Origin of the sequence: Actinocrispum sp. NPDC049592, from assembly GCF_040675465.1 — a bacterium.
GTDB lineage: Bacteria > Actinomycetota > Actinomycetes > Mycobacteriales > Pseudonocardiaceae > Kibdelosporangium.
The window spans coordinates 1-57,671 of sequence record NZ_JBFAPA010000009.1; the positions used below are offsets into that span (position 1 = coordinate 1).

General features: G+C 67.1%; 49 protein-coding genes and 2 pseudogenes (1 of these 51 running past the window's edge). 24 read left to right on the forward strand and 27 right to left on the reverse strand.

What is annotated here, in order from left to right:
- Positions 1-234: 234 nt before the first annotated feature.
- Positions 235-1,791 (reverse strand): FAD-binding oxidoreductase, encoded by a 1,557-nt coding sequence (locus AB0J95_RS22995; RefSeq protein ID WP_364761141.1) that lies wholly within the window; start codon positions 1,789-1,791, stop codon positions 235-237.
- A 153-nt stretch (positions 1,792-1,944) separates the two neighbouring features.
- Between AB0J95_RS22995 and AB0J95_RS23000 the strand changes: the two genes are divergently transcribed.
- From AB0J95_RS23000 to AB0J95_RS23010, 3 genes are read left to right on the forward strand one after another with little or no spacing between them, the layout of a single operon-like run.
- A complete protein-coding gene (locus AB0J95_RS23000) occupies positions 1,945-2,754 on the forward strand; it encodes an IclR family transcriptional regulator (protein ID WP_364761144.1) in 810 nt (269 codons plus the stop codon).
- A 43-nt stretch (positions 2,755-2,797) separates the two neighbouring features.
- On the forward strand, positions 2,798-3,394 hold the full coding sequence (locus AB0J95_RS23005; RefSeq protein WP_364761147.1) for a PAS domain-containing protein: 597 nt from the start codon (positions 2,798-2,800) through the stop codon (positions 3,392-3,394).
- The gene (locus AB0J95_RS23010) at positions 3,384-4,496 is read left to right on the forward strand and encodes an aminotransferase class I/II-fold pyridoxal phosphate-dependent enzyme (protein WP_364761150.1); all 1,113 of its coding nucleotides are present in this window, start codon (positions 3,384-3,386) and stop codon (positions 4,494-4,496) included. The genes AB0J95_RS23005 and AB0J95_RS23010 overlap by 11 nt, the downstream gene beginning before the upstream one ends.
- On the opposite strand, the gene AB0J95_RS23015 is transcribed toward AB0J95_RS23010, so the two are convergent.
- The gene (locus AB0J95_RS23015) at positions 4,477-5,343 is read right to left on the reverse strand and encodes an aminoglycoside phosphotransferase family protein (protein ID WP_364761153.1); all 867 of its coding nucleotides are present in this window, start codon (positions 5,341-5,343) and stop codon (positions 4,477-4,479) included. The two genes, AB0J95_RS23010 and AB0J95_RS23015, sit on opposite strands and share 20 nt — an antisense overlap.
- Before the next feature lie 68 nt (positions 5,344-5,411).
- Here AB0J95_RS23015 and AB0J95_RS23020 point away from each other — a divergent pair, with 68 nt between their 5' ends.
- Complete coding sequence (locus tag AB0J95_RS23020) at positions 5,412-5,801, forward strand: hypothetical protein (RefSeq protein ID WP_364761155.1); 390 nt, start codon at positions 5,412-5,414, stop codon at positions 5,799-5,801.
- 110 nt (positions 5,802-5,911) lie between these two features.
- Positions 5,912-6,868, forward strand: coding sequence for a helix-turn-helix domain-containing protein (locus AB0J95_RS23025; protein WP_364761157.1), 957 nt, complete (start codon positions 5,912-5,914; stop codon positions 6,866-6,868).
- 53 nt (positions 6,869-6,921) lie between these two features.
- Here AB0J95_RS23025 and AB0J95_RS23030 read toward each other — a convergent pair whose 3' ends face one another.
- The 5 genes from AB0J95_RS23030 to AB0J95_RS23050 all read right to left on the reverse strand — a co-directional run bounded on the left by AB0J95_RS23030 (position 6,922) and on the right by AB0J95_RS23050 (position 11,311).
- Positions 6,922-7,650: a D-Ala-D-Ala carboxypeptidase family metallohydrolase gene (locus AB0J95_RS23030; protein ID WP_364761160.1), complete on the reverse strand. Its 729-nt coding sequence runs from the start codon at positions 7,648-7,650 to the stop codon at positions 6,922-6,924.
- A gap of 63 nt (positions 7,651-7,713) precedes the next feature.
- Positions 7,714-9,033 carry a GH25 family lysozyme gene (locus AB0J95_RS23035; protein WP_364761163.1) on the reverse strand — a complete coding sequence of 440 codons (1,320 nt, stop codon included), beginning with the start codon at positions 9,031-9,033 and terminating at the stop codon, positions 7,714-7,716.
- Positions 9,034-9,201: 168 nt separating this feature from the next.
- Positions 9,202-9,582, reverse strand: coding sequence for a RidA family protein (locus AB0J95_RS23040; RefSeq protein WP_364761166.1), 381 nt, complete (start codon positions 9,580-9,582; stop codon positions 9,202-9,204).
- Between the two features lie 17 nt (positions 9,583-9,599).
- Complete coding sequence (locus tag AB0J95_RS23045) at positions 9,600-10,343, reverse strand: IclR family transcriptional regulator (protein WP_364761169.1); 744 nt, start codon at positions 10,341-10,343, stop codon at positions 9,600-9,602.
- Entirely contained in the window at positions 10,340-11,311 is a 972-nt protein-coding gene (locus AB0J95_RS23050) for a sugar kinase (RefSeq protein WP_364761171.1), read from the reverse strand. Before AB0J95_RS23050 ends, AB0J95_RS23045 begins: the two co-directional genes overlap by 4 nt.
- Before the next feature lie 148 nt (positions 11,312-11,459).
- Between AB0J95_RS23050 and AB0J95_RS23055 the strand changes: the two genes are divergently transcribed.
- The 9 genes from AB0J95_RS23055 to AB0J95_RS23095 all read left to right on the forward strand — a co-directional run bounded on the left by AB0J95_RS23055 (position 11,460) and on the right by AB0J95_RS23095 (position 22,306).
- Complete coding sequence (locus AB0J95_RS23055) at positions 11,460-12,737, forward strand: amino acid deaminase (RefSeq protein WP_364762138.1); 1,278 nt, start codon at positions 11,460-11,462, stop codon at positions 12,735-12,737.
- A 10-nt stretch (positions 12,738-12,747) separates the two neighbouring features.
- Positions 12,748-14,331 (forward strand): D-aminoacylase, encoded by a 1,584-nt coding sequence (locus tag AB0J95_RS23060; RefSeq protein WP_364761174.1) that lies wholly within the window; start codon positions 12,748-12,750, stop codon positions 14,329-14,331.
- Positions 14,332-14,961, forward strand: a complete 630-nt coding sequence (locus AB0J95_RS23065; RefSeq protein ID WP_364761177.1) for a bifunctional 4-hydroxy-2-oxoglutarate aldolase/2-dehydro-3-deoxy-phosphogluconate aldolase — start codon at positions 14,332-14,334, stop codon at positions 14,959-14,961. It begins immediately after the preceding gene.
- Positions 14,962-14,982: 21 nt separating this feature from the next.
- Positions 14,983-16,455: an SLC13 family permease gene (locus AB0J95_RS23070; protein ID WP_364761180.1), complete on the forward strand. Its 1,473-nt coding sequence runs from the start codon at positions 14,983-14,985 to the stop codon at positions 16,453-16,455.
- A 38-nt stretch (positions 16,456-16,493) separates the two neighbouring features.
- Complete coding sequence (locus AB0J95_RS23075; protein ID WP_364761183.1) at positions 16,494-17,597, forward strand: lactonase family protein; 1,104 nt, start codon at positions 16,494-16,496, stop codon at positions 17,595-17,597.
- Positions 17,598-17,740: 143 nt separating this feature from the next.
- Positions 17,741-19,048, forward strand: a complete 1,308-nt coding sequence (locus tag AB0J95_RS23080; protein ID WP_364761186.1) for an extracellular solute-binding protein — start codon at positions 17,741-17,743, stop codon at positions 19,046-19,048.
- The gene (locus AB0J95_RS23085) at positions 19,045-19,992 is read left to right on the forward strand and encodes a sugar ABC transporter permease (RefSeq protein WP_364761189.1); all 948 of its coding nucleotides are present in this window, start codon (positions 19,045-19,047) and stop codon (positions 19,990-19,992) included. The genes AB0J95_RS23080 and AB0J95_RS23085 overlap by 4 nt, the downstream gene beginning before the upstream one ends.
- On the forward strand, positions 19,980-20,831 hold the full coding sequence (locus AB0J95_RS23090) for a carbohydrate ABC transporter permease (RefSeq protein WP_364761192.1): 852 nt from the start codon (positions 19,980-19,982) through the stop codon (positions 20,829-20,831). The genes AB0J95_RS23085 and AB0J95_RS23090 overlap by 13 nt, the downstream gene beginning before the upstream one ends.
- Positions 20,828-22,306, forward strand: coding sequence for a beta-N-acetylhexosaminidase (locus AB0J95_RS23095; RefSeq protein WP_364761195.1), 1,479 nt, complete (start codon positions 20,828-20,830; stop codon positions 22,304-22,306). The genes AB0J95_RS23090 and AB0J95_RS23095 overlap by 4 nt, the downstream gene beginning before the upstream one ends.
- A gap of 135 nt (positions 22,307-22,441) precedes the next feature.
- Here the strand turns inward: AB0J95_RS23095 and AB0J95_RS23100 are convergent, their stop codons facing one another.
- The 4 genes from AB0J95_RS23100 to AB0J95_RS23115 all read right to left on the reverse strand — a co-directional run bounded on the left by AB0J95_RS23100 (position 22,442) and on the right by AB0J95_RS23115 (position 26,555).
- The gene (locus AB0J95_RS23100) at positions 22,442-22,978 is read right to left on the reverse strand and encodes an EF-hand domain-containing protein (RefSeq protein ID WP_364761197.1); all 537 of its coding nucleotides are present in this window, start codon (positions 22,976-22,978) and stop codon (positions 22,442-22,444) included.
- A 16-nt stretch (positions 22,979-22,994) separates the two neighbouring features.
- Positions 22,995-23,660: a response regulator gene (locus AB0J95_RS23105; RefSeq protein WP_364761200.1), complete on the reverse strand. Its 666-nt coding sequence runs from the start codon at positions 23,658-23,660 to the stop codon at positions 22,995-22,997.
- A gap of 128 nt (positions 23,661-23,788) precedes the next feature.
- Positions 23,789-24,997: a helix-turn-helix transcriptional regulator gene (locus AB0J95_RS23110; RefSeq protein WP_364761203.1), complete on the reverse strand. Its 1,209-nt coding sequence runs from the start codon at positions 24,995-24,997 to the stop codon at positions 23,789-23,791.
- 10 nt (positions 24,998-25,007) lie between these two features.
- Positions 25,008-26,555, reverse strand: coding sequence for a sensor histidine kinase (locus AB0J95_RS23115; RefSeq protein WP_364761206.1), 1,548 nt, complete (start codon positions 26,553-26,555; stop codon positions 25,008-25,010).
- Between the two features lie 165 nt (positions 26,556-26,720).
- Between AB0J95_RS23115 and AB0J95_RS23120 the strand changes: the two genes are divergently transcribed.
- Complete coding sequence (locus AB0J95_RS23120; RefSeq protein WP_364761209.1) at positions 26,721-28,049, forward strand: cation:dicarboxylase symporter family transporter; 1,329 nt, start codon at positions 26,721-26,723, stop codon at positions 28,047-28,049.
- A gap of 49 nt (positions 28,050-28,098) precedes the next feature.
- Here the strand turns inward: AB0J95_RS23120 and AB0J95_RS23125 are convergent, their stop codons facing one another.
- From AB0J95_RS23125 to uvrA, 7 genes and pseudogenes are all read right to left on the reverse strand, one after another.
- Entirely contained in the window at positions 28,099-28,479 is a 381-nt protein-coding gene (locus AB0J95_RS23125; protein WP_364761212.1) for a polyketide cyclase, read from the reverse strand.
- A gap of 68 nt (positions 28,480-28,547) precedes the next feature.
- Complete coding sequence (locus tag AB0J95_RS23130) at positions 28,548-29,228, reverse strand: zf-HC2 domain-containing protein (protein ID WP_364761215.1); 681 nt, start codon at positions 29,226-29,228, stop codon at positions 28,548-28,550.
- The gene (locus AB0J95_RS23135; protein WP_364761218.1) at positions 29,225-29,773 is read right to left on the reverse strand and encodes a sigma-70 family RNA polymerase sigma factor; all 549 of its coding nucleotides are present in this window, start codon (positions 29,771-29,773) and stop codon (positions 29,225-29,227) included. Before AB0J95_RS23135 ends, AB0J95_RS23130 begins: the two co-directional genes overlap by 4 nt.
- 133 nt (positions 29,774-29,906) lie before the next feature.
- Positions 29,907-30,521, reverse strand: coding sequence for a hypothetical protein (locus tag AB0J95_RS23140; protein ID WP_364761221.1), 615 nt, complete (start codon positions 30,519-30,521; stop codon positions 29,907-29,909).
- A gap of 122 nt (positions 30,522-30,643) precedes the next feature.
- Entirely contained in the window at positions 30,644-31,564 is a 921-nt protein-coding gene (locus tag AB0J95_RS23145) for a hypothetical protein (RefSeq protein ID WP_364761224.1), read from the reverse strand.
- 632 nt (positions 31,565-32,196) lie between these two features.
- A pseudogene (locus tag AB0J95_RS23150) lies at positions 32,197-32,382 on the reverse strand (hemerythrin domain-containing protein); the annotation flags it as partial.
- A 161-nt stretch (positions 32,383-32,543) separates the two neighbouring features.
- Positions 32,544-35,402 (reverse strand): excinuclease ABC subunit UvrA, encoded by a 2,859-nt coding sequence (uvrA, locus tag AB0J95_RS23155; RefSeq protein ID WP_364761227.1) that lies wholly within the window; start codon positions 35,400-35,402, stop codon positions 32,544-32,546.
- Between the two features lie 311 nt (positions 35,403-35,713).
- On the opposite strand from uvrA, the pseudogene AB0J95_RS23160 reads away from it, so the two are divergent.
- A pseudogene (locus AB0J95_RS23160) lies at positions 35,714-36,283 on the forward strand (maleylpyruvate isomerase N-terminal domain-containing protein); the annotation flags it as partial.
- Here the strand turns inward: AB0J95_RS23160 and AB0J95_RS23165 are convergent.
- A complete protein-coding gene (locus tag AB0J95_RS23165; protein ID WP_364761230.1) occupies positions 36,247-37,569 on the reverse strand; it encodes an acyltransferase in 1,323 nt (440 codons plus the stop codon). The pseudogene AB0J95_RS23160 and the gene AB0J95_RS23165 overlap by 37 nt on opposite strands.
- Before the next feature lie 103 nt (positions 37,570-37,672).
- Here AB0J95_RS23165 and AB0J95_RS23170 point away from each other — a divergent pair, with 103 nt between their 5' ends.
- The 4 genes from AB0J95_RS23170 (at position 37,673) to AB0J95_RS23185 (ending at position 40,385) form a co-directional block, all read left to right on the forward strand.
- Positions 37,673-38,350 carry an MBL fold metallo-hydrolase gene (locus tag AB0J95_RS23170; protein WP_364761233.1) on the forward strand — a complete coding sequence of 226 codons (678 nt, stop codon included), beginning with the start codon at positions 37,673-37,675 and terminating at the stop codon, positions 38,348-38,350.
- Positions 38,351-38,575: 225 nt separating this feature from the next.
- The gene (locus AB0J95_RS23175) at positions 38,576-39,244 is read left to right on the forward strand and encodes a helix-turn-helix domain-containing protein (RefSeq protein ID WP_364761236.1); all 669 of its coding nucleotides are present in this window, start codon (positions 38,576-38,578) and stop codon (positions 39,242-39,244) included.
- Positions 39,241-39,921 (forward strand): hypothetical protein, encoded by a 681-nt coding sequence (locus AB0J95_RS23180; protein ID WP_364761239.1) that lies wholly within the window; start codon positions 39,241-39,243, stop codon positions 39,919-39,921. Before AB0J95_RS23175 ends, AB0J95_RS23180 begins: the two co-directional genes overlap by 4 nt.
- The gene (locus tag AB0J95_RS23185) at positions 39,918-40,385 is read left to right on the forward strand and encodes a hypothetical protein (RefSeq protein WP_364761242.1); all 468 of its coding nucleotides are present in this window, start codon (positions 39,918-39,920) and stop codon (positions 40,383-40,385) included. Before AB0J95_RS23180 ends, AB0J95_RS23185 begins: the two co-directional genes overlap by 4 nt.
- A gap of 213 nt (positions 40,386-40,598) precedes the next feature.
- Here AB0J95_RS23185 and AB0J95_RS23190 read toward each other — a convergent pair whose 3' ends face one another.
- The 7 genes from AB0J95_RS23190 to AB0J95_RS23220 form a co-directional block, all read right to left on the reverse strand.
- Complete coding sequence (locus tag AB0J95_RS23190) at positions 40,599-41,378, reverse strand: hypothetical protein (RefSeq protein WP_364761245.1); 780 nt, start codon at positions 41,376-41,378, stop codon at positions 40,599-40,601.
- A gap of 115 nt (positions 41,379-41,493) precedes the next feature.
- Complete coding sequence (locus AB0J95_RS23195; protein WP_364761248.1) at positions 41,494-42,318, reverse strand: thiopeptide-type bacteriocin biosynthesis protein; 825 nt, start codon at positions 42,316-42,318, stop codon at positions 41,494-41,496.
- A gap of 22 nt (positions 42,319-42,340) precedes the next feature.
- On the reverse strand, positions 42,341-43,579 hold the full coding sequence (locus AB0J95_RS23200) for a lanthionine synthetase C family protein (RefSeq protein WP_364761251.1): 1,239 nt from the start codon (positions 43,577-43,579) through the stop codon (positions 42,341-42,343).
- On the reverse strand, positions 43,576-46,668 hold the full coding sequence (locus AB0J95_RS23205; protein ID WP_364761254.1) for a lantibiotic dehydratase: 3,093 nt from the start codon (positions 46,666-46,668) through the stop codon (positions 43,576-43,578). Before AB0J95_RS23205 ends, AB0J95_RS23200 begins: the two co-directional genes overlap by 4 nt.
- Before the next feature lie 85 nt (positions 46,669-46,753).
- Entirely contained in the window at positions 46,754-46,921 is a 168-nt protein-coding gene (locus tag AB0J95_RS23210; protein ID WP_364761257.1) for an FxLD family lanthipeptide, read from the reverse strand.
- Between the two features lie 58 nt (positions 46,922-46,979).
- Positions 46,980-48,227: a methyltransferase, FxLD system gene (fxlM, locus tag AB0J95_RS23215; protein WP_364761260.1), complete on the reverse strand. Its 1,248-nt coding sequence runs from the start codon at positions 48,225-48,227 to the stop codon at positions 46,980-46,982.
- A gap of 57 nt (positions 48,228-48,284) precedes the next feature.
- The gene (locus tag AB0J95_RS23220; protein WP_364761263.1) at positions 48,285-48,683 is read right to left on the reverse strand and encodes a hypothetical protein; all 399 of its coding nucleotides are present in this window, start codon (positions 48,681-48,683) and stop codon (positions 48,285-48,287) included.
- A 274-nt stretch (positions 48,684-48,957) separates the two neighbouring features.
- Between AB0J95_RS23220 and AB0J95_RS23225 the strand changes: the two genes are divergently transcribed.
- Together AB0J95_RS23225 and AB0J95_RS23230 are read left to right on the forward strand one after the other, a co-directional pair.
- Complete coding sequence (locus tag AB0J95_RS23225) at positions 48,958-50,274, forward strand: hypothetical protein (RefSeq protein WP_364761265.1); 1,317 nt, start codon at positions 48,958-48,960, stop codon at positions 50,272-50,274.
- Positions 50,275-50,286: 12 nt separating this feature from the next.
- Positions 50,287-50,919 (forward strand): 2'-5' RNA ligase family protein, encoded by a 633-nt coding sequence (locus AB0J95_RS23230; RefSeq protein ID WP_364761268.1) that lies wholly within the window; start codon positions 50,287-50,289, stop codon positions 50,917-50,919.
- Positions 50,920-51,071: 152 nt separating this feature from the next.
- On the opposite strand, the gene AB0J95_RS23235 is transcribed toward AB0J95_RS23230, so the two are convergent.
- Positions 51,072-52,346 (reverse strand): PIN domain-containing protein, encoded by a 1,275-nt coding sequence (locus AB0J95_RS23235; protein WP_364761271.1) that lies wholly within the window; start codon positions 52,344-52,346, stop codon positions 51,072-51,074.
- Positions 52,347-52,939: 593 nt separating this feature from the next.
- Between AB0J95_RS23235 and AB0J95_RS23240 the strand changes: the two genes are divergently transcribed.
- On the forward strand, positions 52,940-57,010 hold the full coding sequence (locus AB0J95_RS23240) for a type IIL restriction-modification enzyme MmeI (protein ID WP_364761274.1): 4,071 nt from the start codon (positions 52,940-52,942) through the stop codon (positions 57,008-57,010).
- A 209-nt stretch (positions 57,011-57,219) separates the two neighbouring features.
- Positions 57,220-57,671, forward strand: the start of a protein-coding gene (gene drmD / locus AB0J95_RS23245; RefSeq protein ID WP_364761277.1) for a DISARM system SNF2-like helicase DrmD. Its footprint extends 2,695 nt past the window's final position; only the first 452 of its 3,147 coding nucleotides appear in the window; the start codon lies at positions 57,220-57,222; its stop codon lies beyond the right edge, outside the window.

Consider the following 57,671-nt stretch of genomic DNA (forward strand, 5'->3'; position numbering starts at 1 on the left):
CAAACCAACCACCCACCCAAGCCATACGGACCGGCACCCCGCTGGAAACCCGGCCCCCACTTGACAGATGTGATTCCCTCCGGGCAGGCCATACCGGAGGGACAGGGCACGGCCCCGAACCCCCCTCTGGGCGGCGCTGCCGCGCGGCGAGCGCTCTTTCCACCCAGCCGAAGCTCAAGGTGGTGAGCCCGTCCGGCGAGGACACCCCCAAAGGCAACGCATCGCCAAAACCACCTAAGGCTCAACAGACTGCCGATGCCAAAACACGTTGAGCGGATCGTAAGCAGCCTTGACCCGCCGCAACCGCGGATAGTTCCCCTTGTAGTACAACGAAGACCAAGCCACCCCAGACCGGTTCAAAGAACCATCCCCGAGATCAACATCCGGGTAGTTCACGTAACACCCATCAGTCACGGCATTCGGCACCGGCACCCCACCGGTGTCCGCATACACCGCCCCATAGAACCCCCGAATCCACCCAAGATGCAAAGCCTCCTCGGCCGGATCCGTCCAATACACCTGATACTGCAACTTCAACACCGAATCCCGCTGCGGCACAGCAGTATCCCCAGGAGCCACAGCATTGATCCGACATCCATACGAGTCGATCTGCACCAGGGCCCTCGGGTTGTTGTAGTCCGGCGTGGCCAGCCACTCGTAGGTAGCCGCGATCTGCGCGGGTGTATACCCCCGCCGTAGGTAGGCCGACTTGTAGTCCCCGCAGAACGTCCAACTGCTGCTGCCACTCATCGCGTAAGTGCCATCCAGCCAGGGAAGGCGTTGCGGCTCCAGAAACTCAGGCATGGATGGGTGATCACCCGACCGGGCGATCATCTTGACCCGCGGAGCAGCAACACCGTCGAACACCGCGGTCAGGTAGTCGTCAAGCAAGCCCCGAGCGCCAGAGACAGCACCATCAGCCTGCGTGACCAGAACGATCTGCCCAGCGACGTTTCCGTCGCCGTCCCAGGTCTTCTTGTTCGCCTTCAGCAGGCCGAAGATCCCCGCGTAGGCAGAGTCCGGCGCGGAGTTGCGCTCATGCCACTTCCCGAAGTTGTCCACCAGCCTGGTGAAGTCGGTCTCCGTCACGTCCGCCCAGTTCAGCGCCACCGCACTCAGGAAGATCTCCGCGGGCGGCCGAGGCAGGTACCCGGCCGGATCCATCCCCGGAGCACCGAAGAGAAACCGAGTCACCACACCGAAGTTGCCGCCCCCGCCGCCGGTGTGCGCCCACCACAGCTCCCGGTGGGGGTCATCGGCTTCACAAGTGGCGACGATGGCCTTGGCGCGCCCATCGGAGTCAACAGTCACGACCTCGACGCCGTACAGATAGTCAACTGTCAAGCCGAACTGGCGCGACGCAAGGCCATACCCGCCTCCGGTGATGTGCCCACCCGCACCTACAGAGGCGCAGGAACCACCGGGGATGGTCACGCCCCAAACCCGGTGAAGGGTCTCGTAGATCTGGATCAGGGTCGCACCCGCGCCCACTGAGATGGCGTTGTGAATGGGGTCGTAGGCGATCTGGTTCAGCCCCGACACGTCGATGAGTGTGTGGGTGCCGTTGTAGGCGAAGTCCTCGTAGCAGTGCCCGCCGCTGCGGATCCCGATGCGTTTGCCCGCGGTGACCGCCTCCTGCACGGCCGCGACGACCTGGTCGGTGCTGTTCACCAGGCGGACGGTTTCGGGGGTGCCGGCCCATCGCTGGTTGCTGCCCCGAACCTTGCTGGCGTACTGGGGGTCACCCGGGTGGACCGTCGTGGCCGCTTGGATGTCATCGGCCTCACTCATTCACGTGTCTCCCCGCTCTCCGGTCAAATCCCCAGCACCGCGGCCGGCCACGATCATGATGAACCCTCAACGACCTGATCGCTTCGGTGTTGTGCAGTGCAAAATGTGTTTTTGTAGCCGTAACAGGTCCAGACCACGTGTCATGCTTCACACGTGTCCAGTCAGCCCAGTTCGCGTAACCAGTCATCATCGTTACGTCGTGCGCTCTCCGTTCTGCACTACGTGTCGGAACGGGCGGGCGAGACCCGAGGCGTGCCGCTGTCGCGGATCGCCGAGGATCTGAAGATCAGCAAGAGCAGCGTGCTGCGCCTGACAACTCCCCTGCTCGACACAAACTTGCTGATCCGGGACCGGCAGACCGGCTGGTTCCGCCTCGGTCACGGCGCGCTGCGCCTCGGCCAGGCCTACCTCGCGTCCCTCGACCTGCGCACCGTTGCCGCGGAACCGTTGCGCCGCATGCAACGCGCCCTCGGGGAGACGTGTCACCTCGTCGTCTACGAGCCGCCGGACGTCGTCTACATCGACAAGGTCGAGAACGACCACACCGTGCGGATGGCGTCCCGGATCGGCAACCGGGTGCCCGCATACCGGACGGCGGTCGGCAAGGCGATCCTCGCGTGGCTGCCCGAAGAGGCGGTGCAGGCCGCGATCGACCGCGGCCTGAGACCGGTCACCGACCGGACCCTGTCCGACCCGGACAGCCTGCGCGCCGACCTGCTGCGGGTGCGAAGACGTGGCTACGCCATCGACGACCGCGAGAACGAGGAGGAGGTGCGCTGCATCGCGGCGCCCATCTTCGACCACAGCGACGAGGTGATCGGCGCGCTTTCGGTGTCCTGCCTGGCATCCCGGATGAAACCGGCGCGGGTGCGTGAGGTCGGGCCGGTCGTGCTGCGCTACGGCATGGAGATCTCCCGGGTGTTCGGCTCGTCCAAGCTGCCCGCCGAGTTCTCCCGCGAGTAGCGGTTCTGGACGTTTTATCCACGTTGGATGTATCGTCCAGACCATGGACCAGCTGGCACCGGTGTGCGAGGCGATCGCCCGCCTGCTCTCCCCGCACGCGGAGGTCGTGCTGCACGATCCCCGCACCGACCGGGTGGCGGGGATCTGGAACGCGCTCTCCGGCCGGTCACCTGGGGATGCGTCACTCCTCGGTGAGCTCGGCGAGCTCACCGAGGACGTCTATGGCCCATATCCGAAGTCGCTCGCCGACGGCAGGCGGCTGTCCAGCGTCAGTGCCGTCGTGCGCGACGACTCCGGGCAGCCGCAGTACGTGTTGTGCGTGAACGTCGACCGGACCGCGTTCGACGACGCGGCCCGGTTGCTCGCGAGCTTCGCCGCGCCGGTCAGCGGCCAGCCCCAGGCACTGTACGAACGGGACTGGACGGAGACGCTCAACTCCGTTGTGGGCGACTACGTCCGGTCCTGTGGCACGCCGTTGGACCGGTTGTCCAAACAGGACCGGTTGACCCTGTTGAAGCAGCTCGACACGGCCGGGATCTTCGCCCAGCGCCGGTCGGTTCCCGCGGTGGCCCAGGCGATGCGGATCTCCCGCTCGGCGGTTTACCAGCTGCTCGCGGAGGTGCGCGCCGATGCTTCCTGATTTCCGGCTGGAGACCTACTTCTCGCGCTGGGAGTTCGCCGCCCGCTACCACCTGACCGCCTCCGACGCCGAGTCCATGTCACTGCCCGAGCTGCTCGCTCTGGCCGACGACGACGCCCGTCAGCGTTGGGACACGTTGCATCTGGGGTACACCGAGACCTACGGCCTGCCAGCCCTGCGCGAGGAGATCGCGCTCACGTACACGAACGTCGCCCCCGAGGACGTGCTGTGCTTCGCGGGCGCCGAAGAGGGCATCTACCTCGCCATGCGGACTCTGTTGTCCGCCGAGGACCACGTCGTCGTGGTGACACCGAACTACCAGGCCGCCGAGACCATCCCCCTGTCCATCTGCGACGTCACCGGCGTTCCTTTGCGTGCCGAGGACAATTGGGCGCTGGACGTCGACGCCCTGGAGGCTGCCCTCCGGCCGGATACGCGCATTGTCTCGGTCAACTTCCCCAACAACCCGACCGGTGCCCTGCCCACTCTCGAGGCGTGGCAACGACTAGCGGCGCTCTGTGACTCCAGGGGAATCATCCTCTTCAGCGACGAGGTCTACCGCGGTCTGGAGGACGACCCACTGCCACAGGCCGCCGACCTGTCCACGCGGGCGATGTCGTTGAACGTGATGTCCAAGGCGTACGGGCTGCCCGGCCTGCGGATCGGCTGGATCGCCTGCCGGGACCGGAAAGTGCTCGACCGGCTGGAGCGGGCCAAGCACTACACGTCGATCTGCAACTCCGCGCCCAGCGAAGTGCTTGCCCTCATCGGACTCCGCGCGCGGGACGAGCTGCTCAGCCGCAACCGCGAGATCATCGCGGGCAACATCCCGTTGTTCGACGAGTTCTTCGCGTCGTTCCCGGAGCTGTTCGAGTGGCAGCCGCCGCAGGGCGGGTGCGTGTGCTTCCCGCGATACCTGGGCCCGGAGGGCGTCGAGCGGATGTGCGCCGATCTTGTTGAGCAGCAAGGGGTCCTGCTGCTGCCAGCGAGTATCTACCAGTCCGCCCTGACGCCCACGCCGGCCGATCGGTTCCGGGTCGGCGTGGGGCGCCGGTCGCCCGAGGCGGCGCTGGCGGCGTGGGCTAGCCGGCTGCGTCGGTGAGTACCTCACGGATCACGTGCCGCGCGTTCTCCGCGAGCTGCGGGTTGGTGTGCTGGTAGTACGGCAGCTGGATGAGCGCGATCGACAGGGCCCAGGCGCGCCCGCGCAGCCACGTCACGTCATCCACGTCCAGGGCCTCGCGGAACAGGTCCCTGGCCTCGGCGCGCAACAGGTTCCAGGCGACGATCAGGTCGACCGTGGGGTCGCCGACCCCGGCTCCGGCCAGGTCGATCACTGCGCTCAACCGTCCATTTCGGACCAGAACGTTGCCGGGGCTCAGGTCGCCGTGCGACCACAGCTCAGGTCCCCGCCACTCGGGCAGCGCGACCGCCTCGGCCCAGATCTCGGCCACCGCGGCGGTGTCGATCATGCCGGTCAGCTCGTCGATGGCCTTGCGGGTCGTGTCGTCGCGGGTCCGCAAAGGCCGGCCGCGGTCCTGGCGGGGGCCGTTCGCCGGGTCGATCCGGCGCAGCGCCAGGATGAAGTCCGCCAGGTCCCGCGCCAGCGGATCGGTCGCGTAGCAGGGGTTCTCCCCCGGCATCCAGCGCACCACCGACCAGGGCCAGGGGTAGCCCGCCCCCGGTTCGCCGCGGCCGAGCGGCACCGGGATCGGCACCGGCAGCTCGTCCGCCAGCCTCGGCAGCCAGGCGTGCTCCCGGTCGACGTTCGGCACCGCCCACGGGATCCGCGGCAGCCGCACCGCCATGTCCTCACCGAGGCGGTACATCGCGTTGTCCGTGCCCGAGGAGATGACGTCCGCCACCGGCAGGTCCGCCCATTGGGGGAACTGCTCGGTGATCAGCCGGCGCACCAGCGGCACGTCGATCTCCGCTTCGTCCGTGTGCATCCTCGCCATGGTGGATCATGCAACCGGCCGGGGGTGCGTCGCGTCAAACCCAATGAAAGGGGGAACACATGGACTTCGGATGCGGGTCTTGTTACGGCGAGGACCCGGGGGCCGTGCTGGAGTACAGCCGCGGTGGCCTGGTCATCACCCAACGGCTGATCTCGGACTCACACTTCGGCGTCTCGGTGCGCCGGTGCACCAACTGCGGGCAGCAGTTCATCGCCATCTTCACCGAGTTCGTCGACTGGTCCGGCGGCGACGACGCCCAGTACTTCGACATCGTCCCGGTCACCCCGGAGGAGGCCGACGAGGCCATCGCCGCAGGTGAGAACGTCAGCACGAGCTTCCTGAGCAACCTCGGCACCGGCCGCAGACACCTCGCCTCGGACTACCCCACTGGCGGCCCGCACCGGCTCAACTGGCTCACCGGTCCGTTGACCGTCGAGCAGGGCTACTGAGCCCCCGGGTGAGGTTGCCAATAGCGGAGGGAATGACCAACTCGGTCCGGAGGCGGGCGGGGCGGTGCTAGCTTCTCGACGGTTGTCGGTGGCCTGAGCGAGGTGTCCCGGTGATAGCGACTGCGCAGACGGAGAAGTTCGCCGCTTACCTGCGGATGTTGAAGGACCGCAGCGGGCGTGGGTTCGAGCGGCTCGGCAAACAGGCTGGGATCAGCGGATCCAGTCTGCACCGGTACTGCTCGGGCCTCAGCGTTCCGACGGACTACCGGGTGGTGCACACCTTCGGGAAGGTGTGCGGGGCCAGCGCGGAGGAGCTGCGCGAGCTGCACCAGCTGTGGGCGCTGGCCGACGCGGAACGAGACGTTCCGGAGGCAGCCGTGGAGCAGCCGCCGCCTCCGGAGGAAGAGAAACAACCGAAAGTCAGCCGCCAGTACATCGTCCTGGGCCTGGTCGCGATCCTGTTGGTCGGCGGCGTGGCGTGGGTGACCTTCCGGCCGTCGGCCGAGCAGCCCGCCGACGGCAGGCTGCTGTTCTCCCCCGCGTGCAGCCAGGTGAGCATGGGGCAGCACGACGAGTGCGTGACCGAGGTGCAGAACCTGCTCAGCCGCGCGCACGCGAAGATCACCGTGGACGGCGACTTCGGCCCGGAGACCCTCAAGCGGGTCACCGCCTTCCAGGTGCTGGCCGGGATCACGCCCCGCGGAGTGGTCGACGCACCGACCAAGACCGCGTTGTACGACCAGAAGACCAGCATGGAGGTCCCCGCTCCGGCGGCCATCGAGCAGAAGGTCCGTGCCGTGTTCACCGAGGACCCGGACAAGGCCGTGGCCATCGCGCGCTGCGCCTCGTTCCTCGACCCGCTGTGGGTGCTGCCGAACACCAACGGCAGCCGCAACTGGGGCGTCTTCCAGATCTCCGACGCGCGCCTGCAGGAGCTCGGCGGCACGCCAAGGATCGCGTTCGACCCGGACTGGAACATCCAGGCCGCGCACAGGCTCTGGGCCGTCCGCCGCGACTTCCACGACTGGCCCGCCTGCGAGGCGGCGCTGCAGAAACCGACGCAGTGAGGCTGGGGACCCGGCGGAGTCCCCAGCCTCACCCCCAGTTCCGGCGCGAGACACTAGATGGTGCCGCTCTCCCACCACCAGTCGCGGCCGAGGTCGGCCCGGCTGTCGACGTGCTGGTGGTCGGCTGTGTAGCGCTCGAGGCCGGAGAACCCGCAGGTCTCGGCCTTCTGGTAGACGGTCCGGTTCGCCACGCCGGGGACGTTCAGGTCGGCGGCGGTGCCGTAGAGGTGCATGCTGTCGCTGGCGCCGCCGATCTCCGCGTTGTGCTGGATGTTGCGGAAACCGGAGTTCACCGTGATGGGCTTGTTGCCCAGCTTCTTGCGCAGGGCTTCCAGCTTGTACATGCAGCGGCGGGCGTTCTCGCGCGCCGCTGCCGCGCTTACCTTGCCGCCGTTGAAGGTTCCGGTGGTCCGGTCGGTGAACTCGCTCCAGTTGAAGTGCGCCGTGGAGCCGTCGGACTGCTCCAGCGAGTTCAGCACGGCCTGCGTGGCCGGGCCGACCTGGGCGTCGGCGCCGAGGCCGTAGGCGGCCTGGAACCGGCGGACCGCGGCGGCGGTGCCCGGGCCGAACTCACCGTCGATGCTCACCCGGCTGTGGCTGGCGCTGTCGGCGGCCCAGCCCGCGACCCGGATCTGCAGCTCGGTCACGTCCGCGCCGGTCATGCCCTGGACCAGCTGACGGGACCACGGGTAGGCGTTGGCCACGCCGGCCAGCGCGATCGGCCCGGCCACGATGCCGGCCCCGGCGACCAGTGCCCCGCGCAGGACGGCACGGCGGTTCATCGAACAACGACTCATCGTGAAAAGTCCTTTCGCCTCAGCGATCTGGAGAAGGAGAAGAGGTGCTCAGCGGTTGGCCAGCCGGTCGAGGTCGGCCTGGCCGCCGTGGAAGACGTCCGCGGTCGCCGGCGCCGGGATGCCGTCCGGGACGGCCACGTCGGTGTACTGCCACATCAGCCAGCTCGACGAGCCCGCGGGCAGCGGCGGCTGGGTGATCGACTGGCGGTAGTCCGCCAGCTGCAACGGATACGCGGCGAACGCGGTGGTCGAGCCCATGCAGGCGTCCAAAAAGGACTTCTGCGTGTAGATGATCGGCCTGCGGCCGAACGCGGCCTCCACCTTGTCCAGCCACGCCTTGGTGTCGGTGACCGTGGCGAACGGCGGGCAGCGGCCGGAGCCGTCGTCCATCCGTTCCAGGTCGAACACCGGGGGCAGGTCGCCCGCTCGTTTCCCGGTGTACCCGGTGGCTTTGACCGCGGCGATGAACCGGTCCGCCTGTGCGGCACCGGTGTTGGCCGCCGAACCGGTGTAGAAGTGGTACGGCGCAACGGCCAGACCGGCGTTTCGGGCCGTCGGCAGGTCGGTGGCGAGGTACTCGTCGGTGACGTTGAGCCCGCGCGTCGCCTTGACGGTCGCGAACTCGACACCGGACGCCTTGACCGCGGTCCAGTTGATCGCGGCGCCGCCGGGGTGCTGGTACTTCGCGGTGTCCACGCCGTCGATCGCGTACCCGGCGGGCTTGGGCGGCGCGCAGTAGGCGTTGCGCGACGACCAGTCGGTCAGCTTGGCCCAGGTGTTCGGTCCGACGACGCCATCCGCGCCGAGGTTGACGCAGTGCTGGAACGCGATCACGCGGGACTCGGTGCCGCCGCCGAAGTCACCGTCGATGGCCAGCGGCCCGTAGTGCCACGGGTCCATCGCCAGGTTGAGCCGGCACTGGACCTCTTTGACCTCGACCCCGTTGGCGCCCTTCCGCAACGAAGGCCGTGCTTCGGTGAGACCACAGACTTTCGCCTGCGCGGTGGCCGGTGTTCCGGTCGGTGAACATTTCCGCGGGTGAGCCGACCAGGTATTGAGCGCACCCCAGGTCTGCGCGCCGATCTCACCGTCCACCGAAAGCCCGGCGCACCGCTGGAAAACACGCACCCGCGCATCGGTCGCCGGTCCGAACTGACCATCGGCACCAATAGGCGTGTACTTACTCGCCTTGGTCGCGAGATTGAGCTGACATTGCGCCTCGGTGACCGAATCACCGGTCGCGCCCTGATGAATTGTCGGTTGTGCGGTGGTATGGCCGCAAACCGCTATGGGTTCCGCCGAGGCGGCACCCGCGGAAAGCGTCGCCGCCGCCAAGGCAAGGACCACGACCCAGCAAAGCTTTCGCATCTGATCCCCTTGACATGGAGGGCCGGAAAAGCCCCGGCGGGGATCAATCTGGCAGTGTCACGTGCGCGACGGAACAACGCCGTCCCGGATTGGGACAGACGGGACGGTCCCACCCCCGCTGAACAGCAGAGATGGGACCGTGACGGGATGAGCGAGGGACGCTCGGCGTCAGTCGAGGACGGCCAGGGCGTCGATCTCGACGAGGAGGCCGGGTGGGAGGCCGACGTAGACGGTGGTGCGGGCGGGGAAATCGCCGCCGAGGTATTCGGCGTAGGCGGCGTTCATGTCCGCGAAGTGCGCCACGTCGGTGAGGTAAACGCGCAACATCACGACGTCGGCCAACGAGGAACCCGCCGCCTCGAGCACCGACTGGACGTTGCTGAGGACCTGTTTGGTCTGCTCGGCGACATTGGTGCCGACGACGTCACCGGTTTTCGGGTCGAACGCGACCTGGCCGGCCACCTGGAGGATGTTGCCTTTGCGGACGCCGTGCGAAAGGGGCACGGCGGGCTTGACGGCGCCGTCCGGGTGGATGAAGGTCCTGGCCATTTCTGAGGGTTTCCTTCCTATCGGTGAAATCCGCACTCGGCGGACGCCTTCTCGGCCGCGCGCAGCAGGTCCGGGACCAGTCCCAGCAACCCGTCGAGGTCCAGCAGGACCTGCGGCACGGACAACGACATGGCGGCGAGCACCTCGCCGCGGGCGCCGCGGATGGGTGCGGCGATGCAGTGGATGAAGTCCTCGTGCTCGGAGTTGTCGATCGCGTAGCCGCGCTCGGCGACCTTGGCCAGTTCGGCGAGGTACGCCTCCGGCGTGACCAGCGTGTTCTCGGTGAGCTTCGTGTACGTGATGCCCGCGGCGATCTCCCGGCGCTGCGCCTCCGGTAGGGCCGACACCAGGATCTTGGCCACCGCGGTGCAGTGCAGCGGCGCGCGTTTGCCGATCCGCGAGTACATCCGGACCTGGTGGCGGGACTCGAACTTGTCGATGTACACCACCTCACCGTCCTCATAGGACGCCAGGTGCACGGTGTGCCCGGTCAGCGCATTGAGTTCCCGCAGCGCGGGTTCGACGCTGCGCCGCACGTCCCGGTCCTCCAGCGACCGGTGCGCGAGGTCGAACAGGGCCGTCCCCAAGCGGTAGTAACGCACCCCGTCACGCTGGACGAACCGGTGCGACTCCAGCGTGCGCAGCAGCCGCAGCACGGTCGACTTGTGCACGCCGATCGCCTCGGCGAGGTCGTCGAGCGTCTTCGGGCCCTCGGCCAGCCCCGACAGCAGGGTCAGCGCCCGGTCCAGACTCTGGCTCATTGTCGTCGCACTCCCTGGTCGGTCAGGTGGGTGGCGGCCCAAGTCGCGGCGTCGGCGTCGAGCAGCGAGGCGACCACCTCGGCCGGCAACGGGGTACCGACGTCATCATGCGTCCGCAGGGCGACGGCGGCCTGCAGGTGTCCCGAGCGCAACCTCCGCACGGGGGACTCCCCGGCCAGGGTCGCGTTGAGGAACCCGGCCGCGAACGCGTCCCCGGCGCCGACCGGCTCCACGACGTCCACCCGCAACGCCGGCTGGAACAGCTCGACGCCGTCCTCCACCAGGGTCGCACCCCGCTCGCCGTGCTTGATCACGAGGGTCGCCGGCTCGGGCAGCAGCTTGCGGATCTCCGCTGGTGAGGTCACTCCCCAGACCAGCTCGGCCTCGTCATCACCGGCGAACACGATGTCCGCCGCGTTGGCGATCTCGCGTAGCACCGACGGGTCGCGGTCGGCCCACAGTTTGGGCCGCCAGTTCAGGTCGAACGACAGCCGGTGGGTCACCCGGGGCGCGGCGACCAGGGCTCGCATCAGTTCAAGGCAGCTGTCCGACAGTCCCGCGTTGATCCCGCTCACATGCACTACACGCACGCCGTCGAGCTGCAGTTTCGCCATCAGCTTCGGGCCCATGCCGGAGGCGGCGGACCCGCGCCGGTAGTAGCGCACCGGACTGCCGCCTGCGCTGCTTTCCTTGACGTACAAGCCTGTTGGCCGCAGCGGGTCGACCTGCACGGTGGACACGTCCACGCCCTTCGCGGCCACGTCGGCGACCACCGCCCTGCCGAACGCGTCGTCCCCGACGGCGCTCACCCACTGCGCGCGTAAACCCAGCAGGGCCAGGTTGCAGGCGACGTTCGACTCCGCCCCGCCGACCGTCCGGATCCACGTCCTGACCTGCTCGACCGGTCCCGGTTCACCCGGCACGAACAGTGCCATCGACTCCCCCAGACACAGCACCTCGGTCTGCACCGGTTCCCATCCCTCCAAGCCCCTCGGCGGATCGGGGCTGTGTCCTTGTCGTGACGTTGACCTGGCGGCGACTCGGATGCTACACACCCCAACAGCACATCGCGCAATAGCCGTTGCAAAAGACGCAATGGAGGGTCTGATGGCGGGGATGGACACCGAGGCCGTGACGCGGCTCGGCGGTGAACGGATCGACTGGCGCTTCAAGGGCATGCCGGCCGGGTGGTCCGGCAGGACCGTGTCCGAGGCGCTGGCGACCCGGCCGAACCTGTTCGCGGACGGGTTCGTCGGCCCGCTGGTGGTGCTGGACAACGATGCCATCGAGCACAACCTCGCGACCATGGCCCGTTGGTGCGAATCCAGGGGTATCGCGCTCGCGCCGCACGGCAAGACGACGATGGCGCCGCAGCTGTTCCAGCGCATCCTCGACCACGGGGCATGGGGCTTGACCACGGCGAACGCCAGCCAGCTGAGGGTGTACCGGGCGTTCGGCGTGAACCGGATCCTGATGGCGAACCAGCTTGTCGACCCGTCCGCGTTGCGCTGGCTGTCGGCGGAACTGGACCAGCACCCGGAGCTGGAATTCTCCTCCTGGGTGGACTCCGTGCGCAGCGTCGAGCTGATGACCGAGGCGCTGGGCGGAACCCGGCCGGTCGACGTGATCGTCGAGCTCGGCGCGTCCGGTGGCCGGACCGGCGCGCGCACCCAGGCCGCCGCGATCGAGGTCGCGGACGCGGTCGCCGCCAGCCCGGCGCTGCGGCTGGTCGGCGTCGGCGGCTACGAGGGCTCGCTCGCGCATGACGCCTCGGACCAGGCGCTGGCCAAGATCGACGGCTACCTCAACGCCGTCCGCGAGTTGACCGCCGCGCTGGCTGGGCACTTCGACGACCTCGACCGGGTGATCGTGACCGTCGGCGGCAGCGCGTACTTCGACCACGTCGCCGACTCGCTGACCCAGCCGTGGCCCGGCGGCCTGCCGGTGCTGCCGATCCTGCGCAGCGGCGCGTACATCACCCACGACGACGGCTTCTACCGGGAGATCTCCCCGCTCGGCGACCATGCCCGGATCCCCGGAGTCGAGCATTTCCGGCCGGCGCTGCGGGCCTGGGCGCAGGTGACCTCCAAGCCGCAGGACGACCTGGCGCTGCTGACCATCGGCAAGCGGGACGCCTCGTTCGACGAGGGACTGCCTGAGCCACAGCTGATCCGGGCGCGGGGCGAGGTGAAACCGTTGACCGGCTGCGAGATCACCGCGATGAACGACCAGCACTCGTTCCTGGCCATCGGTCCCGGTGCCCAGGTCGAGGTCGGCGACTGGATCGGCATGGGCCTGTCGCACCCGTGCACGGTGTTCGACAAGTGGCAGCTGATCCCGGCGACCAGCGCGGACGGCGAGACCGTGGTCGACTTGATCCGCACGTACTTCTGAGGAGCCGGGAATGGATATCGTGTTCCGCGGGGCGACGGTGGTCGACGGCACCGGAGCACCCCGCTACCAGGCGGATGTGGGCTTAGCGGCGGGCCGGATCGCGGCCATCGGCCAGAAGCTGGCCGCCACCCGGGTGATCGACGCGGCCGGCTTGGTGCTGGCACCCGGGTTCATCGACATGCACTCGCACTCGGACCTGCAGGTCCTGGCGAAGCCGGACCATTTGGCCAAGGTCTCACAAGGCGTGACGACCGAGGTCTACGGCCAGGATGGCCTGTCGTACGCGCCGGTCGACGACACCACCCTCGAAGGCCTACGCGCGCAACTGGCGGGCTGGAACGACGATCCGGCCGGGTTCGACTGGAACTGGCGCAGTGTCGGCGAATACCTCGATCGCCTGGATCAGGGCATCGCGGTGAACGCGGCCTATCTGTTGCCGCAGGGCACGATCCGGATGCTCGTGGTCGGCTGGGAGGCGCGGCGGCCCACCGAGTCCGAAATGGACAAGATGCGGGCCGTTGTGGCGCAAGGACTCGCCGAGGGCGCCATGGGCCTGTCCTCCGGGCTGACCTACACGCCTGGGATGTACGCGGACACCGACGAACTGATCGCGTTGTGCGAGGTCGTCGGCCGGCACGGCGGCTACTACAGCCCGCACCACCGCAGCTACGGCGCAGGTGCGCTGGAAGCGTACGCCGAGATGGTGGACGTGTCGCGGCGCTCAGGCTGCCCGCTGCACCTGGCGCACGCCACGATGAACTTCCCGGTCAACGAGGGCCGGGCGGGCGAGCTGTTGTCGTTGCTGGACAACGCGATCGCCGACGGCTGCGACATCACCCTGGACACGTACCCCTACCTGCCCGGGGCCACGTACCTTTCGGCGTTGCTGCCCAGCTGGTCCACCGAGGGCGGGCCGGACGTGACCATCGCGCGACTGTCCGATCCGGACACTCGCGAACGGATCCGGGTGGACATCGAGGAAGTCGGCTCGGACGGCTGCCACGGCGTGCCGGTCGACTGGCAGTCCATCGAGATCAACGGCGTCCGCCGGGCGGAGAACTCGCACCTGGTCGGGCACAGCGTCGCCGAGTCGGCCCGGACCGCCGGGAAGCCGCCGTCGGACCTGTACTTCGACGTTCTGGTGGCCGAACGGCTGGGTACCTCGTGTCTCATGCACGTCGGGCACGAGGCCAACGTCCAGGCGATCATGAAACACCCGGCGCACACCGGCGGCAGCGACGGGCTGCTGGTCGGCGAACGCCCGCACCCGCGCGCCTGGGGCACGTTCCCGCGCTACCTCGCCAGATATGTCCGTGAGCTGGGCGTTCTGGACCTGGAGGAGTGCATCGCGCACCTGACCGGCCGCGCTGCCAACCGGTTGCGCATGGCCGGCCGCGGCCTGGTCCGCGAGGGCTACGCGGCCGACCTGGTGCTGTTCGACCCGGACACGGTCGCCGACACCGCCACCTTCGACCAACCGCGGCAGCCCGCCGCCGGTATCCCCTACGTGCTGGTCAACGGGGTACCCGTGATCGACGACGGCACGCACACCGGCGCACTGGCCGGTCACTCGATCCGCAACCCGGGAGCCTGAATGGACCTGATCGCCGAACTGTCCGCCTGGCGTTCGCTGTGCATCATCCGCGCGGACGCCATGCCCGACCCGGTGGGCATCGGGTCCACATTGGTCGAGGCGGGCCTGCCGATCGTGGAGTTCTCGTTCACCACCCCGGACGCGCCCAAGCTGATCGAACAGGCGTCCAAAGTGGAGGGACTGGTCCTGGGCGCGGGCACGGTGATGACCGAGCAGAACACCCGCGACGCGATCAACGCGGGCGCCAAGTTCCTGCTGACCCCCGGCTTGCGGCCCGAGGTCGCCGCCGAGGCGGTCCGGCAGGACATCCCGATCGTCCTCGGGGCGATGACGCCCACCGAGGTCTTCACCGCGCTGGAGCTAGGCGCCACCGCGGTGAAAGTGTTCCCGGCAGCCAGAATGGGTCCCGCGTACTTCAAGGACCTGCACGGCCCCTACCCGGGCATTCCTTTGGTGGCGACCGGCGGCATCACCACCGCCAACGCCACGGAGTACCTAGAAGCCGGCGCGCTCGCGGTCACCGCGGGCAGCGGCGTGGTCTCTCCTGCCCTGGCCGCGGAGTCGCGGCTGACCGAAATCGCCCTGCGGGCACGTGAGTTCGTCGACGCCGTCGCCACGGCGCGGCCCTGACAATGCAAGGGAGCCGTCCCCTTGAACTGGTTGCAACACTCCACAGGCGGGCTACTACTGCTCGCCGCGGTCGGCATCGCGTTGCTGCTGACCCTGATCATCTGGGCGAAGATGGAGCCCTTCATCGCCCTGCTCGTGGTGGGCCTGCTCACCGCGCTCGCACAGGGCATGCCGGTGGCCAAGCTGGTCGGCACCGCGCAGGGCTCGGCGAACTCGATCCTGGAACTCGGTTTCGGCGGGATCCTCGGCCACATCACCGTGATCATCGGCCTGGGTACGTTGCTGGGCGCCATTCTCGAGGCCTCCGGCGGTGCCCATGTGCTCACCCGAGCGCTGCTCAAGGCCGTCGGTGAGAACCGGGCGCCGCTGGCGATGGGCCTGGCCGGGTTGATCTTCGGCATCCCGGTGTTCTTCGACATCGGCATCTTCGTGCTGGCGCCGCTGGTGTACGTGGCGGCCGCGCAGGGCAAGAAGTCGATCCTGCTGTACTGCCTGCCGCTGATCGCCGGTCTGTCGGTCACGCACGCGTTCCTGCCGCCGCACCCAGGTCCGGTGGCCGCCGCCGGTCTGCTGCACGTGGACCTCGGCTGGGTGATCCTGATGGGCGCGGCCTGCGCGATCCCCGCGTGGTTCGTCGGCGGTGTGCTGTTCTCGTCGTGGATCGGCAAGCGCCTGTACATCCCGGTTCCCGAGGAGATGCTGGCCGCGGCCAAGGTCGGCGGCGGTGGCGACAGCGGGACCGGCGGTGACAGCGGGACCGGCGCCGGTGGCGGCGGGACGACCGGCGGGGATGCCGTCGAACCCGTTGAGCCGGAACGCGACGAGCCGCCGTTGTCGCTGGTCGGGTGGATCATCGCGGTGCCGCTGCTGCTGATCCTCGCGGGCACGTTCGGCAGCATCTGGCTGCCCAAGGGCAGCACCGCCGCCGGCATCGCGAACTTCTTCGGCACGCCCGCGGTCGCGTTGACCATCGCAGTGTTGCTGGCGTTCTGGCTGCTGGGCTACCGGCGCGGGATCTCCCGGGTCAAGGTGTCCGAACTGGCCAACGCCTCGCTGCGGCCGGTCGCCATGATCCTGCTGGTGGTCGGCGCGGGCGCGTTCTACGGCCGCGTGCTGACCGAGACCGGCATCGGCAACGCCGTCAAGCAAACCCTCGACGACGCCGGGCTGCCCGTGCTCGTCGCCGCCTATGTCATCGCCTGTGGCCTGCGGATCGCCCAAGGGTCCGCCACCGCCGCGATCGCCGCCTCCGCCGCCATCATCGGACCGACCGTCGCCGACGTCGGCTACTCCCAAGCGCAGCTCGCGCTCATCGTGGCCGCCATCTGCGCGGGCAGCATCATCGCCTCGCACGTCAACGACGGCGGGTTCTGGATCGTGTCGAGGTACTTCGGCATCTCGGTGAAGGACACGCTGAAGACCTGGACAGTGCTGGAAACCATCTTGTCGCTGGTCGGCTTCGCCATGGCAGCGATATTGATGATCTTCGTCTAGCCCGCACCAGAGAGGACTCATTCCCTGTGACAACTGAAATGAGCCGACGTTCCCTGCTCGGGGCGCTTGGGGTGGGCGGTCTCGCGCTCGCCACGGGTCTCCCCGCGTCGGCCGCGACGAGGACGGTGTCCACTGTGTACATCGGCAGCTACACCAGCTGGGGCACACCGGCCGGGCCCGGTCTGCAGGTCGGCAGCGTCGACCCGCAGACCGGCAAGCTCACCATCACCGGCACGGTGCGCAACGTGGTGGACCCGTCCTGGTTCTGTTACAGCGTGGACCGGCGGTTCCTGTTCTCCACCAACGAGTCCGACGCCGGCCGGGTGAGCTCGTTCAGCCTGGCCAACCCGGCCAAGCCGGTGCTGGTCAACTCGCAGCCCGCGAAGGGCGGCGGCACGACCCACCTGAACCTGTTCAACGGCTACCTGATCGCGTCGAACTACAACGACGGCAAGGTGTCCGTGCTGCCGGTGGGCGCGGACGGCCGGATCGGCGCGGTCACGGATGTCGTGACGCACAAGGGCGACAACCGGGCCGCGCACGCCCACCAGACCGTGACCGACCCCAGCGGGAAGTGGCTGGTGTCGGTGGACCTCGGCGCGGACTCGGTGTACGTGTACTCGCTGCAGAACGGGAAGCTCAAGCAGAACCAGCAGCTCAAGCTGCCGGTCGGCCTCGGCCCGCGGCACGTGGCGTTCCACCCAGGCGGGAGGTTCGCCTACATCCTGGGCGAGCTGCGCTCCGAGGTCACGGTGGCGGCGTGGGACGCGGCGGCCGGGAAGCTGACCCCCGGCCAGGTCATCAGCACCCTGGGCGACGCCAAGCCGGCCGAGAACTACCCCGGTGAGGTCGCGGTCTCGCCGGACGGCCGGTTCGTCTACGCCTCCAACCGGGGCCACAACAGCATCGCGATGTTCTCGGTGGACGCGACCGGCAAGCAACTGTCCTTTGTGTCCACCACGCCGTGTGGTGGGGTGTGGCCACGGCACTTCACCCTCGACCCCACGGGACGCTGGGTGTACGTGTCCAATCAGCAGTCCAACACGGTGAACTGGCTGCCGCGTGATCCGGCGTCCGGAAAGCTCGGTGCCTCAGCGGGTTCTGTCTCCGTCGGCAACGTGGCCATCGTTTCGTTCAAGTAATCCCTGCTGGGCGCGCCTTCTTGACCGGGGAGGCGCGCCCTTTTCCATTGGTTTAGACCCTTGTGCCGGTGAATGGTCCGTTCTAGAGTCGCGTTATTGCCGAGGGCGAAACGTACGTTGCGTCAGATGCAACCGGAGGAACGATGAAGATCAAAGGTGTGCTGGCGGCGGCGGTTGCGGGGGCGTTGGTAGTCGGGTGCGGGCCGCCGCAGGCGGCGAACAACCAGCCGCAGCAGTCGGGAGCGGCGGGCCAGCCGGTCGGCGAGATGACCGGTGACCTCAAGGTGTGGCTGTTCCAGGAGGCCAGCAACGCGCCGAAGGAAGCCACGGTGGCCGAGGCCAAGAAGGAGTTCGAAGCGGCGCACCAAGGTGTCACGGTCACGGTCGAGTACCTGCCGGTGGACGGCCGCGCGAACCGGTTCAACGGCGCCTTCAACGACAAGAACTCCTCGCCGGACGTGGCCGAGTTCGGCAACACTGACCTGGCCGGGTACACCGCCTCCAACGGTTTCGCCGACCTGACTGCGGATCTGGCCGCCTGGGGTGACGGCAAGGACCTGATTCCGTCCGTTGTGGACACTGCCAAGGTCGGCGGCAAGACTTATGGCATCCCGTGGTTCACCGGGACGCGTGCGTTGTACTACCGCACGGATGTGTTCAAGGAGCTCAACCTGACCCCGCCGAAGACGTTGGCGGAGCTGACCGAGACCGCGCGCAAGATCCGCCAGGCCAGGCCGGACCTGTACGGCATCTCGGTCGGCGGCAAGTACACCTACGCCGCCCTGCCGTACGTGTGGGCCAACGGCGGGGACGTCGCCAAGCAGGACGGCGGCAAGTGGACTTCGGCGATCAACAGCCAGCAGGCCAAGGACGGGCTCAAGCAGTACACCGAGCTGATCAAGGACGACATCTGCCCGCCCTCGGCGTGCGCCCAGTTCACCGGCACCCAGTCGGTAGCCGCCTTCGCCGGCGGTAAGGCGGGCATGACGATCGGGGGTGACTTCAACCGCAAGGCCGTGGAGGCCGGCACGGTGAAGGGCAACTACGCCGTGGTCCCGTTGCCCGGCATCCAGGCCGGCAAGATCGCACCGGCCTTCGCGGGCGGCAACCTGCTCGGCGTGTTCCGGGCGAGCAAGAAGTACACGCTGGCGCTGCAGTTCATCGAGCTGCTGGGCGGCAAGCAGTACCAGCAGAAGATGTACACCGCGATGGGCAACCTGCCCACGTTCAAGGACGTTCAGGCCTCGGTCGCGAGCAGCGACAAGTTCCTGGAGCCGTTCGTGCGGACCGCACAGGCGGGCACGAAGTTCGTCCCGGCCACCCCGGCCTGGACCAAGATCGACGCGCAGAACGTGATCCCGACGGCGCTGCAACAGGTGGTCACCGGCGCGGCGACGGTCGACGCGGCCGCGGAAACGGCCGCCGGTGAGATGAACAAGGCCTTCGGGTGACGACTCAGATCGCGCCCGCTGTGGCGGAGCTGGCACCAGTTCCGCCACAGCCGGCTTCGACGCGCAAGCGGCGAGACGGCCGGGCGGCAGTGCTGTACCTGCTGCCCGCGGGTGTGCTGCTGGTCGGGCTGATGGCGTACCCGCTGTACCAGCTCGTGCAGATCTCGTTCTACGACTACAACCAGGCGCAGGCCAGCGGTGCGGCACCGTTGGTGTTCCTGGGGATCGACAACTACGCCGAGCTGTTCAGCGACGACCAGTTCTGGTCGGTGCTGCTGGCGACCGTGTTGTTCGCGGCGGTGTGCGTGGTCGGTTCTTTGCTTGTGGGGACCGGGTTGGCAGTGCTGGCCAGCCGGGTTCGCGCGGTGCCGCGGATGCTGCTGTTCCTGGCCGCGCTGGGCGCGTGGGCGACTCCGGCGATGGCCGGGTCCTATGTGTGGCTGTTCCTGTTCGACCGCGACTTCGGGCTGGTCAACGAGATCCTCGGGACACACGGGCACTCCTGGACGTTCGGGCAGCTGTCCACGTTCGGTCTCGTTGCCGCGGAGGTGATCTGGGCTTCGTTCCCGTTCGTGATGGTGACGATGTACGCGGGGATCAAGGGCATTCCCGGTGAGGTGGTGGAGGCGGCCCAGCTCGATGGGGCGAGCTGGTGGCGCACGGCGACGCAGGTGATCCTGCCGATCCTCAAGCCGCTCATCGTGATCGCCACCATCCAGTCGATCATCTGGGACTTCAAGATATTCACGCAGATCTACGTGATGACCAACGGCGGCGGCGTGGCCGGGCGCAACCTCGTGCTCAACGTCTACGCGTACCAGAAGGCGTTCGCCGGTGAGGAGTACGGCAAGGGCGCGACGATCGGTGTGGTGATGACCGTGCTGCTGATGCTGATCACCGTGCTCTACCTGCGGGCGCAGCGGAGGTCCGGATGGCAGTCCTGAACATCCGGCGCCCGGGGCGGCTGGCCGCGGAGATCGTCTGCTGCGTGATCGCCGCCCTCGTGGCCATTCCGCTCTACTGGATGGTGCTTTCCGCGGTCCGACCGGCCGGGGAGCTGGCCAGCCCGAAGCCGTGGACGCTGGCGCCCACTTTGGACAGTTTCAAGCGGGTGCTGGACCTCAACGGTTTCGGCCGCTACTTCCTGAACAGCACGATGGTCGCGGTGGCCGTGGTCGTGCTGTCCATGCTGTGCTCGTTCCTGGCCGCGGTGGCGCTGACCAGGTTCCGGTTCCGCGGCCGGACCGTGCTGCTGGTGATGTTGCTGGTGGCGCAGATGATCCCGATCGAGGCGCTGACCATCCCGCTGTACTTCATGGTCCAGTCGTTCGGCGACACCGTGCCCGCGTTCGGCCTCAACCAGCTGCTGCCGCTGATCTTCGTGAACCTGGCGTTCAGCCTGCCGTTCGCGATCTGGATGCTGCGCGGGTTCGTCGCGGCCGTGCCCGGCGAGCTGGAGGAGGCCGCCGCACTGGACGGGGCGAGCCGGTTCCGGTTCACTTGGCAGGTGCTGTTCCCGCTGGTCGCCCCCGGTCTGGTGGCCACCAGCGTGCTGTCGTTCATCCACGCGTGGAACGACTTCCTGCTGGCCCAGACGCTGATCTACTCGGACGTGGACAACCGCACGCTGCCGCAGGCGCTGCGCGTGTTCTTCCAGCCCGACCAGCCCGACTGGGGCGGGATCATGGCCGGGTCGACGCTGATGACGATCCCGGTACTGATCTTCTTCGTGTTCGTGCAACGACACCTGGTGTCCGGACTCTCAGGGGCGGTCAAAGGATGAGCTTCGAATCGCTGCTTCCCAAGCCGGTGCGCGTCACTCCCGCGCCGGGAACCTTCGCTTCCACCGGCCCGATCACGCCAGATGTGTCCATTGTGGACTCCCTACCGGCCGAGGGCTACCGGCTGTCGATCACGCCCGAGGGCGTGTCCGTCGAAGCGGCCGACGAGGCGGGCGCGTTCTACGCCTTGCAGACACTGCGCCAGCTCGCCGGGCCGGACGCGTTCCGGGCCGCGGCCATTCATGGTCCACAGTGGACGCTTCCGTGCGGTGAGGTCGAGGACCACCCGCGGTTCGGCTGGCGGGGTGTGCTGCTCGACGTGGCCCGGCACTTCATGCCGAAGTACGAGGTGTTCCGGTTCCTCGACCAGCTGGCCGCGCACAAGCTCAACGTGCTGCACCTGCACCTGACCGACGACCAGGGCTGGCGGGTCGAGGTGCCGGAGTTCCCGCGGCTCACCGAGGTCGGCGCCTGGCGCACGGGATCCTGGGTCGGCCGCCCGCCGGACGGCACCACCGAGCACGACGGTCGCCCACACGGCGGGTACTACACCAGCGACGACATGCGCGAGATCGTCGCGTACGCGCGGGAACGACACATCACCGTCGTGCCCGAAGTGGACATTCCCGGGCACTCGCAGGCCGCCATCGCCGCCTACCCCGAGCTGGGCAACACCGGTTCGGACCTGCCGGTGCTGCGCAGCTGGGGCATCAACGAGAACATCCTGACCGTGTCGGACTACGCGATCGGCTTCTACCGCAAGGTGTTCGACCACGTGGCGGCGATCTTCGACGCGCCGGTGATCTGCGTCGGCGGCGACGAGGTGCCGACCGTGCAGTGGGAGGACAACGAGGTCGCGGCCAAGCGGATGGCCGACGAGGGGTTCGCCGAGGCTCGGCAGCTGCACGGCTGGTTCGTCGGGCAGATGGCCGCCCACCTGGCCGGGCTCGGCCGCCGCACGCTCGGCTGGGACGAGATCCTCGAGGTCGGTGACCTGCCCCAGGGTGCCATCGTGGCCTCGTGGCGGGGTGAGGAGGCCGGCGTCACGGCCGCCTCCTCGGGCCACGACGTGGTCATGTGCCCGGAGCAGTACGTGTACCTCGACCACCGCCAGTCCGACCACCCGGACGAGCCGATCCCGGTGGGCTGGATCCACACGCTCGAGGACGTCTACCGCTACGAGCCCATCCCGACCGCGCTCGCCCCCGAGTTCCACTCGCACGTCCTCGGCGCCCAGGCCCAGGTCTGGACCGAGCACCTGGACAACGCCCGGCGCGTCGACTACGCCACCTTCCCGCGGCTGGCCGCGTTCGCCGAGGTGGTGTGGACCGCCGGGGACCGCTCGTACGAGGAGTTCGAGGACCGCCTGACCACCTACCACCTGCCCAGGCTGGACGCGATGGGCGTCGAGTACCGCCCCCTGGACGGCCCGAAACCCTGGCAGACCCGCCCCGGCGTCCCCAGCCGCCCCAAATAACCCCCGCGTGTCCCACATTCACCGCCCCCGTGTCCCACGTTCACGGACCTCGAATTCCCCCTTGGCCGCCGGCGAATGTGGAACTCGACGGCGGCGAATGTGGGACACGGGGGCGGCGAGTGTGGGACACGCGGGTTAGCTGGGCACGGGGATGTGGCCGAGCAGCCAGTTGCCGGTGGCGGTGAGGTTGTCGCTCGTCCAGTACTCGACCACGGCTCGGGCCAGCTCCTCGCGGGTGAGGTGGCCGTCGCTGTCGCGGTCGAGGTGGCTGAACGCCTCGATGCCCTCCGCCTCCGGCAGGTTCGGCGCCTGGCCCTGCAGGAACGCCAGGTACTCGCCGAGGTCGATCCGGCCGTTGCCGCTGCGGTCGGCGATGCTGAACAACGCGTTCGCCAGATCGGTGAGCACCGCCGGGTTGGCCCGCAGGGCCAGCATGGCGGCGAGGAACTCCTCGGCGGAGACCTTGCCCTCGATGGCGTGCGACTGGTGCACGATCCGCCAGACCCGCAGGTACGAGTCGATCATGAACTGCTCGGACCGCGAGCCGGCCGCGTAGCCGAGCGCGGCGGCGGACCGCTGGCCCATCAGGATGTGGTCGTCCTCGGTCAGGAAACCGTCGCCGTCCGCGTCCAGGTGCGCGAACCCCGCCCTGATCTTCTGCTCGAGAAACACCCGCGGGCCCCTTTCGTCAGGACAGGCTGTACACCAGCTCCGGGCGGCCGACCTGTCCGTACTGCGGCCGCCGGACCACCACCCCGGTATCCGCCAGGTGCTCGAGATACCTGCGGGCAGTGACCCTCGAGATTCCCACAATCCCGGCCGCCCCGACAGCCGACAACCCGCCGGGTGCCTCGCGCAGCGCGGAGACCACCGCATTGAGCGTGTCCGCGCTCATCCCTTTGGGCAGTCCAATACCGTCCGTGCCCCTCAAGGTCGCCAAGGCGCGGTCGACTTCATCCTGTCCGGTGGCCTCGCCGGTGACCTCCGCCCGGAAGCGTGCGTACCGCTCGAGTTTGTCGCGGAGCGTGGCGAAGGTGAATGGTTTCAACAGGTACTGCACGACCCCCGCCGACACCGCCGCCCGCACCATGGCCAGGTCGCGTGCGGAAGTCACCGCGATGACGTCGATCGTGTGATTCGCCGCCCGCAGCGCCCGCGTGATCTGCAGCCCGTGCGCGTCCGGCAGGTAGAAGTCCAGCAGCAGCAGGTCGATCGGGTGCTGGTCGACGAACCGCATCGCCTCCACGCCCGTGTTGGCCACGCCCACCACCTCGAAGCCCGGCACGCGCTCGACATAGAGCCGATGAGCATCGGCAGCGACGGGGTCGTCCTCGACCACCAGCACCCTGATCACGCCAGCAAGGATGGTTATCCACAGCGTCCGGCGCAACCACATGACAGTAAACAGCCCTTACAAATCTGCGGTGAGTTATCCACGGCATCGCTCAATCCCGTGGCTGACAACCATTCTTGATCGATCCGCTACCGCAGGACGCCAATTCTGTCGGCCAATGGGCGCAACTCGGAGCGGGTCAGCATGTTCTCCCGCCGTAACAGTTCCCGCACCATCGCGCGCACCTCGACGTTGAACCTCAACTCCTCCGCGGACTCCTGTTCGGCGCGCAGCAGCATGTGGACGGCGGCGACGTCCTCGGTGCGGATGCTGTAGGCCCGCGCCAGCTCGACGTAGTAGGAGAACCGCCGCTCCACGCTCGGCAGGATCGTCACGTCGTAGCGCTGCGCGGTGCGGATCGCCTCGCCCGGCTTGGACAGTTCGACCGCGAGCCAGACCCGGTAGATGCCGACGTTGGTCGGCCCGAACACGGTCCGGAAGTCGTTGCGCTCGCCCAGTTTCGCCGCGACCTGCTCGGCGGTGCCGAGCGCGGTCACCACGCCGTGCTCGTCGCCGAGCCGCGCGAACTGCATGGCCCGCAACAGATGCAGCGCGCCGAAGATGCTCATCCGGGACAGCGGGCCGTCGGCCAGGGTCGGCTCCAGCTCGTGGGCGGCGTCGCGCGCGAGCTCCTGGACGACCTCCGTGTGGCCCTGCTCGGCGAGGATCATGCCCAGGTTCCAGGCGGCCGCCGCACGGAAGTCGAGATCGTCCGCCTTGATGGCGGCGGCCATCGCACGGTCTGCGGCCAGCAGCGAAACATCATGCGCGCCAACGCGTTTGGTGAACGCGCGGGCCAGGAAGTAGAGCATCGAAGCGGTGTGCAGCAGCAGATCGCGCTCGGGCCCGTCCACCAACGGGATCGTGGCCCGAACCTCGGTGATCAACCCCGGCAGCAGCATGCCGATCTGGGTGAACGGACGGCGTTCCTGCCAGATCTCCCACGCCGTCCGCACGGACTTGTCCAGGCGGCTCACGTCCGGCGCCTCGGTGAGCTTGGGGTCGAACGAGGTCATCGCGGCCCGGATCGCCGGCACGGTCTCGTGTTCCGCCGGGTCCTCGGGCAGCTCGCCGACGGGTAACCCGGTCAGCTTGTACAGGTCGCGCACCCGCAGGATCCGCGCGATCTCGATCCAGTCGGAGAACGCGGCCACCTGGCGCTCACCGGACTCCCACTTCCGCCACGCCGAGGCAGTGCACCCCTTGAGCTGCGCACACTGCTCCTGGGTGAGCCCGGCCCGCCTGCGGTACAAGCGAATCCGCTCACCCGGCGGCAACCCCGGGTCGACCACCACCACGAACCGATTGTCACCCAGGAGTAGTCACGAGGGGTAGATGGACGGTGAAAACCGCACCGACGTCGTGACCCAGCTCGATCGTGCCGCGGTTGCGCCGGACGGTCTGGCCCACCAACGCCAGGCCCAGTCCACGACTACCGTCCTTTGTGGACCAGCCGCGCTCGAACGCGGCCATCGTGTCCAGCCCGTGGCCCGTGTCCGCGACCCGCAGCAGCACCTCGTCGGCGGTCTTGCGCACAGTCACCAGTACCTTCGGCGGCTGCGCGCCCTCCAGCGCCGCGTCCATCGCGTTGTCGATCAGGTTGCCCAGGATGGTCACCAGGTCCCGGCCGGGCAGCGCGGTCTCGTCGATGTGCGACTCCGGCGTGATCACCAGCTCCACCCCGCGCTCGCTCGCCTCGGCCGCCTTGCCCAGCAGCAGCGCCGCCAGCACCGGCTCGCCGACCGCGTCCACCACCTGGTCGGTCAGCCGCTGGGCCAGCTCCAGCTCCTCGGTGGCGAACCGGACGGCGTCCTCGGTGCGGTCGAGCTCGATCAGCGACACGATGGTGTGCAGCCGGTTGGCGGCCTCGTGTGCCTGGGAGCGCAGCGACTCGGCGAAGCCCTTGACCGAGTCCAGCTCGCCGGTCAGTGCCTGCAGGTCGGTGTGGTCCCGCAGGGTCACCACCGAGCCCTGGTGGCCGACCGAGGACTTGTTCACCACGAGCACCCGGCGGTCGGTCAGGTGGATCTCGTCGCGGACCGGCCCCTCGGACAGCACGCTGTCCACGAACGACTCGGGCAGGCCGAGCGAGCGCAGCATCTGGCCGTCCACGTCGGTGGCGAACCCGAGCAGGTCACGCGCGGCGTCGTTGCACAACGTCACCCGGCCGGTCCGGTCGATCAGCAGCAGGCCCTCGTGCACCGCGTGCAGGATCGACTCGTGGTAGTCGATCATCCGGCGCAGCCGGGCCGGGCCCATTCCCCGGGTCTGCCGCCGCAGCCGGGCGCTGACGAAGTACGTCCCCGCCATCCCGATGAGCAAGGCGACCGCCCCGACAGTGATGACCGCGTAGACGCGGCCATTCAGTTCCTCGGAGATCGCGGTGACGGTGATCCCGACGGCGACCATCGCGAGGACCCGATGATCCGATGAGAACACCGGGACCACCGCCCGCACCGACGGGCCGAGCGTCCCGGTAAATGTCTCCGAAACGATGCCGCCGGCGAGGGCCGCTTCGGTGTGCCCGATGAAATGCTTCCCGATCTCCGCGGGGTTCGGATGGGTGAAGCGGATTCCATCCCGATTCATAATGGTGATGAAATCGATATCTGTCACTGCCCGAATACGCTCTGTATACGGTTGCAGAATATCCGTGGGCGTGGGCGTGACCACGGCCGACACCACGGTCGGAGCAGCGGCGACGGCCTGGGCGACCGAGACGACTTCTCGCCTCGCGGCGTCCTCGGTGTTCCTGGCCGCGTCCAGGTACGCCAGGATCGACCCACCTCCGACGATCACCCCGACTATCACGATCTGCAACACCAGCAACTGGCGTGCCAGGCTCCACTCCCGCATGGCCGTAACCTCCACGCCGCACGACCGAAATGAACACAACAGTGACCCGTGTCATAGAGACCCGGATAGTCTGCACAACCATTGGCCACGTCCAGGCTTCACAGGAGGCCAGCTTTGTCCACGATTGAGGGACGCACCCGCCGGGACCGCACCCACATTCTCTACATGTCCGTCATCGCGGCCGTCGTCCTCGGCATCATCGTCGGTTTGCTGTTCCCGGAGTTCGGCAAGGCTCTCAAGCCGGTCGGCGACGGTTTCATCAACCTGATCAAGATGATGATCAGCCCGATCATCTTCTGCACGCTGGTGCTGGGCGTCGGGTCGATCACCAAGGCCGCGCGGGTCGGCAAGGTCGGTGGCCTGACCATCGCCTACTTCCTGGTCATGTCGACCGTAGCGCTGATCATCGGCCTGCTGGTCGGCAACATCATCGAGCCGGGCACCGGGCTGCACCTGACCGACGCCATCAGCAAGGCGGGCCAGGGCCAGGTCAAGACCCAGCAGAACACGACCGAGTTCATCCTGGGCATCATCCCGACGACCTTGTTCTCCGGGCTGACCAGCGGTCAGGTGCTGCAGACGCTGCTGGTCGCGCTGCTCGCCGGGTTCGCGCTGCAGGCGATGGGGCAGGCCGGCAAGCCGGTGCTGCGCGGCATCGAGCACCTGCAGCGGCTGGTGTTCAAGATCCTGGCGATGGTCATGTGGGCGGCCCCGATCGGCGCGTTCGGCGCGATCGCGGCGGTGGTCGGCGCGACCGGCTGGAGTGCGCTGAAGAGCCTGCTGGTGATCATGCTGGGCTTCTACATCACCTGCATCCTGTTCATCGCGCTGGTGCTGGGCACGCTGCTGCGGGTGGTCGCCAAGGTCAACATCTTCGCGCTGATGCGCTACCTGGCGCGCGAGTACCTGCTGATCTTCTCCACCTCGTCGTCCGAGAGCGCCCTGCCCCGCCTGATCGCCAAGATGGAGCACGCGGGTGTGGGCCGTGAGGTCGTCGGCATCACGGTCCCGACCGGGTACTCGTTCAACCTGGACGGCACCGCGATCTACCTGACCATGGCGACCTTGTTCATCGCGGACGCGATGGACCAGCCGCTGTCCTTCGGTGAGCAGATCGGCCTGCTGGGCTTCATGATCATCGCCTCGAAGGGAGCCGCCGGTGTCTCCGGCGCCGGCCTGGCGACGCTGGCCGGCGGCCTGCAGTCGCACCGCCCGGAACTGGTCGGCGGCGTCGGCTTCATCATCGGCATCGACAAGTTCATGTCCGAGGCCCGTGCGCTGACCAACTTCACCGGCAACGCCGTGGCCACGGTCCTGATCGGACAGTGGACCGGTGAGTTCGACCGGGACAAGGCCCAGCGCGCGCTCGACGGCACCGACCCGTTCGACGAGTCCACTTTGCTCGATGACCACGGTGTCGCGCCGGACAACGACCCGGCGGCGGACGCCACCAGCGAGGGTGAAGCGGAAGAGGCCCCCGCGAAGAAGGCCTGACGCACACAGCATCGAGCCCCTCATGGCACCGTCCATGAGGGGCTCGATGCTAGCCAAGGAAGCTGCGAAGGCCACGCTGGCCACGCCACATCATCATCGCGTGGTTGGCCCGGAAAGCCGGTCTGGCGACCGGCGCGAGCGCTCTCAGCAGCCACTTGTTGACCACCACGTCCTGCTCGATCACCAGCCGGACACTGTGGACACCCCGGTTGAGCGTGCCGCGGCTGTAGCCCTCCAGGTCGCCGGTCAGGCCGATCAGCATCCGCCCGGCGGTCTCGTCCTGCTCGCCGCGGTGCATCCGGAAGGTCAGCGCATAGGGCAGCACGGACTTGCAGATCACCTCGGCGGTGTCATCGTCCACTCTGCCCACACCGTGGATGTCCGGCCACCACAACGGGTACGAGCCCGGGTCGGTCACCACGTCGAACACACCGCTAGCCGGTCCCGGAAGCGTCCATACGCTGCGGAACCGGTAGCGGTGGTTCAGGTTCACGGGTCTTAAAGGTTCACGGGCACCGAGACGAGCTTGCGGTTGGTCGTGGTGATCACGTCGATGGACTTGATGTCCTTGGGCGGCATGATCGCCGCGCCGTCGATCATCGTGCCCTCGGCCTCGCCCTTGGAGGACACCAGCCAGCTGCCGGCCAGCCGCTGCGTGCCGTCCTTGCCGGTCACCACGAGCTGGCAGGGCTCGCCCGCCTTGATCCCGCTGGCGTTGGCGTGCAGCTTGACCCAGCCCTGCAGGCTCTCCACCTTGACGTCCATCTTGGCGTGCGTGCTGGCGTCCTCGGCGGCGAACGACACACCCGGCGTCGTCGTGCCCGAGGACCCGATCGCGATCCCGCCCACCAGGGCGCCGCCGGCGATCACGACCGCGGCCGCGACAGCGGCCAGACGGCGGGCACCGGACGGACGAGCCACGGGAGCCTGCTGCTCCTCGGCCCTGACCCGGCGCAGCGTGCGCTGCAGCAGGAGGTCGCCACCGGGCGGCGGACCGTCGATGAACGCCTCGGGCGGCACCGTGTCCAGTGCGTGCCTGAGGTTGACCAGGTCCGCGACCTCACGCCGGCCGTCCGCGCAGGCGGCCAGATGGGCCTCCACCTCGGTCGCCTCGTGCGGGGTCAGTACGCCGAGGGCGTACGCCCCAAGCGAGGAGTGATCGTGTGCTGGTCGGCTCACCGGGGCACCTCCGTCCCATGACTGGACATCACGGCCCGCAGGGCACGCAATGCATAGTAAGAGCGTGATTTCACGGTACCCGCCGCGATGCCCAGTGCCTGGGCTGCTTCGGTGACCGTGCGGCCTTTGTAATAGATCTCCACGAGCACCTCGCGGTGCTCCGCCGACAGGTTGTCCAGGGCGCCGAGCATGGCCATCGAGTCCACCACCTGGTCGGCGTGGTCCCGTTCGACCGACGGCGACTCGGTGACCTCGGCCACCTCGGGCGGGCGGACCGCGCGGGCCCTGGCCCGGTCGGTGACGATGTTGCGGGCCACCGTGAGCAGCCAGCCCCGCACCGAACCCTTCTCGTCTGTCAGCACGTCATGGTGCTTCCAGGCACGTAACAGGGTCTCCTGAACGATGTCCTCCGCGGCCGCCCTGTCGTTGGTCAACCGCGTCGCATACGCCAGCAAACTCGCACCGTGCTCGTTGTACAGCGACCGAACCAAGTCCTCGCCACGTACGCGCCGCGATCTCCGCGGCCACCAGCCTGGGATCGTCACCAGGTTCCTCTCCGCTGGGGATCGAGTCTGCGCGGAGGATACTGGTCGTGGTCGGACGAACGGCGATCGCGGGCCTCCAGTGCTCACCAGTGAGGCGTTCACGCCGAGGAATCCCCCCGCTCGCGCCGTCAGGTCAGTAACCATTGCCGCTGTCATAGCCGCCATCACCGCCGCTGTTGGTGTTCGCGCTGGCGGGCGGCGCAGCGGGCTCCTTCGGCGACTGGGGCGGCTGGCTGGCCGGTGCGTTCGCCTGCGCCTGGAGCTTCTTGCCCTCGGGCGTGATCACGTACCAGGTACCGCCCATCCCGTTGCCCTTGGACTCGCCCGGGGCGGTGTCCTTGGCGTAGGTGTAGACCGGCCAGTCGTTGATCGTCACCTGCTTCTTGCCGTCCTTGCGGGTGATGGTGCCGATCAGCTTCTGGTCGATGCCGGTGAACGTCAGCTCCTTGCCCTCGGCGATCATCGGCGGCCACGACTTCTCGCAGGCGTCGTAGCAGTTGGAGACCGGCGGCTTGTTGGAGTCCTTGGTGAACATGTAGAGGGTCATGCCCTGCTGGTCGGTCATTCCCTGACCGAGCGCGCCCACTTCCTGCGCCACGAGGTTGGCCCGGGGACCCGCGGCCGCCGGCAGCTCCTGCTGTTGCTGCTTCGGGGCCGGCGATCCGGAACTGTCACTGCCGCACGCGGTGAGGCCCAACAGCCCCAGACCGGCGATGGCAGTCAGCACGCCGACACGAGCGCCCTTCATGACCAACCTCCTGGAATGTGGTGCCACCCTTGCCGCGGCTCCCTTCTGACCACACACACGAGGAGGGGCACGAAACGGTTCAACCCACTTCGAAGCGGATATCGACCCGGATTGGTCCGACTTCAGACCGGGCAGTTGCCGGTGTCGGGCATGGGACGGCCGAGGTCGATGACCTCGGTCAGCTCGTGCGGCGGGGCGGTGGTGGCGCGGTCGCCGCCGCTGGGCGCGAGCAGGTCGTCGCGCATGGCGGAGCATGAGACGGCCACGGCGTAGGTGTGCAGATCGCCCAGGTACAGGCCGCGGCTGCCGGGAGCCCACCCGGGGCCTTCGGCGAAGGAGAACCGTTGGTCGATGCGCAGGTAGGACACGAACTCGGTGGGGTCGAGCACGGTCTCGGGGTGCGGCGGCCGGAACGCGTAGGCGACGACATACTCGGCGTGGATCCGTAACTCGCCTTTGCGGCCGGGTTCGACGGTGAGCCGGCCCTGGACCTTGGGCGGGACGTCGAGCAGCTCGAAGCCGGGTTTGATCCTGGTGCGGAAGATCGGGTCGTCGGTCACCGTCTTGCGGCTGTCCGGGGCGAGCAGGGCCTGGAAGGCGTCGGACTTGTCCTGCTGCGCCGCCTGGCGGTCGAGCCGGGACGCGGCGATCGCCGACCGCGCGATGCCGAGCACCTCCCCGACCCGTTTCGCCGGGAACCCGTTCAGCGGCGCGGCGGCGGGCATGGTCAGCCCGGCTTCGCCGTCCGGCCAGGCTTGGGCGGGGGTGCGGGCGAACGGGTCGGTCGTCTTGTACTCGAAGCCCTTCACCGGCTGCGGCGCCGTCGACGTCGGCGGGGGTGGTGGGCTCTGGGCATGTGACTGTGCCTTGGGAGCCTTGATGTAGAGCGTCACTCCCACGGCGACCACAACCGCGGTGATCCCGACCCACACGAACCGGGACCTGTTGCGGCGCCAGCGGTCCTTGCGCAATGCCTTGCGTTGGGCGGCGGCCCATTCCGGACCGGCCAGGTCAGGGTGGTCGAAAATATCGTCGTCCGGCACAGAGCCCCCCGGATCAGTGCGACCCGCCCGGCACCCGAGCGGTGAAAAGCCCCTAAGAAAGTGTCCTGAGCCCCAACCAGAACGACGGGATCCTAGCGGGAGCCCACCCCGGATCCCCAAGCCCCCCAACCCAATCACTCCACTACGCAACCCAGCCCAACCCACACCCCCACCCAGCCCAACCCCACCCGAACACAGAGCGCACCACCACCCCGCGCCCAGCAACACTTCCGCCACCCGCAGCCACCCAACCGCAACCACCCAACCACCGCACACCAGTCCAGCAACGCCACCGGCGGACACCAGCGCCACGGACGCGCGCCTCAACAGATCCGCAGCGGCCGAACACCCATGGCAGCCCCCAACCGCGACACCCGCAACGCGTACTCGGCCCGTCGACATCCGAACCACCCCGCAGCAGGACGCCGACGCACCTAATAACGGCACGCCCCGGCTCGGGGCCCGACCAGGCCTCGAGAGATGGGAGTCCGGACGATTACCCACCTCATCCGCCAAATCCACAGCGGCCACACAGCCATCGCAGCCCACCAACCGCGACACGGCCCCACCGCCAACATCCGAAAGGCCCCCGCAGCACGACAACCGCCCCAGCGCTACCGACAGCTGTCAGTGTCTGGGCCGATCTCGGTCAGCGTGCTGAGCAGCTGCTTGGCGCGGTGCTCCTCACCCAGCCGGGCCTCGACGACCGGCTCGCCGCCGGCGAGGTCACGGACCTCGGGGTGGACGACTTCCTCCTCGGCGGTCTCGTGCACCGCCAGCAGCCGGACCAGGCTGTGGAACAGGACCTTCCGGCGGTCGCTCGCAGCCCACTAACCGCGACACAGCCCCACATCCAAGCCGCCCCGCAACGCGGCGACCGCCCTCGGCGCTACCGCCGACGCACCGGGTATCGGCGCGCCTTGGCCAGGGTCTGGACCGGACCGAATCCGCCGAGGGACCCGGTCCGGATGCGAGGGGTCTAGACCTTGAGGACGTGTTCCAGGAATTGGCCGGTGTAGCTCTCCGGGACTTCGAGGAGGTCTTCGGGGGTGCCCTCGGCGACGATGGTGCCGCCGCCGGAGCCGCCCTCGGGGCCCATGTCGACGACCCAGTCGGAGCACTTGATGACGTCGAGGTTGTGCTCGATGACGATGACGGTGTTGCCCTTGTCGACGAGGCCGTTGATGACGCCGAGGAGTTTGCGGATGTCCTCGAAGTGCAGGCCGGTGGTGGGCTCGTCCAGGACGTATACGGTCTTGCCGGTGGACCGCTTCTGCAGTTCGCTGGCCAGCTTCACGCGCTGCGCCTCACCGCCGGAGAGGGTCGGCGCGGGCTGCCCGAGCCGCACGTACCCGAGGCCGACGTCCACCAACGTCTTGAGGTGCCGGTGGATCGCGTTGATCGGCTGGAAGAACTCGGCGGCCTCCTCGATCGGCATGTCGAGGATCTCCGAGATGGTCTTGCCCTTGTAGTGCACCTCGAGCGTCTCGCGGTTGTACCGCGCGCCCTTGCAGACCTCGCACGGGACGTAGACGTCCGGCAGGAAGTTCATCTCGATCTTGATCGTGCCGTCGCCCGCGCACGCCTCGCAACGCCCGCCCTTGACGTTGAACGAGAACCGCCCGGGCTGGTACCCGCGCACCTTCGCCTCGGTGGTGGCCGCGAACAGCTTGCGGATGTTGTCGAACACACCGGTGTACGTGGCCGGGTTGGACCGCGGGGTTCGCCCGATCGGCGACTGGTCCACCCGCACGAGCTTGTCCAGGTGCTGCAACCCGTTCACCCGCGTGTGCCGCCCGGGGACCTGCCGCGCGCCGTTGAGCTTGTTCGCCAGCACGGTCGCCAGGATGTCGTTGACCAGAGTGGACTTGCCCGAGCCGGACACACCCGTCACGGACACCAGGCACCCCAACGGGAACGAAACGTCCAGCCCACGCAGGTTGTGCTCGCGCGCGCCCACCACGGTCAGCTGCCGCTTGCGGTCGATCGGCCTGCGGATGTCCGGGACCGGGATCTCCTTGCGCCGCGACAGGTACGCCCCGGTGATGGACTCCTTGTTCTTCAACAGCTTCGCCACCGGACCGGAGTGCACGACCTTGCCGCCGTGCTCGCCAGCGCCCGGGCCGATGTCGACCACCCAGTCGGAGGTCCGGATGGTGTCCTCGTCGTGCTCGACCACGATCAGCGTGTTGCCCAGGTCGCGCAGCCGGGTCAGCGTCTCGATCAGCCGGTGGTTGTCCCGCTGGTGCAGGCCGATCGACGGCTCGTCCAGCACGTACAGCACGCCAACCAGACCGGAGCCGATCTGCGTCGCCAGCCGGATCCGCTGCGCTTCGCCACCCGAGAGCGTGGCCGAGCCGCGGTCCAGTGACAGGTAGTCCAGCCCCACGTCGAGCAGGAACCGCAGCCGCGCCTGGATCTCCTTGAGCACCGCGCCCGCGATCATCTGCTCGCGCTTGCCCAGCACCAGGTCCTCGAGGAACTCCGCGCAGTCCCGCACGCTCATCGCGCAGACGTCGGCGATCGACTGGTCGCCCTTTGTCTTGTGCTCCAACGTGACCGCGAGGATCTCGGGCTTGAGCCGGGTGCCCTGGCAGGCGGGGCAGGGCACCTCCCGCATGTAGCCCTCGTACTTCTCGCGCATCGCCTCGGACTCGGTCTGCTCCTGGCGGCGCTCCAGGAACGGGATCACGCCCTCGTAGCTCGCGTAGTACGAACGCTCCCGGCCGTACCGGTTCTTGTAGCGGACATGCACCTGGTCGGCCGTGCCGTGCAGCACCGCCTTCTGCGCCTTGGCCGGCAAACGCCGCCACGGCGTGTCCATCCGGAAGCCCACGGCCTCGGCCAGCGAGGTCAGCAGCCGCAGGAAGTAGTCGGACGTCTGGCCACCGGCCCACGGCGCGATCGCGCCCTCCGCCAGCGAAAGCTCGTCGTCCGGCACGACCAGCTCCGGGTCCACCTCCATCCGCACACCCAGGCCGGAGCACGACGTGCAGGCACCGTACGGCGAGTTGAACGAGAACGACCGCGGCTCCAGGTCCTCGATCGCCAGCGGGTGACCGTTGGGACAGGCCAGGTTCTCCGAGAAGCCGCGGGTGCGGTGCGGGTCGTGCTCGTCGAGGTCGACGAACTCCAGCTCGACCAGCCCGTCGGCCAGCCGCAGCGCGGTCTCCACCGAGTCGGTGAGCCGCTGCTTGGCGGTTCGTTTGACGGTGAGCCGGTCGATCACCACCGCGATGTCGTGCTTCTCCTGCTTCTTCAGCTTCGGCACCTCGGCCAGCGAGTAGACCGTGCCGTCCACCCGGGCGCGCGAGTAGCCCTGCGACTGCAGCTGCTGGAACAGGTCGATGTACTCGCCCTTGCGGCCGCGGATCACCGGGGCCAGCACCTGGAAGCGGACGCCCTCCTCCATGGCCAGCACCTGGTCGACGATCTGCTGCGGGGTCTGCTTGCTGATCAGCTCGCCACAGATCGGGCAGTGCGCCTTGCCCGCCCGCGCGTACAGCAGCCGCAGGTAGTCGTAGACCTCGGTGACCGTGCCGACGGTGGAGCGCGGGTTACGGCTGGTGGACTTCTGGTCGATGGACACCGCGGGCGACAGGCCCTCGATGAAGTCGACGTCCGGCTTGTCCATCTGGCCGAGGAACTGGCGCGCATATGCCGACAACGACTCCACGTATCTCCGCTGCCCCTCGGCGAAGATCGTGTCGAACGCGAGACTGGACTTGCCCGAGCCGGACAGCCCGGTGAACACGATCAGGCTGTCGCGAGGCAGGTCAATGTCCACGCTGCGCAGGTTGTGCTCGCGGGCGCCGCGAACCACGAGACGGTCGGCCACCGGGGGTCCCTTCGGTCTGGATCTTGGACGGTCGGTTCGAATATGCGTTCGACTCCGAACCGCCGGTGCCCATGTTAGGACGGGCCACCGACAAAACCGATTCGGCTCTCCCCCACGGGCGGTGATCTACCCGTACCCTGGCCCTATCAGCTCATCGTGAGCGCGACGTCGCTCAACGAAGTCGGGATACCCAACACATGACTGGACGCATCTCTCAACACACCGCCCTGTCGCACGATTCCCTGCCCGAGCCGAGACGCGAACTGTCCGCCGAGGAGTACGCGGAGATAGGACTTGCCGCCGCCAGGCAGATGACTGTGTTGCTGACCGACGCCGTCGAGGGGCTCGACGACGTGGCGATGCGCCGGCCGAGCCTGCTGCCCGGCTGGACCCGTGGGCACGTCGTGTCCCATCTGGCGCGCAACGCCGATGGGCTGGTCAACCTGTTGCTGTGGGCCAGGACCGGGGTGGAGCACCCGATGTACGCCAGCCGGGCGGACCGGGACGCGGACATCGAGGAGGGCAGCCGCCGGATGGCCGCGGTGCTGCGCGAGGACCTGATCGCCGCGTCGGACCGGTTGCTCATGGCGGTCGAGGACATGCCCGCCGAGGCGTGGGACGCGCAGGTCGTGCTGGCCAGCGGGCGCCAGATCACCGCGTGCACGGTGCCCTGGCTGCGCTGGCAGGAGGTGTCGGTGCACCTCGTGGACCTCGACGCCGGGGTGGGCTTCGGCGACCTGCCGGAGGGGCACGAGGAGCGGTTGCTGGACTGGGTGGTGACGGAGTTCGCCGAGCGCGCCGACGTGCCGCCGGTCCGGTTGCGGGTGGACCTGGCCGACGGCCGTCAGCGAAGCTGGGAACTCGCTGGGAGCACGCTCGGTAGCGACTCGCCGGACGTGGGCGGCCCGGCACCGACGGTGCTGGCCTGGTTGACCGGAAGGGGTGACGGCACCGGCCTGGCCGGTGACGTGCCCAGCCTGCCCGCCTGGATCTGAGCGCGGACCTTGCCGACGACCGCGGGCCCGGCGCCGACCAGGAACTTGTGCGCCGGGCGTTCGACCAGCCTGGTCATCAGCCAGCCGAGCACCACCGCGAGGGCCAGCGACGCGACCAGCCGTTCCCAGGAGGAGGCGCCCAGGTCGAGCAGGGTGCGGGCCAGGATGAAGCCCAGCTCCTGGTGCACCAGGTAGACGCCGTAGGAGATGCCGGCCAGCCAGGTGATGACCGGGGCGATCCGGCGCACGAGCGGGACGTCCCAGTCCGGGCCGCCGGCCGCGGCGACGACCAGCAGCAGGACCACGCCGAACGCGATGGTCGACGGCGTGTCGGTCCAGTAGGCGTGCGCGTCCTGGGCCACCAGCGCGGCCGTGATGTAGCTCGCGAGGTGCCAGCCGCGCATCCGCCCGCGGGTCCACAGCCAGATCGCGATGCCTACGCCGAACAGGTGCACGCGGTGCAGGGCGAGGCCATCGAAGATCGACTTGATCCACTGCGCCGAGTCGTCGGTGCGCAGGGTGTAGCGGATGACCACCGGGATGATCACCAGCGACCAGAGCAGGATCGGCAGCCGCTTCGCCGAGGTGATCTTGCGGCGGAACAGGAACGCGGCGAAGGCGAACGCGATGATCTGGATGGGCAGGGTCCAGTAGGACGCGTCGATCCAGTGGAAGCTCGGCGCCCAGGCCTGGATCATCAGCAGGTTGCCCAGCAGGTCGTGGCCGGTCGGCAGGTACCAGGGGTCGAGGGCGCCCGGGTTGCCCGAGGTGGGGACGCCGAACAGCCACCGGCCGTCGGCGAAGCTGTAGCCGTTGAAGAACGAGACCGCGATCCGCGAGACGACGTAGGTGACCAGCACGGCCACGAAGTAGGCGGGCAGCAGCCGCGCCACCCGGTTCCACAGCCACTTGCCGCGGCTGCCCTTGCCGATGGTGACGCAGACGAAGAAGGCCGAGATCACCAGCATCGTGCTGGCACCGAACTGTAAGGGCAGGCTGAACGCGTACCCGGCGAGTTCGGGGTGGTTGATGGCGGACTGGTGAGTGACATGCTCGACCACAACGCCGAAGACCGCGAGGACCCTCAGGATGTCCCAGCTGATCTTGCGTGTGGACCGCTTCGGAGGCGGCGTCTTGGCCTCCGGCTTGGTCGCGCTGAGTGTAGTAGTCACGAGCTCGCAGTGATCGGTGGACACGGGCATCTTCGTGATCGGAGCGTAATTCCACAACCTGTGAGGACACTGAGCAGGGCCTGAAGGGCTACTGTCGGCGACCGTGGATGTTGCTACGAACTACACCGGTCACGTGGACCCAGGCGGCGCCGCCGCCCGCAGAGAACTCCCCAGCTTGACCATCAACAAGCTGTCGGTCGGCCCCATGGACAACAACGCGTACCTGTTGGTCTGTAACACGACTAGGGATGCCCTGTTGATCGATGCCGCAAACGACCCGGAACGCATCGAGGACCTGATCGGCCACGGCCAGGACCGCCCCCGCCTGCGCACCATCGTCACCACCCACCAGCACCCCGACCACTGGCAGGCGTTGGGGGCAGTGGCCGGCGCGAACGGCGCGAACACCATCGCCCACCCAGACGACGCCGAGCCCCTCCCAGTACCGCCGGACCGCCTGGTCACCCACGGCGACACCATCCCCGTGGGCGACTGCGAACTCGAAGTCATCCACCTCCGCGGCCACACCCCCGGCAGCATCGCCCTGCTCTACCGCGACCCCACCGGCCACCCCCACCTGTTCACCGGCGACTCCCTGTTCCCCGGCGGTCCTGGGCGGACAACAAACCCAGAAGACTTCACCAGCCTGATCAACGACCTGGAGGCACGGATCTTCGGCGAACTGCCGGACGACACGTGGTTCTACCCCGGCCACGGGGACGACTCGACCTTGGGCGAGCAACGCCCACAGCTCGAGGAATGGCGTTCACGCGGCTGGTGACGCGTTCCGAACGGGGCTGCCTGCCATGTAGGTGGCCCCGTTTGCTGTAGGGCAGCAACGCGGGGCTTCGACGGGAGGACGCCCCGCCTTGAGTCAGGATTGTTCCACCACAGCAGTAGACCTCGTCTACCGCGAGCCCAGCGGTTGGTGTTCGCCTCCAGCACACTGCCTCGACCGCGCTGACGCCGAGCGCCTACGAGACGCCACCAACTTCCTGTCCGGCCCATGTGCGGCCGCCCGACGTACTTGGTCGATCGTGCCGTGCACCTGTGGCGGTGGCCAGCCGTGAGCATCGAGGCCATCAACTGGGCGCTCAACAAAGCGCCGATCCCCACGGACCGCAAGGACGCCAGCTCACTCGCATCTGTCCTCATCGGACTCGCGAACCACGCCGATCCTGACGGCCGCAACGCCTTCCCCTCAGTCGACCGGCTGACCCGATACACCCGCCTGTCCGAGCGCACGGTTCGCACCAGCCTGGACCGATTGGAAGAACTCAAGCTGATCACCCCAGCAAGTCAGACCGTCGTTGCGGCACATGTCCCCCGCGGCGACCGACGGCCGAAGAACTGGAATCTGGCTCTCCACCGGGTGCAACCACCGCACCCCGCTGACCAGCACCGGGTGCAATCTTCGCCGAACGAGGTGCAAGGACTGCCATCACGGGGTGCAGCCACTGCACCCGAAACGTCCTTTAACCATCAGAGGAAACATCCTTCGCGCGAGCACGCGCCCGAGGGCGCTCGCTCTCGCGCGGCCGACCCGTGCGGCCAGTGCGACGCTCGACCAACAGACCCGATCTCCGCCCGGGTCATATGGCTCGACACTGAGCGGAACCGGTCAACCTTGTGCCCTCGTTGCCATCCGAACGTCTCGACGGAGGGAAACCGATGAGCGCTCCCACCGTCGGCGAGGGTCTGGTCGACCAAGTCCGCGCGCTCCTCACCGAAGCTGAAGCTGAAGGCCGTCCCCGACCCGGTCGCCCGACATTGACCAAGCTAACTGGTGCCACAGATCACCAGGTACGCAAAGCACTGGCTGCGTTGGAGAACCAGCCCACCAACGAGAGCCCAGGCGCCGACCAGGCGGCTGAAGAGCCGCCAGCCCAAGTCTCCCCATCCCCTGCCCACCAGTCTCGACCGTGGCCGTTGATCCTGATCGGCCTGGCAGCCGCCGTCGCGGTTTGGGGCGGCTGGGTGGAGTTGGGCCAGCTAACCGGCTTCGGCATGGTCCAGCCACTTCCAGGTCTAATCGACGAGCTCCGGATCAACACAGCGATCGTGCTGCCCCTCGGTATCGAGGCATACGGCGGATACGCGCTACGCACCTGGTTGTCCTCAGCCGTACTTTCGGACCGCACCCGCTCTTTCGCGCGCTGGTCAGCGATCGCCAGCCTGGTGGTCGGTGCTGGGGCGCAGGTTGCCAGCCACCTGATGCGCGCCTCGAACCTCACCAGCGCCCCGCCACTCGTAACCGTTCTCGTGGCGTGTGTGCCGGTCCTCGTGCTGGGGTTGGCGACCGGACTGGCGACGCTGGTGAAGCGAGACACCAGCGCTGGCGGTGAAGGATGACCGCGCATGTGGAATCCAGCAGCGAACTGATTCCGCCTTCAGCCGGGGGCAAGTCTGAGGCAGGCAAACAGATTCGTAATCCACACGACATCCCTCACCAATCGCTGAGTGCGCTGGTGGAGCAGTGGTCCGAGGCTCGTGGCCGAACGGTGCTGGCCAAGCACGCTCACGTCGGCGAACTGCTCGCCGAGGATTTGTTCGCCGAACTAGCCTACGGTGCACGGATCGCGCAGGAGGCCACCGCAGGACGGTGGTGCGTTGTGGCCGATTTGCTGCGCGTGGGTGCCATGGAATCGTGGGCGCAAGTCGGTACCGCGATGGACCTGACGGAGACCGAGGCGCGCGATGGGTTCCACGACTGGATCGCCGGGCAGGTCGACCTGCAGAAGACCAGCGCCACGTTGGGGATCACCGAGGCCGAAGCAGAGGAGCTGTACGTGCTGGCTGATGCGGTGGCCTGGTGAGCGATCAGCACTGTGCCCTACGCCCACGCACCGCGCCGGGGTTCGACCGCCGTACATCTTGGCCAACGACACCCACTTGCGGGAACTGTCGGCCACGATCTCGACGTTTGGCCCAGGATCGCGTTGCCGAAATCGTTAGATGGCACCGACTTGGCGTATATGACCGGCGGATCATCGCCTGGCTGGCAAAGTGGAGAGAGAGTCGGTGGTCTGTCAGGTCAATGGGACCAGCGCAGTACGTGTGTCGTTGGGAACCCAACGCCGGTCGTGCGGACCGTTAAAGACCTCGCGCGGCAACGGGACTGCCTGGTCGCTGACGGTCTCGAAGATGTCCAGGAAGACATCCTCGCTGTGAGGCACGCCTTCGCCGGAGGCTGCTTTGAGAAAGGCAGCAGTTTCGTTCGTACCGTCGGAGGAGGAGCCACGGTTGAGTTCTTTCCACCGTCGCGCCCATCCCCTGAACGCGAGATCCTCATGTCGCAAGACGATGACCGCGCTGATGTACTCGTGGTGGCCGCCGACCTGTTCGCCGGTCTCCGGGTCCACGACGCGCAGCTTGCGGTTGTATCCCGTTGTCCACGTGGCGTCGCCGCCGACCCCTTCGTCGCTCACCGGGATCTCAACCTCGACATCCCCGTACATGGCAGCCATGACAGAGAAGGGGTCAAGGGGGACCGGGCACGCCCGCGGATTGGCCAACACGACGACGAGCGGTCGACTTGGTATGCCCTTGAGCTGCTCAGACGCCTTTCCGATTTGCTTCCGGATCGGTGCAAGAACGTCCTCCTGTGACAGTGTCCCGACCTGGGCAGTCCCGAAGGCACCTGCCGTGTCGAATGACTTGACCTCGCAGACGAGCTCGTGGCGGTGCGCGGACACCAAGTAGTCAGGTCGCTTCCCGTTTCCCAGGTCTGGCTCGTAGTCGAACTCGTACCCGAGTTCGTATAGGTACTGCTCGAACCGAGTTTGGGCAGGATCGGGAGCTTTGCTCATGTAATCAGCATCCTCGCCGCCCCAGCCCTCGTCTAATCGGTCAGATCCGGATCCAGGCGGGTACGCATGTGCTGGGGTTTACATACGAGAGCAGAACAGGCCATTGAATCCTGTGTCAGCCACCAAGGACCACCTCCTTGGCGGCACGAGCGAGGACGCTCTGGGTGTTGTAGGACAGCCCGAGCCGGTTCCAGTGGAAGATCACGTGGTGGGCCAGCACGGATCGCAGGCCACGGCGGAGTGCTCCTTGGCGGGCGAGCTCGCCGAGTGCCGTGCCGTTGGTGTGGAATGCGGTTGACCATGTGGCGACATGCGCGAGCGTGCCATCCGGCCCGACCAGCGGGCTGCTGGGACCTGCGTCGACGGTCATCAACCGGCGCAGACCTGACTCCAAGGCTCGTGTTCGGTCGGGCGGGGTTTCGGGTGAGAGCGGGCGGTTCTCGGCGACGCGGGCCCAGATGTCGCCTTGCTCGTACCAGTCTTGCCCGGCGGCCCGCATCAGGACGCTGCAGAGCAGGACGGTCAGCTCCCGCCGCTGGTCACGGCCGCTGCCGAGGTGGGTGAAGATGTGCCGACTGTCGAGGTGGGACAGTTGGTGGGCTATGGCCATGGCCTCGGCGCCGCCGAAGGCGTGGACTTCGGGTTCGTAGATCGTCTCGCACCATCCGGCGATGTGGCCGGTCACGCGCAGGGTGTCCAGTGCCGTACGGAGGGCGTGCCGGGCGGCGGCTTCGGTGGCCTGGTGCGTCGGCAGGTAGCGCAGCCGCCACTCGGGCGCTTTGCGGATGAACCACCAGGACGCGAAGACGCTGTCCGCTTCGGCGCGGTCCATGATCGGCAGCAGGTGCGCGACCGCAGCCTGTTCGGCGGTGGCGTAGTCGCCGAACTCGACGACGACCTGCTGCCACGTCGGGTGCTGCGTGCTGGCGCCGGTGTCCATGCTTCTCCTGTCGGGAACGGGGTCAGGCCAGCAGCATGCAGCTGTCCCAGCCCGATGGTGGGGCGGTGCCGGTGGCGGCGGTGTGCAGGGCGAGCGCCGCGCTGGTGCTGCCTTCGAGCAGCCCGACGCTGCGCGACGCGGTCTGAAGCCGCTCGACGAGCAGTCGAGCCAGGTGCGGCAGGCAGGCGCTGACCTCGCCGGTCGCGGCGTCACCGGCCGCGCGCCACACGGTGTGCAGCAGCCCAGCCGCGCCGTGGCACAGGCTGGGGTCGATGATCCGGGCGAGCTGGCCAGGATCATTCACGCAGCCGAGCAGTGCCCTCTCGGCGGTGCGTCGGCGGGCGGTGTCGCCGGTGGCGATGGCAGCGAGTTGCTGAGCGCGGGCGATGCCGGGTGTGCCGTAGCACCAGGACGGCTGCAACGGCCCCGGCTGGTCGCAGTGCCCAGCGCGGGCTTCGGCCAGGGTGATCGTGCGGGGCCACCAGGGGCCGACGGGGTGGTCGTGTTGCCAGGCGTCCAGCCACGCGAAGATCCGGGCGATGGCCTGACGGTGCCCGTCGACGACAACGCCGCGCCGCAGCGCCAGCGCGAGCAGCGCCAAGGGACCGGTGATCCCGTGTGCCATGCCGAAGTTCCCGTGCCCGCCGGGATAGTCCGCCGGCGGTTGACCGGTGGGACCGTGCTCGGTCCACCACCCGGGCAGCTCATCGCCGAGTCCCGGCAGCGGCTCGGTGAGCCGGACGAGGTAGGCAAGCACTGCAGATGTCACCTCGGCGCGCGGAGCCCGGCGGAGGTGATGGACGCCGAGCCCGGTGAGGCCGCGGATCAGGTCGAACTCGGCCAGGGCGGGCAGATCACCTCGGTCGATGCGGGCATGCGCTGCGGCCAGTCGGGCGCGGGTCAGCCGCTCCGTCGCGACGTCGAGTTGGGTCAGTGCCCGCTGGTAGCGGCCGGTGTCCCCGGCCGCCGTGTGGGTGACGAACGCCAGGGCCGGGACGCCGAAGAACAAGCTTGCCCCGGGGCCGGCGTGCAAGTCGACGCTTGTGGCGGCGGACAGCCAGGCGTGCGCTGTGCCCCATCGGTCGGGCTGAGCGAGGGCGCGTTCAATGTGCAGAAGTGCGACCCCGGCGGCGCCGTTGGCCAGCGACTGCGGTCGTGACTGGTGCCTGCTTGCATCACTGGTGAGCGTGGTGGCGGGATCGTCCAGACCTGCGGCGATGTCGCTGGCCAGGTCCAGCAGCGACGGGTCCGGGTGGATCACGGGGTCACCTCCGCGTAGGCGATTTGGCTCAGGGCGGCAGCGCGGGCGAGGCGGTGGCATGTCCGCTCGGTCTCCGGCGCAATCCCGGACGTGCGGAGGCAGTGCAGATGCAGCAGAGACGCCAGCACCGAGGCCGGCGCGAGTTCACCGGCGGAGGCAAGTGTCTTGCGGTAGGCGGCCAGCGTGGTCCGTCGCTGCGTCCAGGAGAGGGCGATCTGTTCTCCGCCAGGCAGTTGCTGCACTGCGGCCCAGTTGTCGCGCGGGTTGGCAAGGCGGAGCGCCTGGTTGTAGACCGTGCGATCCAGAGCGGGGATCAGGTCTGTAGAGATGTGCTCGATCATCCAGGCGGCGCCTTCGGCGGTGCCGCCGGTGAACGCGGCGGCCAGGTCGAGCAGACTCGCCGCAGTCAGCGCGCGGGCGTCAGCCGCATCCGAGCCGGCCAGGTGGGCACGTTGGGCGATTGCGGCGGCGGAGTCGGCGGCGAACACCGTCTCGGCAGCGGTCATCGCGGTGCCGCTGCCGAAGCGGCCGGTCTCCGGGCGATAGGTGTCCAGCTGCATCGTTGCGATCAGCCCGAGGCGCCGCAGCCTAGCTACCCAGGTGCCCACTTGGGCGACGGCCAGGCCGAACGCTGCAGCGTCGGGCAGCCGCACCCGCAGGCGAAGGTGGTTGTCCGGGTCGCGGTACGGCAGGAACCACCATTGCAACGGTTCGTCCCATGTGGACAGCAGTTCCGACAGGTGGTTGGTGAGCAAAGCGGTGTGGCGATCGGGATGCCCATAGAGCTTGCAGAACAGCCACTCGCTGGCGCCGGGCAGGTGCCCGTCCTGTGCGGTCGTCACGGCGAGGGGCGTGGTGCGCGGTGGGATGGGCGGCCAGGTTCGGGCGTGGATGGCAGCAAGCGGGACGATGATCTCGTGGGCGTATCCGTCCAGCCAGCCGAAGGCATCGGCTGCAGAGGCTTCGTGCACGGTGGCGTGCCCGTGGCGGTCCAGCTGTGTGCGCAGCAGATATAGGTGCGCGGGTTCGTCCAGGTCCAGGCGGATGCGTTGGTCGTTGCCGCCCAAGCAGACCGCGGCGGGCACCATCATCCGGTCGCGCCAGCGGGCCACGCCCGCTGTCCAGTCCGGCCAGGATGCTCTCCGGTCGGGGAGGTCGGCTGCGGACAGTGTCCAGCGGGCGGGCGCGAGGATGGCGCGGCGGTAGCGCAGCCGCGGCAGGAACGGTAGTTGCCCGGCCATGCCCCACGAGAACGGCCCGCACACGGCGGCCCGCGCGGTGGAGACCTCGCAGAGGAACCGCAGCAACGGGTGCGCGACATTGGTGAATTCCACGGCAGAGAACACCTCCGGCTCGACCGGGCGCGCCCGCGAGCGGGACCATAGGTAGAACCGATGCGCGTCGCCGATGACCACTAGGTCCTCTGGCACCAGCACATCCTCCGCACGGTGCTCGCTCACAGCTAGCAGGTCGGATAGCACCTGGTGGCTGCGAGCGACGTTCTCGGTCTCGGCGTACAGCGGAGGACAGGACACCTGCACCCGCAGCGCGCCGTCGTTGACCGTGGGCATCCCGGCGTACGCGCGGGCCATCCGATTCCGCTCGGCGGCATCGAGCAGGTCGAGAAACCGGCCGGTGGTGGTTCCGGCGGCGCGGAACGCGCCGCTTACCGCTAGTTCGAACTCGCCCCGGTCGAGTGTGGCCCTGCTCGGTGCGTGGACCTGGACGGCCAACTCGGTGTGCGGCGGCCACTGTGCCCGCCCCAGGTTGTCCGCCTCCAGCTCGGCGATCGCAGCGTCGTCGAGCACGATCTCGACCCTGCGGTCCAAGGCCGTGTTCTGCGCCAGCTGCAGCAGTGCGGCGTCCCGTTCGGACACTCGCGGCGCGGGTCGTTCCAGGAGCGAATCCCGGTACCCGGCAGGGAAACCGAGTCCAATATCGGGATTCACAAGCTCCAGCAGCGGCACGGCCGCGCCGATGCCGTAGCGCTCCAGAAAACGGGCGTGGTAGTCCAACCAGACCGGCTTGCCGAATGGGTGCGGCGTGAGGCGCGCCAGTGCCGCCGTTGCCCGGGTGGCCTCGGCGGCCACCGCGCGGGGCAAGACAAGCTCGGCATCGGCACGCAGGTCGACCGCCAGCGGCCGGTCGGTACCGGCGACGTCGCTCATCGCCCGGGTCACGGTCGTCCGCAGCTCCCGCGCCTTGGTCCGGTCGGCGGTGCGGTCGTGCTCGGCCAGGTGGGCGTGCAGGTCGCGCAGCTGCCCGAGCAGCGGCATCGCAGCGGGCACTTCCTCGACATCGGCGTCGACCAGTGCGGTCAGGACGTGCCCAAGTGGATCGGTGGCGGTCATCGGTGGGCGCAAGCTGCTGATCAGCACACGCTGGTTAACCAACTTGCCCAGCGTTTGTGCGATGACCGATTGCGGGGTGCTGGGGAACTCGGCGCCGAGCAGGGCCGCGAGGTCATCCAGGCGGATCGGCGTGCGCGCGGCGCGGACGATCACCTCGATCGCGCGGGTGTGACGGACCGACACCTCAGCCGGGTCGGTGCGGCTCATTGCAGGAGCGGGGTGTTGGCGCAGTCCCACGACCAGCCTGCCATCGCGCAGGGTCGTGACGTTGTTCAGCACCACCGGCAGTCGCCCGGCCAGCGGTGCACTGTGCTCCAACTCGGTCACCACACCGGCGAGCCAGACAGCGTCGACGCGGGCGGTGGCGCGGTGGTCATCGCCGATGCGGACCGTGGTGGCCGAACCGAACGCGGCCGGTGCCACTCCGGCGAACAGGCCGAACGGCGTTGCCCGGCTCGATGCCCGCAGCCGGTACCGCAGTATCGAAACGACCGCGCCGCGCACCTGGCGGGGCCGCTGCTCGTACCCTGCGCACACCGCGATCACTCTGCGGGCCAGGTCCGGGCTGGCGGCTTCGACCGCGTAGGCGAATGCCTCGTCCGCCCAGGCTCGAGTTAGCCAGTCGCGCCACTGCGGCACGTGCTCACCGGTCAGGTCCGGCCAGTCGCGTTCGTCTACATCGGACAGCCGCGTCGCCAGCCGGAGCATGACCGCGTCGATGACGGTGAACAACCTCAACAACCCCCTTCAGATGAACAACGGCCTGGCGGCGAGGTGTCGGGCACCCCGCCGCCAGGCCGTCACCGCATCAGCGCACGCGGCGTCAGCAGGTGCTGTTCGAACAGGCGCTCTGGCAGGACGAGCCGCAGTTGTCGTCGGTGTTGCGCATCAGGTCAGCCACCACTGGCCCGGACGCGACGATGCTGATGTCGAGGTCGAAGTCCGTGTCCGGCGCAGCGGCCGGGGTCGGTGTGTCCAGCTGGACCGTCATTGCGATTCTCCTTTGCAGGCTGAGTGGATCTCCGGATGGGACGATCTGGCGCGCGTTGTCAGGACGATGTCGGGTGCGGCCAGGAGATCAGGACGCGCGTGTGCTTTTTCTCGATCAGGCGACCTTCGGGAATCTCCGCGTCCGGGGTCGCGGCCGGGAAGACTTCGACCCGTGCGCCGGGCCCGCGCCGGTGCGAGCGGTCCCACTCGCGGATCAGCTCGACGTACTCGCCCGCGATCCGGTCGGCGTCCGGGCCGTGGCCGTAAACGACGAACTCGAACGCCGTGCGGTTCTCCGAGGTCGCCTGCGAGGCCCGGTAGGCGAAGCTGCCGCCCGCCAGTGCTGTCTTGGCACCCATGCGGGCGGAGCGCTCCACCAGACCGGCCTCCAGCGCGGCGGGCTTCGCCACAAGCAGCCCGAAGTCGTCCAACGCGGTGGCCAGCCACAGGTCCAGGTCGTCGAAGGGTTCGAACCCACCGACCTCGACCCCCGAGGAGTGCTCTACCCGTGGTGAGGTCAGTGCGGCGCGCAGGCCCTCGGCATTCACCGGTCGGTCGTCGTCAACGCGCAGCCCGACGTCCTCACCATGCAGGAGCACCAACTGCTCGGCGTTGGCTCCGGCTCCCTGCATCGGGACGAACCCGCACAGCCGATAGTTGGCGGCGACGAGCCGGTTCTCCTTGCGGGCGAAAGCGAAGGACCGGGTCAGGCCGCGCAGGCGCAGCGGCACGACGAGCAGCCCGTCCTCGGCGAGCTGGTCGGTCCACGCGGGCGGGATGTCCCAGGCTCCAGCAGTGACGATGATGCGATCGAACGGCGCGTGCTCGGGTACGCCACCCTCCGCATCAACCTGCAACACTCGGACCTGCGGATACCCGGTCTCGGTCAGGTACTCCTTCGCGCGATCGACCACGAACTCGTCGATGTCGACCGTGGTGACCTCGCCGTCCGGTCCGACCAGCTCAGCGATCAGCGCCGCGTTGTACCCGCCGGAGCCGATCTCCAGAACGCGCATCCCGAGGCGGAGATCCGTCTGCTCCAGCATCAATGCCTGAATCCGCGGCGCGGATACCGAGCTCAGCGCCAGGCCGTTCTCGTCACGCTTGGTGATCACTACATCGTCGCGGTTGTAGACCTGCTCCAGCGGCGCGCCCGGCGCAAATCCTTCTCGCGGCACCGTGGCAAATGCCCGGCCGACCTGGTCAGAGTCGAAGTCGCCGTGACTGCGCATGTCCTCGACCATCGCCGCCCGCAGTGCGTCTGCACGCTCGGATATCGCCGCGTCGTTGTCTCGTAGTGTGTTCACTCAGTCACTTTCTCAGTAGATGGTTCTGGGCATGCGGAGGCATGCGGCCGGCCAGGGTCAATTCGTCGGTGGCCTGATCACACGGTTCTGCCCGGCCAGCTCAGCGAGACCCGCGCACAGTGGTGGCGGCGTCTGGACAAATACAGGCTCCCCGTGCCCACCTGGCTCCGGAAGCGCCAAGACACCGCGGATCGCCCAGACCGGTTCGCCCGCGAAGGCCCAGGTAACCCGAAGTGGGTCGAACGGGTCGCCACCCTGCGGAAGTGGCGCCCTGTAGGCCAACGCGGTGCCAGCGTCGAAGATCGCGATGACGTCGACGATGCCGCTGCCCCAGACGAAGAAGGAGGCGTGCACCTTTGGGGCCTGACGATCGGGGAAGTAATGATGTGTCCATCGGCGGCGTCGAAGCTCTTCGAGCCATTCGTCCAACAGATTCGAGTCCATCGCGACGATCACGCCGTGCACCAGACACCGGTCGCCTGGAGACGCCCTGCCCCCGAGGCGCGGGCCGGGCAACCCTGTCGGAGGAGGCGCGGCTGGTCGTATGTCGGGAAACGTTCGACCGTCGATCGGGGCCAGGGCGTCATGTGATCAAGAGTCGGCCCAGACCGCTGACACGCGGAGGGCAGATCACAGGGCATCGCAGGGCATGTGAGGGCACCCCCGGACAGATCGATCATCATGCAGTGCCAGCGCCGTTAGACTTTGCGCACCTGCCGGGAGGTGACGCGTGCAGCGCAATGACCTGTTGCAAGAAGCTCGTGAACGCACGGCCTCTCGGACTTTGCCAGGCGAACCGATGTCTCGCCGGGAGTTGGCCGAGGCCGTCAACGCCTGGCTATGGCAGTCCACGGGTCAGCGGTATGACCTGGACGCCCACACGATCGCCCGATACGAACGCGGCGCCGTCCGCTGGCCGAATGCGCACTACAGGGCCGCCTTGCGCCACGTCCTGCGCGCGGTTGACGACGCGGCACTGGGATTCGCACAACCCGGCACAGAGATGCCGGCGCGGATGAACAGGCCACAGTGCAGAACATCGCGCACGGATGTCGAGGTGGTGCTCATGGACGCGGCCGATGAGTCAAGCGAACTGCTTGCGCGAGTCGAGGCCACGAACGTCGGCGACATGACCGTGGAGCAGTTGCACGCCGACGTGCGCCAGATCGCCACCACCTACCTGAAGGTCCCCACACTGCCCTTGTTCGCCCGCACCCGCGCCCTGCGCGACCGGGCATTCACGCTCCTCGACGGCCGTCAACGGCCTACACAGGCCCGCGAGCTGTACGCGGCGGCCGGATGGTCCCTCACGCTGCTCGCATGGATGACGGTCGACTTGGGCCGGCCAGATATCGCCGAGACCCACGCACGCACAGCGTGGGCATGCGCCGAGAACGCCGACCACAATGGCCTGCGTGCCTGGGTTCGCGCCACGCAGCACACGGCCTCGTTCTGGCAGGACGACTTCGAGCGCGCCGCCCAGTACGCCGCCGACGGACTGACCTACGCCACCGGCACCGCGGCCACGTTCCTGGCCAGCGCCTACGCCCTCGACCTCGCCCGGACTGGCAGAGCCAAGCAGGCACGTGACGCGCTGGTAACCGCTCAACGAACCGCTGAAGTGCAGGACGGTCATGCTGACGACCTCGCTGGACCGTTCACCTGTCGTGTAGAACGCGCTGAAGGCTTCTGGTCAGACGCCGCGTTGGCTCTTGGCGAACCGGGTGTCACTGCCGATCACGCGGATCGTGCCGTCGCGCGGTTCGAGGCCAGCCCCGACGACCGGCGGAACCCCGGATCTGAACGCATGGTGCGGCTCCAGCAGGTTCGAGCCCGGCTCGCGCTCGGCGAACTGGAAGGCGCGGCCGACGCCTTGGCTCCCGTACTGGCGACCGCGCCGGAGCACCGAGTGAGACCGTTGCTGCATCGCCTCGCGGAGGTACGTAAGGCAGCCGCCGGATACACCGCCGAGCCGCTCGCAACGCAGATAGGGGACGGAATCCGCGAGTTCGCTCGGCACCCTGTCGTCGCCGAACTGACCAGCTGAACAGGAGGTTCAGTGTCGCAACTGGGACTGATGCGGGACCACTGGTGGTGGCGTCCCGGTTGGAAGGTGGGCCGATCGTTCTACACCTGGCACATCACCTTTGCGGATCAACCTGCAGCTGCAGAGTTGGTCGATGCTTATGCGCCCGCGCTCAGCCAGTTGCCGACGCTCGACCCGGTTCCGTTGGGCTGGCTGCACTTGACGATGCAAGGCATCGGATTCACCGACGAGGTCGACCGAAGCGACGTGGATCGAATCATTTCCGCGGCACAGAAACGGTGCGCACAGTTGGAGCCCTTCACGGTAACGATCGGGCCAGCTCACGTGGACCCGGAGACGATCCAGATGCCGGTTCGCCCGATCGAACCGCTTGCCCGTGTCCGGAGAGCGATCCGCGACGCGATCGGCGAGGTGTGGGGTGCGGAGAACGTCCCTGAGCCTGCCGACGGGTGGCGTGCACACGTCTCACTCGGCTACTCGAATAGCCCCGGTCCAGCCGAGCCCGTCACAACATCGCTTGCCGCGCACGGGAAACACACCGCCGAGGTTACCGTGTCGGCCGTATCACTGATCGACTTGAACCGGGACAACAAGGCTTACGAATGGACAGAAGTCGCGACTGTCCGCATAGGCTCCAAGTCGTGATAGTCGAGCACGAGTCTGTCGTCGTCTGGTAAGCCAAGAAACTGAGAAAAACATGGCCGGTGCCACAACGCGCCAGACGCACGCCACAGACAGCTCATCGAGCACGGCCATAGATCGTGGCAGCCCTGGGCAAATTTACGTGAGACACGTCCTTAGCCACGCAGAGGCTCATCGTCGGCCAGGATGCTCACCATTTCCGGAGGAATGCGAAATGCTAGTGCTTTGACACCACCGTGGTATATAGGAGTTAGTGCCGCATCAACTCCGTTGGCCACGAGGCCAGCCGCTTGAAGGTCACGTGTTATGCGAGCTGTGGGTCGCGTGAATCCTCGCAACATACGGTCATCGTCATAGTCGCTGATTGCATAGATCGCATCGCGATCGATCGTACCGCCAGCTTGAGCTGCGGCCCGGATAACATCGGCTTGTTCTCGCCCTTCAGTCTCAAGGGCTTCGAGGAGGGCGGCGACCCCTGCCTCAGTCCAAGCCGGATGTTCCTCGCTCTCCCGTCGACTGACCCTGGCGACATCCTCGACTGACTCCACGCGTACGGTGACCGCAAGTGCGGAGGCTCGTTTCAACAGGTCAATAGGCCGCACCATGTACAACTGGCGCCCGCAGCTCGTCTTGAGTTCCTCAACCAGCTCGCTCCTTGGACCGAGAAACTCCGAGCGGTACCGCCACCACCAGTCTTCCTTCTCATCGCCGGTCACGAACAGCACGTCCGTACCACGACGGGAAGCCTCTTTGACAGTCTGATACCACACCAGATAGTCGCCTGCAGCCTTCTCTGCAAGGTCGGAGTTCACCTTTTCGGCGTCGAGGTAGCCTGGCGGTTCCTTATTCACAGCCCGGCGATTCCCCTCATTCACAGCTTCCTGCCATTCAGCAGAATCAAGCGCCGGCCCAACTCTATTTTGGAAGAGTTTTTCGAGCCTCACTAGCACCGGTTCGGCGCGACTACCGGCACTCGCACTCGACGAGGCGGGGGTATGAGAATTGATCGCGGCTTCGAGGTCTTCATGGAGCTGACTTACCTTAGCCAACAGCGCCTCTTGCCCAGACATATCGATGGCAGTGGCTTTCGCCCATTGCACGATCGCTGCTTCGGCTGCCCGATGCTGTTTGGCGAGTGCGTCGAGCACCTGCCCGGCAGCGGTGTCTCGGCTTGCGAGGACGCTAAGGCGATTGCGCCAGAACTCTCTGATGACTTGATGTGGCGCCCATAGCCTGTCTTCCAGACTGCTCAGCACTCCCAGGAGATCATCCCGGGTAGATTCATTATATCGATACAGGTTAAGCAGGACATTGGTGTCAACAACCACAAGCGCCGACCGCAGCGCGGTATCGATTTCACCGTCAGATGGCAAGCGGTAGCCCGGAAAGGCGTCGTAAATGCCGCCGTTCAAGGCTTCATGCTCGCTCATCCGTGATCCTCTCCGATCCATAGAAACACCGAAAAGTCTTACTCTCTTCGCGCGCAGCAAGCAGGTCTTGCTATCGCTATCGATGCGGGAGGGCTTGGATGTTACGCGTCGATTTGGGCTGCAGGTCAGGTGCGACGGCAGCTCCTTTTCGCCAGTTAACGAACATCCACCGGGACTGTGAGCCGATCGGCACGACTCCTGATCTTGGAAGCGCGACTTCGGAGACCGAGATCATGCGTTGTATGAGTAACAGCGACAATGCCCCTGCAAGCCTGCAGCTCCGAGGCCTGGACAGGCTGGACAAGCGGCTGATCAACTAGCCGAGCGGGTAGTCGAGCCGCAACTAAGTCCGATCAAGGTCAGCCATGAGCAGGCCCCGGGTTGTTACCGCCAGGCGATCAACGCCAGCGATCGGCCCTGTTGCCAACGTTCACAATCAACGAACTACATGGGTGTTATTACGCCATTCGAGTGGCCGCGCCGCCATTCACTCCTATGGACCTATATCAGAACGCCACAATGATCAAAAATGGACTGCAGAGCAAACGGCATGCAAATGCAGAGAAATCTCGTCCAAGTGCGAGGTGATGCTCGTGGGAGCAGCGGCATATTCCCGCGAGCGTCGACGTATCGGCGCCTCCGACTCGGTGCAGCAGCACAGGGATTGGCTAAGCCTGATTGACGTCGAAGGCCCCTTCTTGGCTCTGCCGGTGCTGCGCACTGTGTGGCCAACTCTCGACTCGCTCGACAAACCCGCGCGGCAGGCGCTGCGAATCGCACACACGCAATGGCAGAGCGCTCCAGATAACTACCAGAGCGCGTGGCTTAACTTTGTCCTTCGTGAGCTGGTCGGTTGGGGCGACGAGCTGGCGTGGAACGACAACGACGTTCTCGCCAATTTTTCACTCGAGGTAGCCGAACATGACACGCGGCTGACTCCATCGTTCGTCCTAATCTCACCTGGCGGTGACGTCAAGCCCACCAGCACCCACGTACTCGGCATGACCATCACACCAGGCGTTCATCCCACGAAGCGGATCCCGGGCGACACCTGGGCGGCTTCACCCGCCGACCGCGTAGCACGTCTCTGCCGACACCACGGTATCCAACTGGGTCTGGTGACGGACGGGCGCTTGTGGACATTGGTCCGGGCTCCTCGAAATGGTGTTACCACAACGGCAACGTTCGATGCCATCGGCTGGCCCGACTCCGCTGAGCGGTTGGTCGTTCGAGCATTCATCTCGTTGCTCGGCCGACACCGATTCTTTGCCGTACCGGATGACGAAAAGCTGGTTGCCCTTCTGGAAAGCAGTAAGAGCACCCAGGAAGACCTAACTGAGGCCCTGGGCGTCCAGGTTCGGCAGGCGGTCGAACTGCTAGTCGCGGCGATTGGTCGAGCTGACACCGTCCAGCGGCAACGCGGCGAGGACGGGCTTGTCCACGTCGACGCTGCCGAGATCTATCGCGGTGCCGTGTCGACGATGATGCGGATCGTATTCCTGCTCTTCGCGGAGGAACGCGGACTCCTACCGGCAGACAACGAACTCTATGCAACCGCATATTCGGCTGGGCGCCTTTGTGCTGAGCTCGAACGACAGGCACTTGAAACCAGCGAGGACGACCTCGAACATAGCTATGCCGCCTGGCATCGACTGCTTGCCCTCTTCGAGGCCGTGTACTACGGCGTCGACCACCATCGACTGTCGATGTATCCGCACGACGGCTCGTTGTTCGACACTACGACCTATCCATGGTTTCCCCGCACCATCGACGACCGGACAGTCCTGCACATACTCCGCGCGGTGCAATACGTGGAGACCGGAACTGGAAAGTCGCGAGAACGGCGCAAGCTCTCTTTCCGCGAGCTGAACGTCGAGCAGATCGGGTATGTTTACGAGGGGTTGCTAGCATACGACGGTTTCCGCGCTGAGGAAGTCACCGTTGGGCTGATCGGCAAGGAAGGCGCAGAGGCAGAGGTACCGCTGCGCGAGCTCGAAGACCTCGCCGCACGGAGCCCGAATATGTCAGCATTGGCACACTCACTGGCGGAAAAGTACAAATCCTCCGGAATCGGCTCTGCAGGGTCCCTAACGAAGAAACTGAACGGTTTCACTGCCGTGAGCCGTTTAGAGGTACACAAGAACTTGCTCTCAACAGTTCGCGGTGACGTCAGCCTCGCAGACCGGCTGCTCCCGTTCTTCCAACTCATTCGCCACGACCTGCGACAACTACCCTTCGTCATCCTGCCTGGCGAACTGTTCGTCACCGAATCTCCGTTGCGCAAGAATACCGGGACGCACTACACGCCTCGACAACTCGCCGAGCAGGTCGTCGTCCGCGCACTCGAACCTCTTGTTTACTCCCCAGGTCCACTGCAGACTTCCAATAGGTCGAAGTGGCAGCTGAAGAAACCGAACGAGATCCTCGCCCTCAAAGTCGCGGACGTCGCTATGGGATCTGGGGCATTCCTCGTCTCGGCAGCTCACTACCTCGCCGATCGGCTAGTCGAATCGTGGATTTACGATGGCGATGAAGCTGCGCTCCTGTCGCAGATCTCGCGAGTTACCGGCGAAGTGGATGACGACCCAGTCGTTATCCGAGCTCGGCGACAGGTCATCGAACGGTGCCTCTACGGGGTGGACATCAACCCTGCGGCCGTGGAAATCACAAAGGTCTCTCTGTGGTTAATCTCCCTGGATCCTGAGCTGCCCTTCACGTTCCTCGACGACCGCCTCAAGGCTGGTGACTCACTGCTTGGCATTACCTCCGAGGAGCAACTGTGGCATATGCATCTGGACCCGATCCGAGGGCAGACTATCCACTCAGACCTGTTCCAGTGGACGGCTCCAGGCCAGGCTCTCCTCGAAAAGCTGGCCGACGACCGCCTGCGAATCACGGAGATCTCCGTGGACGTCGACCCGCTCGCAGGTCTCGCAGAAAAGCGAAAACTGCTCGCCGAAATTGAACAGAACGTCGCACAGTTGCGCATGGTAGCCGATCTACTGACCGGTTCCGCGCTGGCGAACGCTGCCTATGGAGTACGTGGGTTGGATCATGGGTCGGTGACAGCAGCCAAATTTGCAACCGATGCGACTCGTGATGGCCTCGTGGAACCCGCATCCAGGAAGGCGCGCCAGTGGCTCCAAACTGACCAGCCGTCAGAGTGGTTCGAGCGACGCCCCTTCCATTGGCCGCTGGAGTTCCCCGAGGTCTTCCGGCATGGTGGCTTTGACGGTGTCATAGGGAACTGGCCGTACTTGGGCGGCCAGAAGCTCACCGGAACCCTCGGCACCGCTTATCGTGAGTACTTGGTGCACGGATTGGCGGATGGCGTCCGTGGCAGCGCCGACCTTATTGCGTACTTTGTACTGCGCGCTGCCAAGTTGGTCAGACAGGATGGCGCAATCGGTCTGGTGGCCACGAACACCCTCGCACAAGGTGATACCAGGCAGGTCGGTCTCGATCAGCTTCTGGCAGGCGGCATCATCATCTATGACGCCATCAAAACCATGCCGTGGCCATCAAAGAGCGCAGCTCTAGAATGCTGCGTCGTTTGGGCGACCCCGCTCAAGGTTCTCACCGGCCGAGGTATGACCGCATCTCTCGACCCGCCAGCACGAGTTTCCGGCACGGCAGAACGACTGGACGCGAATCGAGGTGTCGCGTTCATAGGCTCATACGTCTTAGGCCTTGGCTTCACCATGCATCCAGATGAGGCCGAAGCCCTTATCAACAACAATCCACGAAACACCGACGTGCTATTCTCATATTTGAATGGCCAAGACCTCAACTCCCATCCGAACTTCGCACCGAGCCGATGGGTGATCAACTTCCATGACTGGCCACTAGAACGCGCCAAACGTTACCCCGAATGTTACGATCAGGTTGTTCGTCTAGTGAAGCCTGAACGTGATCACAATAATCGGAAAGCTAGGCGCGACCGGTGGTGGCAGTATGCCGAACGGGCGCCTCAGATGCTGCGCGCTGTCGCCAATCTCCAACGAATTATCGTAATCACGCGCGTAAGTAAGACAGTAATTCCCGCGATGGTGCCTGCGGGTCAGGTGATCTCGGAGGCTGTAGTCGTGTTCGCCACAGAGGACACCGCCGTACTCTCGTTTCTTTCCAGCTCCGTCCACTACTGGTGGGTTAAGTCTCGAGCATCGTCGATGAAAGCAGATCTTCGCTACACACCTTCTGACGTTTTCGAAACACTGCCGCTACCTCCTCTCAACGATGAGCTACGACAACTCGGCCAGGAGCTGGACTCGTACCGTCGACAAGTGATGGATGGTCGGCAAGCTGGGCTCACTAAGACCTACAACCTGGTGTTCGATCCTCACTGCAGCGACAGCGACATCGCGGTACTGCGCCGCATCCATCGAGATATTGATGAGGCCACCATTCGTGCCTACGGCTGGCAAGAGCGCATCGATGCCGTGGGCGGGCTCGACCACGGCTTCCACCTCGCGGGCCGGGAGACCCGGTACACGATCGGACCAGCCGCGCAGCGTGAACTCCTGGACAGCCTGCTCGAGCTCAATCACGAGCGCTACGCCGATGAGGTCGCCCGCGGTCTTCACATCAAGAGCCGCCGTACTGGCAAGCGCCAATCTGAGGTGCAGGAGGAACTGGAGCTGGGACTCGACGACACGAACGAGTGACATACGCAGGTCTCGATGTCTCCTTTGCGCGACATTTTCCGCCGATCTGTTACGCCCAACACCTACGCCCACGACACGACTGAGCAGGTGCCATGCGGGGAGAGGGCTTGCCAGGACCATGTCAGTGATCTTGGCGAGCGCTCTCGACCTTGCAAAGCGCCCAGCGTAACTTGACGCAGAGTCACTGGTGATTACGGGCAGGGGTGTGCATGGCCGACGCGGCGACGACGGAACTCAAAACTGGTTCTCTGGTCTCGATACGTGGGCACAAGTGGGTGATCAGCGAAATCGACGCGACCGGCGGCAACACGCTGGTATCACTACAGAGCGTGGAGGACGGTCGGTTCGGCGACACGCTCGATGTGATCTGGGAGGTCGAGCCCGGTCGCCAAGTTCTGCCCAGTGGGTCGTTGCCCGAAGTCACTGAGCAGGGCTTCGACCCTCCAGAACAGCTGGCGGCGTTCCTCGACGCCGTGCGTTGGTCCGCAGTGACATCCGCCGATACCCGCACTCTCCAGGCCCCATACCGCTCGGGCGTGGCGATCGAGGACTACCAACTGGAGCCGCTGGCCAGGGCGGTCGCGGCACCGCGTGTGAACCTGCTGCTCGCTGATGACGTCGGTCTCGGCAAGACCATCGAGGCCGGCCTGGTTGCTCAGGA

Coding starts and splice junctions, on each gene's coding strand:
- AB0J95_RS22995 (WP_364761141.1), bottom strand. CDS start 1,791: ATGAGTGAGGCCGATGACATCCAAGCGGCCACGACGGTCCACCCGGGT.
- AB0J95_RS23005 (WP_364761147.1), top strand. CDS start 2,798: ATGGACCAGCTGGCACCGGTGTGCGAGGCGATCGCCCGCCTGCTCTCC.
- AB0J95_RS23010 (WP_364761150.1), top strand. CDS start 3,384: ATGCTTCCTGATTTCCGGCTGGAGACCTACTTCTCGCGCTGGGAGTTC.
- AB0J95_RS23015 (WP_364761153.1), bottom strand. CDS start 5,343: ATGCACACGGACGAAGCGGAGATCGACGTGCCGCTGGTGCGCCGGCTG.
- AB0J95_RS23020 (WP_364761155.1), top strand. CDS start 5,412: ATGGACTTCGGATGCGGGTCTTGTTACGGCGAGGACCCGGGGGCCGTG.
- AB0J95_RS23030 (WP_364761160.1), bottom strand. CDS start 7,650: ATGAACCGCCGTGCCGTCCTGCGCGGGGCACTGGTCGCCGGGGCCGGC.
- AB0J95_RS23035 (WP_364761163.1), bottom strand. CDS start 9,033: ATGCGAAAGCTTTGCTGGGTCGTGGTCCTTGCCTTGGCGGCGGCGACG.
- AB0J95_RS23040 (WP_364761166.1), bottom strand. CDS start 9,582: ATGGCCAGGACCTTCATCCACCCGGACGGCGCCGTCAAGCCCGCCGTG.
- AB0J95_RS23045 (WP_364761169.1), bottom strand. CDS start 10,343: ATGAGCCAGAGTCTGGACCGGGCGCTGACCCTGCTGTCGGGGCTGGCC.
- AB0J95_RS23055 (WP_364762138.1), top strand. CDS start 11,460: ATGGACACCGAGGCCGTGACGCGGCTCGGCGGTGAACGGATCGACTGG.
- AB0J95_RS23060 (WP_364761174.1), top strand. CDS start 12,748: ATGGATATCGTGTTCCGCGGGGCGACGGTGGTCGACGGCACCGGAGCA.
- AB0J95_RS23065 (WP_364761177.1), top strand. CDS start 14,332: ATGGACCTGATCGCCGAACTGTCCGCCTGGCGTTCGCTGTGCATCATC.
- AB0J95_RS23075 (WP_364761183.1), top strand. CDS start 16,494: ATGAGCCGACGTTCCCTGCTCGGGGCGCTTGGGGTGGGCGGTCTCGCG.
- AB0J95_RS23080 (WP_364761186.1), top strand. CDS start 17,741: ATGAAGATCAAAGGTGTGCTGGCGGCGGCGGTTGCGGGGGCGTTGGTA.
- AB0J95_RS23090 (WP_364761192.1), top strand. CDS start 19,980: ATGGCAGTCCTGAACATCCGGCGCCCGGGGCGGCTGGCCGCGGAGATC.
- AB0J95_RS23095 (WP_364761195.1), top strand. CDS start 20,828: ATGAGCTTCGAATCGCTGCTTCCCAAGCCGGTGCGCGTCACTCCCGCG.
- AB0J95_RS23115 (WP_364761206.1), bottom strand. CDS start 26,555: ATGCGGGAGTGGAGCCTGGCACGCCAGTTGCTGGTGTTGCAGATCGTG.
- AB0J95_RS23120 (WP_364761209.1), top strand. CDS start 26,721: ATGTCCGTCATCGCGGCCGTCGTCCTCGGCATCATCGTCGGTTTGCTG.
- AB0J95_RS23140 (WP_364761221.1), bottom strand. CDS start 30,521: ATGAAGGGCGCTCGTGTCGGCGTGCTGACTGCCATCGCCGGTCTGGGG.
- AB0J95_RS23175 (WP_364761236.1), top strand. CDS start 38,576: ATGTGCGGCCGCCCGACGTACTTGGTCGATCGTGCCGTGCACCTGTGG.
- AB0J95_RS23180 (WP_364761239.1), top strand. CDS start 39,241: ATGAGCGCTCCCACCGTCGGCGAGGGTCTGGTCGACCAAGTCCGCGCG.
- AB0J95_RS23185 (WP_364761242.1), top strand. CDS start 39,918: ATGACCGCGCATGTGGAATCCAGCAGCGAACTGATTCCGCCTTCAGCC.
- AB0J95_RS23190 (WP_364761245.1), bottom strand. CDS start 41,378: ATGAGCAAAGCTCCCGATCCTGCCCAAACTCGGTTCGAGCAGTACCTA.
- AB0J95_RS23195 (WP_364761248.1), bottom strand. CDS start 42,318: ATGGACACCGGCGCCAGCACGCAGCACCCGACGTGGCAGCAGGTCGTC.
- AB0J95_RS23210 (WP_364761257.1), bottom strand. CDS start 46,921: ATGACGGTCCAGCTGGACACACCGACCCCGGCCGCTGCGCCGGACACG.
- AB0J95_RS23235 (WP_364761271.1), bottom strand. CDS start 52,346: ATGAGCGAGCATGAAGCCTTGAACGGCGGCATTTACGACGCCTTTCCG.